This window comes from Kyrpidia sp. (assembly GCF_023512215.1).
Lineage (GTDB): Bacteria > Bacillota > Bacilli > Kyrpidiales > Kyrpidiaceae > Kyrpidia > Kyrpidia spormannii.
The window spans coordinates 171,316-228,986 of sequence record NZ_JAILZZ010000001.1 but is presented as its reverse complement, the minus strand read 5'-3'; the positions used below and the strand labels follow the sequence as shown (position 1 = coordinate 228,986).

Sequence of the window (57,671 nt, the reverse complement as noted above, 5' to 3'; positions counted from 1 at the left end):
CTCGGCGGTGGAGTTCGTCGATGGTTCCCTGGTGGCCCAGATGGCCATTCCTGACATGCGCATTCCGATCCAGTACGCTCTGTCTTTCCCCGAGCGATGGCCGGGGGCGGTGGAATCCCTGCGTTTAACCGAGATCGGGAGTTTGCATTTTCATCCTCCGGATTGGGATAGATTTCCCTGTCTCAGCTACGCCTATGAAGCGGGGAGAAGCGGGGGCACGATGCCGGCGGTACTGAACGCCGCAAACGAGGTGGCGGTGGAATGGTTTTTGCGCGGCCGAATCCCGTTTCTCGCCATTGAGGAAACGGTCCGTCGAGTGATGGACATGCACGATCCCGTCCCCCACCCGGATCTTGAAGCAATTGTGCAGGCGGATGCATGGGCCCGCAAAACCGCCTCCTATGTGGCGGAAAAAGGAAAGGTGGCACGTTGAATGATCGGCGGTGTCCAAACGGCTGTGGCGGCGATCGTGATCTTCCTGTTGCTGGTGGTTTTCCATGAGTTCGGGCACTTCTATGTGGCGAAACGGGTGGGGATTTTTGTTCGGGAGTTCGCCGTCGGCTTCGGACCTAAACTTTTCAGCCGCCGGTGGGGAGAAACGGTTTATTCGGTTCGGGCTCTCCCCCTCGGAGGGTTTGTCAATATGGCTGGGGAGGGGCCGGAGGATTACGGTCTGGAATCGGGGAAGGCGATCGCCGTGCGCCTCGATGGGGCGGGACAGGTCGAGGCCTTTGGCGATCCCCGGGCGGTGGGCCAGGCGGACTTCGTGGGACGCCTGGTCTCCGGGCCGAGTCGTGACGATTACTCTTTGCGCATTGAGGGAGAGGACGGAACCCGGCGATACGCCTTAGGGCCAGGGGCGGTACTTCACGCCGAAGGCGGCGCGATTCCCTTGGCTCCTTACGATCGGCAATTCATGGGAAAACCGGTTTGGGCCCGGGCGGCGACGATTTTTGCGGGTCCACTCATGAATTTTGTTTTGGCGGCGGTGATTTTCGCGGTTTATTTCACGATTGCCGGCGTGCCATCGGGGCCGGATGTGGCAAAGGTTCTGCCGGATTCCCCGGCCATTCGGGCCGGCATCCAGCCGGGAGACCACATCGCCGCCGTAAACGGCGAGCCGGTAAACTCTTGGGATCAGCTTGTTAAGACCGTGCAGTCCCGGCCGGACCAGCGGGTGGTCCTCGATGTCGTCCGGGGGAACCAGCATCTGCAAGTCACGGTGACCCCAGAGATCCGCGGCGGGGTCGGGGTGATCGGAATCAGCCCGGTACTGGTCCATAACCCCTTGGCGTCCATTGGGCTCGGGATTAAACAGACCTGGGATATCTCCGTTCAGATTGTGCAGGCCTTCGGCCGAATGATTACCGGGACTCTTGCGCCCGAAGTGGCCGGGCCGGTGGGGATCGTGGCGATGATCGGGGAACAGACCCGGGAGGGCTTGATGAATCTGCTGACCTTGACGGCCCTGCTGAGCATTAACTTGGGGATCATCAACTTGTTGCCCATTCCTGCCCTGGACGGCAGCCGATTGGTGTTCCTGTTGGTCGAAGCGGTGCGGGGCCGGCCGGTGGACCCACAAAAGGAGAGCATGGTGCATCTGGTCGGGTTTGCCCTGTTGATGGTCATCGTGGTCCTGGTGACATACAAAGATGTGACGCGACTGTTTTAGGGTCGGGGGGAATTGGAGAAGAGGGGAGACAGCATGGTGAGAAGGGAACACACCCGCCCGGTGCGGGTGCGGGACGTCCAGATCGGCGGAAGCGACCGGGTGGTCATCCAGTCGATGACCACCACGGACACCCGGGATGTCCAAGGAACTCTGGATCAGATCCGGAGGCTGGAGGAAGCCGGCTGCCAAATCGTGCGCCTCGCCGTGCCCGACATGCGGGCCGCCGAGGCGCTCGGGGAGATCCGCAAGGGAACGGATATGCCCCTTGTGGCAGATATTCATTTTGACTGGCGCTTGGCGCTTACAGCGATTCGGAATGGCGTGGACAAGGTGCGAATCAATCCCGGGAATATCGGCTCGGCGGACAAAGTCCGGGAAGTGGTCCGGGCGGCCAAGGAGCGGGGGATCCCTATTCGAATCGGTGTCAATTCTGGATCTGTGGAGCGCCATCTTCTTGAAAAATACGGCTATCCCAGTGCCGAGGCCATGGTGGAAAGCGCCCTGGGTCACGTGCGGATTCTGGAGGAGCACGGATTTTACGATATTGTGATTTCGCTCAAATCCACCGATGTGCCCACGGCGATCCGGGCCTATGAGATGATGGCCGAACGGGTGGAATATCCGCTGCATGTCGGGATTACCGAAGCGGGCACCGTTTTCGCCGGAAGCATCAAATCCGCAGTGGGCATCGGGGCGATTCTCGCCAAGGGCATCGGCGATACTCTCCGCGTCTCCCTCACCGGAGATCCGGTGGAAGAGGTGAGGGTGGCCAAAGAAATTCTAAAATCCCTCGGGATTGCGGCGGACAGCCCGGTCATCGTTTCTTGTCCTACCTGCGGGCGTTGCGCCATCGACTTGATCGGGATCGCGAACCGCGTCGAACGGGAAATCGCGGACCTGAAGGTGCCGCTGAAGGTGGCGGTGATGGGATGCGCGGTGAACGGCCCGGGTGAGGCCCGGGAGGCGGACATCGGAATTGCGGGCGGCCGGGGCGAAGGACTCTTGTTCAAAAAAGGGGAGGTCGTCCGGAAGGTTTCAGAAGATCAAATCGTGGACGTCCTGCTGGCAGAGATTCGGGAAATGGCCGCCCGGAAAGAGCAGGATCGGGGGTAAAGGAAAGATGGAGGTCGTTCGATGAGACAAAGTCACTTTTTTGTTCAGACTTTAAGGGAGGTGCCGGCGGAAGCCGAGGTGCCCAGTCACCGGCTGATGCTCCGGGCGGGGATGATTCGCCAGGTGGTGTCTGGCGTCTATTCTTACCTTCCCCTCGGGTACCGCGTCCTGCGCAAAATCGAAGCCATCGTCCGGGAGGAGATGGACCGGGCGGGGGCACAGGAAGTTCTGCTCCCCGCGGTCCAACCCGCCTCTCTGTGGCAAGAGTCCGGTCGCTGGGACGATTACGGGAAGGAGTTACTCCGCTTCGAGGACAGGCACGAACGGATGTTGGTACTCGGACCGACCCACGAAGAGGTCATCACCGATTTGGTGCGCACGGAGGTCAGGTCCTACCGCCAATTGCCGGTGACCTTGTATCAGATTCAAACCAAATTTAGAGACGAAGTTCGTCCCCGGTTCGGGGTGATGCGGGCCCGGGAGTTCATCATGAAAGATGCTTATTCTTTCGATGTTGACGAAAAAGGTTTGGATCGGAGCTATCGGGCCATGTATCAGGCCTATGAGCAGATTTTCCGCCGCTGTGGCCTGGAATTCCGCGTCGTCCAAGCCGATCCCGGGGCGATTGGCGGAGAAGGGGGAAGCCACGAATTCATGGTGCTCTCCGAGGTGGGGGAGGACACGATCCTCGTCTGCCCGGCCTGTGATTATGCGGCCAACGTGGAGCTGGCATCGGGAAAGGTGGCCGGCGAAGACGGGCGAAGGTCAGTGTCCGAAAAAGAGCGGTTTCTCACCCCCGGCGCCAAGACGATCGAAGAACTTCGGGACAGATATGGCCTCGACCCGGAGACCATCATTAAAGTCCTGGTCTATCGGGTGGACGACCGCCCTGTAGCGGTGGCGATTCGGGGCAACGACGAGGTCAACGAGGTGAAATTGAAGCGGCTTCTCGGGGCCCGGCGCGTGGAATTGGCCGACGAGGAGACTGTGAGAGCACTCACCGGAACCGGGTTCGGGAGCGTCGGGCCGATGAATTTGAACATGCCTTTGGTGGTGGATGATGCCGTGGCGTCGATGCCCGAAGGGGTCGCTGGGGGCAATGAGCCGGATGTCCATTATCGCCACGTGGTTCCCGGTCGAGACTTCAACTGGGATAGCCGGGGAGACATCCGGACGGCCCGGGCTGGGGACAGATGTGTACGGTGCGGGGCGCCATTGGAAGAATACCGGGGAATTGAAGTGGGTCACGTGTTTAAACTGGGCACCAAGTACAGCGAAGCCCTGTCCGCCTCGTTTCTCGATGAACGAGGTGTTCAGCGCCCGGTGATCATGGGTTGTTACGGGATCGGCGTGTCCCGGCTGATCGCCGCCGCGGTGGAGCAGCACCACGACGACAAAGGGATCATGTGGCCGATGCCTATCGCACCTTTTCACGTTCACGTGCTTCCGGTGAATCTCAAGGATGCGGCCCAGCGGGACGCGGCCGAGCAGCTTTACACCCGCCTAGAAAATGCCGGTATCGAAGTCCTGTTGGACGACCGGGATGAGCGGCCCGGTGTCAAGTTTAATGATGCTGATCTGATGGGGATACCGATTCAACTCATCGTCGGAAAGCGAATCTCCGAAGGACTGGTGGAGATGAAACGGCGCAAGACTGGCGAAGTCACCTTATTGTCTCCGGACGAGGCCGTGCGGGCGGCGGTAGAGGCCGTTCGCAGCGTATGAGCGAACGCCGCGGGCCGGTGAAAACCTCCGAAGGGGGAGTCCGGGATGTTGAGTTTAATCATTCCGGCCTACAACGAGGAAGAGCGCATCGGCCAAGTTTTGGACGCGGTGATCGCCGCTGGGGTGTTCGATCAGGTCATTGTCGTCGATGACGGGTCGACGGACCGGACCGCTGAAGTGGCCACTGCGCACCGGGTGGAGGTTGTGCGCCTTCCTACGAATCGAGGGAAGGGCGCAGCGGTGGCAGCGGGGCTGTCCAGGGCCCAGGGCGAGGTGATCGGGTTTCTCGATGCCGACCTGGTGGGACTACGCCCGGAACACATCCGAGCTTTGGTCTTGCCTGTGATCAAGGGACAGGCGGACATGACGATCGGACTGTTTGGCGGCGGACGCCTGAGCACCGATCTAGCCCAGAAGTTGACCCCCATTCTGACTGGCCAACGGGTTGTGCACCGCCGCTGGCTTCCCCCGGCAGATTTTTCTACGGCGAGATACGGGATTGAAGTGTTATTACATAAACATGTGAAGGACTCCGGAGGCCGAATTGTGGAGGTATCCTTAGACGAAGTTACGCATCACATGAAAGAGGAGAAGCTGGGTTGGAGAAAAGGGGTCGCAGCGCGACTGCGGATGTACTGGGATATTCTGAAGGTGATGGCGAAATGACGCGTGCGGTATCCTCCTACAGTGCGGATGCGCCAAGGCCCTGGGTGGCACGGATTTTACAATTACGCCCGGAGCTGACGTCCTATATGGGCCAAATCGATGTGGTGCGGATCGCCGTGTCGCCGGCAAGCCTTTCCGGGCGTTTGTACGTCTCCTTGAGCCATCCCTTGCCGCCTGATATGTGGGTAAACTTGGAGGACACGCTAACAAGTTTGGCCGCATCTTGCGGCGGCTGGCGCGTCGAAGTGTGGGCTGAGGTTGCAGACCGGATGGGCGCCGAAGAGGCGGTGGAAGCTTATTATCCTATCTGTGCTCGGGATACGGGGTGCGCCGAAGGGTTGTTTGGCCAAATCCGCGGCTTTTACGCGGGCGAGGGGCTGTTGCGCCTTGTGGCGCCCCACGAGATGGTATCGGCCGCCGCACGGCACCGCGGGTTGGGGCAGGCGGTGGAAGCGTGGTACCGCAGGGTGCTGGGCCTTTCGATCAAGGTGCAGTGGGATGTGGAGGCCGGGGAGTCGTTTCAGGAACTTCGGGAACAATGCCTGGAAGAAGAACGGGCAATGGTCGCCGAGTTGGTGTCGGCCCCGGAAAAAGAAGGGCCCTCTGCCGTTTCCGGAAAAGAAGAAGACCATGTACTTCTTGGGAAGTTTGTTGCTGACGATCCGGTTCCCCTCCGCAGCATTACCGAAGAGGTCCGCAGCGTTGTCGCCGAGGGGACGGTCTTTTTCATTGAAACCCGGGAATTATCCAGCGGGAGGATTTTGTATCATTTTTATCTGACCGACCGCACCGATTCGATCTCGGTGAAAGCTTTCGCCAAACCCGATCAGCGGCAGGCCGGGCTCGACGGGTTGTCAAAAGGGGACTGGGTTCGGGTGCGGGGCGCGGTATCTTACGATACCTTCGCCAAAGAACTCGTCCTGATGGCCCAGGATGTGGTGCGCATTCCTCCCCGTGTTCGGAAGGACGAGAGCGGGGCGAAACGGGTGGAGTTGCACGTACACACGCCCATGAGCGCCCTGGATGGCGTGAGTTCCCCCGGGGATCTGGTGCGCCGGGCGGCGGAGTGGGGGCACTCGGCCTTGGCCGTGACCGATCACGGAGTTGCCCAGGCGTTTCCGGACTTCTTCCGAGAAGCCCAGAAGGCGGGGATCAAACCCATCCTGGGGGTCGAAGCCTATCTGGTGGACGACGGGTCCGCCGTGGTGATGGGGGCGGACCACCGGCCTTTGGAGGAAGCGGAGTTCGTCGTGTTCGATACGGAGACCACCGGACTGAACGCCCGGGAACATACCCTGATTGAAATCGCGGCGGTCAAAGTGCGGGGGGGCAAGTTGGTTGATCATTACGCCTCGCTCATCGACCCGGGAGTGCCGATTTCGCCGAAGATTCAAGAGTTAACCGGGATCACGAACGACATGGTGAAAGGTCAGCCCGGGTTGTCAGAAGTTCTTGAAGGGTTCCGGAAGTTTGCGGCCGGGGCGGTGCTTGTGGCCCACAACGCCGAGTTCGACATGGGGTTTTTGCAATCCGCCGCCCGCAAGCTCGGACAGCCTCCCTGGGACCATCCGGTGCTGGACACTCTGGCACTGGCCCGAGTGCTGTATCCTCGGGAGCGGAATCACCGCCTGAAAACCTTGACCCAGAAATTCAATGTGGAGTTGGTCAACCACCACCGGGCAGCGGCGGACGCCGAGGCGACGGCGAAGGTGTTTCTGCATTTGTTGCGGGAAGCTGAGGCACGAGGTGCTCACCATTTGGACGAATGTAACGCCCTCGGGGAGGGCATCGACGTGTCCCACGCCCGGCCGTACCATGCCACGATTCTCGTGAAAAACCCCACGGGCTTGAAAAATTTGTACCGTCTAGTTTCCTTGGCTCATACCCGGTACTTGCATCGCCAGCCCCGGATTCCCCGGACCGAGTGGCTGAATTACCGGGAAGGGCTGATGATGGGGACGGGGTGTTTACGGGGGGAATTGTTTCAGGCGTTGTTGCGGGGTCGCTCGGATGAGGAGTTGCTCGACATCATTCGGCGGTATGATTTTGTCGAGATTCAGCCCTTGGACCAGTACCGTCCCCTGTTGCGGAATGAAGAAATTCGGGATCTGGAAGCCGTTGCCGAATACCACCGCCGGATCTTGGAATTGGCCGATCGGGCCGGTCGGCCGGTGGTGGCCACGGGAGATGTGCACTATTTGGACCCGGAGGATCGAATTTATCGAGATATCCTTCAGGCGGGGTCGAACATGGAAGTGGATGACCCCGATGCGGGGTATCATTTTCGCACCACCGAAGAGATGTTGGAGGCCTTTAGCCATCTGGGGCAGCGGGCCGTTGAGGTGGTGGTGGAGAACGCAAATCGAATTGCCGAAGAGATCGAGGTGGTCAAGCCGATCCCAGACGAGTTGTACACCCCGGTTATCGATGGCGCAGAGGAACAAATTCGGTCTCTGGCCTATGAGAAAGCCCGGCGCCTTTATGGCGATCCCCTGCCGGAGTTGGTGGAGGCCCGACTGGAGAAAGAACTGAACAGCATCATCAACCACGGTTATGCGGTGATCTACTTGATCGCCCATAAACTGGTAACAAAGTCTTTGGAGGACGGGTATCTGGTGGGATCCCGGGGTTCAGTGGGATCCTCCTTGGTCGCCACCATGACCGATATTACTGAAGTGAATCCCCTGCCGCCCCATTATCTCTGTCCGGCTTGTCATTACAGCGAGTTCGTGACCGCCGGGTCGGTGGGGTCGGGGTTCGATCTCCCGGACCGAGCATGCCCGCGATGTGGGGAAAAGCTGCGCAAAGATGGCCACGATATTCCCTTTGAAACGTTTATGGGGTTCAAAGGGGATAAGGTCCCGGACATTGATCTCAACTTCTCGGGAGAGTATCAGAGCCGGGCGCACAAGTATACAGAACACCTGTTTGGTTCCGATCATGTGTTCCGGGCGGGGACGATCTCCACGGTGGCCGAAAAAACGGCTTACGGGTACGTGCGCAAATTCGCCGAGGAACGGGGATTGCAATTTCGAAATGCCGAACTGACGCGGTTGGTTCAGGGGTGTACGGGCATTAAGCGAACCACGGGCCAGCACCCCGGGGGTCTGATGGTGGTGCCGAGCAACAAAGAGATCTTTGATTTTTGTCCGATTCAATTTCCGGCGGATGACAAGACCGCCGGCACCCGGACGACCCATTTCGATTATCATTCCATCCACGATAACCTGTTGAAACTGGATTTGCTCGGCCATGACGATCCCACGGTGATCCGGATGCTTCAAGACCTCACCGGCGTCGCGCCGAAAGAGATCCCGGTGGACGATCCGGATACCATGTCGATTTTCAGTGGGACGGAAGTACTGGGGGTCACGCCGGAACAGATCCGCAGCACCGTGGGGACTTATGGGATTCCCGAGTTCGGGACAAAATTCGTCCGCCAAATGTTGGAGGACACTAAGCCAAAGACGTTTGCCGAGTTGGTGCGCATCTCGGGATTGTCCCACGGGACGGACGTGTGGCTGAACAACGCCCAAGACCTGATCCGGTCCGGGACGGCTCGGTTGTCGGAAGTGATCTCCACCCGGGATGACATTATGGTTTATCTAATCCAGAAGGGATTGGAACCGGTTCAGGCCTTTCGGATCATGGAGTCGGTCCGCAAAGGAAAGGGGCTCACGCCGGAAGATGAGGCGACGATGAAAGAGCACGGGGTCCCGGATTGGTATATCGCATCTTGTAAAAAGATCAAATATATGTTCCCAAAAGCCCATGCCACCGCTTATGTGCTGATGGCCGTGCGGATCGCGTATTTTAAAGTTCACGATCCCCTGGCCTTTTATGCCACGTATTTCACCGTCCGGGCGGATGATTTCGATTTACAACTGGTCCTACAGGGGCCCGATGTGGTGCTCCGGCGGATCGAGGCGGTGGAAGCAAAAGGCAGCCAAGCCACGGCCAAGGAGAAGAGTTTGCTCACGGTGCTTGAAGTGGCTCTGGAAATGATGCGGCGGGGATTTCGGTTCGGTCCACTGGATCTGTACCGATCGGATGCCACTCGGTTTCTCCCGGATGGGGAAGGCACGCTGATCCCTCCTTTCTCGGCTGTGGCCGGAATCGGGGAGTCGGCGGCCCGGAATGTGGCAGCGGCCCGGGAGGAAGGGGAGTTTCTGTCTGTGCAGGATTTGCAAGAACGGGCTCGTCTGTCCAGACCGGTGGTGGAATTGTTGGAACAGATGGGGTGTCTGAAAGATCTCCCGCAAACCAATCAATTGTCTTTGTTTTAGAGCACAAGGCCGGACGCCCTTGTCGTCCGTTTTTGGCAGTGCTATAATGGTTTTGCTATGATGTGGATACCATCGGTCGCGCAAGAGTGGGGCAACCCACTCTTTCGATTTGTTGGGGGCGGTCAGCGATAGACCCACCCGACGGAGGCAGAGAAGGGGGATTCGATGGCGAAGAAACGCATCGCGGCGGTCGTGGAGGAGATCGCGCGCCCCATCGTCGAGGGGGAAGGGTTGGAACTGGTGGATGTGGAGTATGTGAAGGAAGGAGCGAACTGGTTTTTACGGGTGTTTGTGGATCGCCCGGAGGGAGGGGTCGATATCGACGACTGCAGCCGGGTGAGCGAGCGGCTGTCTGATCGACTGGATGAAATCGATCCCATCCCGGGGAGCTATTTTCTCGAAGTCTCTTCGCCGGGCATCGAGCGTCCCTTGAAAAATATGCCTGCTTTCCGGCGGGCCCTCGGGCAGACGGTGGCGGTGACCACCTATGAGCCCATCCAAGGGCGCAAATCTTTTCAAGGGCTGCTCACCGAGGTGGACGATGAGGGGATCACGGTCGCGGACGGGGATGTGGTTTGGACCATTCCGTATCGGGCGGTGGCATCCGCGCGAACCGTTTTTGTCCCGTAGGCGGATGCCGGGGAGGAAGGAGGAGACACCGGCCATCATGAACCAGGATTTTATTGAGGCGCTGGATCAGTTGGAGCGGGAAAAGGGGATCAGTAAGGACGTTTTGATCGAAGCGATCGAAGCGGCCCTGATCTCTGGCTACAAGCGCAATTTTAACTCCGCCGCGAACGTGCGAGTGGATGTTAATCGGGAAACCGGGGATGTCAAGGTGTTCGCCCGCAAGACGGTGGTGGAGGAAACGGCGGATCCGCGCCTGGAAATTTCACTGGAGGCGGCGGAGCAGATCAGTCCCCATTACACGGTGGGGGACATCGTGGAAATCGAAGTCACCCCGAAGGATTTTGGCCGCATCGCCGCCCAGACGGCGAAACAGGTGGTCACCCAGCGGATTCGCGAGGCCGAGAGGGGACTCATTTACCACGAATATCTCGATCGCGAAGAAGACATTGTCACCGGCCTCGTGCAGCGCCAGGATGCCCGGTATACCTACGTGGACCTGGGAAAAGTCGAGGCTTTGCTGCCTTTTCATGAACAGATTCCCGGGGAAAAACTCAAGCAGGGCGATCGGGTTAAAGCCTTTATCACGAAGGTGGAAAAGACCACCAAAGGCCCCCAGGTTTTGCTTTCGAGAACCCACCCGGGTTTGTTAAAACGCTTATTTGAACTGGAAGTTCCCGAAATTTACGAGGGTGTTGTGGAGATCAAATCGGTGGCCCGGGAGGCGGGTCATCGATCCAAGATTGCCGTTTTTTCCCGGAAGCCCGAGGTGGATCCCGTGGGGGCCTGTGTGGGACCCCGGGGCATGCGAGTCCAACACGTGGTGGCGGAATTGCACGGCGAAAAGGTCGACATCGTCAAGTGGAGCGAAGACCCGGAGGAATTCGTCAAGAATGCCCTGAGCCCGGCGAAGGTCGTCAGCGTGGAGATCGCCGAGGACGAACGGGTGGCCCGGGTCATCGTGCCCGATTACCAATTGTCCCTGGCGATTGGTAAAGAAGGGCAAAACGCGAGACTTGCGGCGAAGTTGACCGGCTGGAAAATCGACATTAAAAGTGAGTCCCAGGTAGAAGCGAATCAGGCCGCGGCTTCCGAGGAAGCGAGGGAGCCAGAAGAATCCGAGGAGTGGTCCTCCCCCGATGGCGAGCCTGGCCAGGGCGCGGATGCCTGGGCAGCGGAACGGACCGAATGAGGAGGATCCACGGTGTCGCCCAAACATGTGCCGCTACGTAAATGTATCGGTTGCCAGACGATGAAGGCCAAGCGCGAACTGATCCGCATCGTGGCCACTCCGGACGGCGCGATCCGGATCGATCCGACGGGAAAGGCGGCCGGGCGGGGGGCTTACTTGTGTCCCACCGTCGCGTGTTTCGAACTTGCCCTGAAGCGCAAAGCGTTGGAACGGGCTTTGAAACGTCCGGTTCCCGCTGAGATCTGGGATTCGGTGAAACGGCAACTGGAGGGAACGGTCCATGGGTGAACCGCGCACCTTAGGTTTGGTCGGCTTGGCCCTGCGCGCCGGATGTCTGGCGTTGGGAGAACGGGCGGTGCTGGAGCGCATCCGCAGAGGCGGAGCTCATCTGGTGCTGCTGGCGACGGATGCAGGTCCTAACACGAGAAAGCGAACGGTGGATAAATGTCGCTCTCACGGCGTACCGTGGGCGGCTTGGGTCGATCGCTACACCTTGGGCAAGGCCGTTGGACGAGAGACCGTGGTCGTGGCGGCGGTGACGGAGCAAGGATTCGCCGAAAACCTGCTGACCCAGTTGCGGCAACATCACGGAGGTGACAGATTTGAGTCAGAAACTCCGAGTGTACGAATACGCCAAACAACTGAATATGTCGAGCAAGGAAATTATAACCATCTTAAAACGCCTAGGGGTGTCGGTCAACAACCACATGAGCGTGATGGACCAGGAGATGATTAATCAGGTGGAGCAATTTTTTGCCGACGTGAAAGCTCGGGCGTCGAGGAAAAACGAAGAACAGGCCCGGAGGGCGGCTAAGGGGGCGGCATCTGGATCGGCCGAAACGGCCCGGACTGCATCCCCGGCATCCGGCTCTACCCCGTCCCGAAACCAAGGGGCTGGGGGGCGAGGACGCGCCGATCAACCCCGGAGGGAGCATGGGAATGGTCCACGAGATGGCAACAGATCCAACCATGCTGAGCGCCGGACGGCACAGGGTAGAAATGGCGGGAACCACGAGCGGCGGTCGGAGGGCGCCCAGCGCCCCGGGGACGAAGGGCAAAGGGCCAACGGCGGTCAGCGCTCTGGTGGAAACGGTCAGAAGACTGGCGGGCAGCGGTCGGGAAACGGCAGCCAGCGAACCGGGGGATCTCGGTCTCCCGCGGCCTCAGCGGGCTCCGGGCGCCGAAATGGTTCCGGCGAGCGGTCCCGGCCGGCTGGCAAGGGTGCGGCTCCGGGAGGGCGCCGGGACGCGACGGCAGCCATGGTCATCGACCAGTATGAAGACCTCGATGCACCCGTGATCCGGGGAGAGAGAATCGTTCGCAAGTCCAAACCCTCTCCAAAAGGCGATAAAGACAATCGAAAGGTTGCGCCGCCTTCCCGGTCCCAGCAGCGACGGGAGCGGCGCGCCCAGCGGGAATCGGCGGACGCGCCAAAACAGGTTGTTGTCGAAGGGCCGATGAGTGTTGGAGATTTTGCGAAAACGATCAAAAAAGAGCCGGCGGATGTGATTAAGAAGCTGCTGTTCCTCGGCGTCATGGCGACCATTAACCAGGAAATCGACGTGGATGCCATGACCCTGGTCGCTCAGGAATACGGCATCGAACTGCAGGTGAAAGAGCCCCGGGACGAAGAAATGGAAGAGCTTCTCTGGGAGACGGACAAACCCGAAGATCTCGTTCCCCGCCCCCCGGTGGTGACGATCATGGGTCATGTCGATCACGGAAAGACCACGTTGCTCGATGCGATCCGGCAGACAAACGTGACCGCCCAGGAAGCGGGCGGGATCACCCAACATATTGGCGCCTATCAAGTGGAAGTCGGCGGCAAGCGAATTACCTTTCTCGATACACCGGGTCACGAGGCTTTCACCAGCATGCGGGCCCGGGGAGCCCAGGTGACAGATGTGTGCGTACTGGTGGTGGCGGCGGACGATGGAGTGATGCCCCAGACCGTGGAAGCCATCAACCACGCCAAGGCGGCCGGCGTCCCCATCCTCGTGGCGGTGAACAAGATTGACAAACCGGATGCCAACCCCGATCGCGTCAAACAAGAGTTGACGGAGCACGGGCTAGTGCCGGAGGAATGGGGCGGCGACACGATTTTTGTTCCGGTGTCCGCCCTGCGGAAGCAAGGAATTGAAGACCTGCTGGAGATGATCCTGCTGGTGGCCGAGATGGCAGAACTCAAAGCGAACCCATCTGCTCGGCCCCGGGGGACTGTGATTGAAGCTGAACTCGACAAGGGGCGGGGGCCAGTCGCCACGGTGTTGATCCAAAACGGCACCCTCCGGGTGGGGGATATCGTGGTGGCGGGTACGACCTTCGGCCGGGTTCGGGCTATGATCAATGACCGCGGGCGCCGGGTCAAGGAAGCCGGGCCTTCGACCCCGGTGGAAATCCTGGGCCTCGGGGGTGTCCCGATGGCCGGGGACGCCTTTGTGGTCTACGATGACGAACGCAAAGCCCGGCTCCTGGCGGAGAAGCGACAGACGAAACAGCGGGCCGAGGAGCTCAAATCTCAAACCAAAGTGACCCTCGATGATCTGTATAAGCAGATTCAAGAAGGACAAGTCAAAGAACTGAATGTCGTGTTAAAAGCGGATGTTCAAGGATCGGTGGAAGCCTTGGTGTCCGCCCTGGAGCGAATCGATATTGAAGGAGTCCGGGTGAGGGTCATTCACCACGGGGTGGGGGCCATTACTGAAACGGACATTCTTCTCGCCTCGGCTTCGAATGCTATCGTGATCGGGTTCAACGTCCGCCCGGAACCCGGAGCGCGCCAAATGGCCGAAGCTGAAAAAGTGGATATCCGACTGTATCGAGTGATCTACAACGTCATCGAGGAGATCGAAGCGGCGCTGAGGGGTATGCTGGATCCGGAATATCGGGAAGTGATCCTCGGGCGGGCCGAGGTTCGGCAAACCTTTAAAGTGTCCAAGGTGGGGACGATCGCCGGATGTTACGTCGTGGAGGGCAAGGTCCAGCGCGGGGCCAGCGCCCGGGTAGTCCGGGATGGCATCGTGATCCACGAAGGAACCATTGATTCCTTAAAGCGGTTCAAAGACGATGTTCGGGAAGTGGCTGAAGGATATGAATGCGGCATGACCCTGGAGCGGTTTAACGACATTAAAGAAGGCGATATCATCGAAGTGTTCACGATGGAAGCGGTGAAAGTCTGACTCCGGGAGGGAGTGCGGTGGCACGGGTTCGCCCCAATCGCGTAGCAGAGCAGATCAAAAAAGAGATTACCGACATTCTGTATCACGAGTTGAAAGACCCCCGCATCGGGTTTGTCACCATCACCGGTGTGGAAATCTCTCGGGATCTTCAACACGCAAAGGTTTTTGCCAGCGTAATGGGGAGCGATGAAGAAAAAGCGCTTTCCCTGGAAGCACTGCAAAAAGCGACGGGGTTCATTCGCAGCGAAATCGGAAGGAGGATCCGGCTGCACCACACACCGGAAATTGTATTTAAGCTGGACACTTCCGAGGACTACAGCCAACGGATCTCCCACGTCATTCGGCAGCTGCAGGACGAAAGGGGAGATCGGACTTGAACCAGCTGGAAGAGGCTTATCGCCGGGCGGAGGAATTTCTTCGAAGCCATCACCGGTTTCTCCTCCTTACTCACGTTCATCCGGACGGCGACGCGCTGGGCTCTGTTTTGGGCATGGCGTCCGTGCTGAAACACCTCGGCAAGGAGGTGGTGGTGGCTCACGAAGAACCGATGCCCGAACGATTCTCATATCTTCCGGGGATCGGAGAGGTGAAACCCGTGGATGAGGTCACTGATGTGTTCCCCGCCGCGGTATCCGTGGACTGTGCTGATCTTCGGCGACTTGGGAAGGCGGCGGAGAAGCTCACCTCGGACACCCGGTTGCTCAATGTGGATCACCATGCGACCAACGATCGGTTTGGAACTGAAAACCTGGTCGATCCCGACGCATCCGCCAGTTGCCAGCTCGTCAGTGAGTTGGCCAAACGCCTGGGCGTTCCTCTTGCGGGCGAGACGGCCATTTGCTTATACACCGGCCTTTTTACCGATACGGGTGGGTTTCGCTACAGCAACACAAGTAGCGCGGTGCTGCGCTTGGCGGCTGAGATGATCGACAGCGGCCTGGACCCTTATCCCATCGCTCTTCAGGCGGTGGAAACGGTGACCGAGAAACAGCTGCGCCTCCTGGTGGCGGCTTTGGATGGGTTGCGTACCGCCGCGAAGGGGAAAATCGCTTATCTCGCGGTGACCCGACAGATGATGGAGGAGACGGGAACCGGAGTGGAGGACACCCAAGAGCTGGTCAATTACGCCAGAAACCTCGCCGGAGTGGAGGTGGGCGTGATGTTTCGGGAAGAAGGGGATAACGAGATCAAGGTGAGCCTGCGGGCGAAACACGAAGTGAACGTTTCACAGATCGCCGCCCAGTTTGGCGGCGGCGGGCATGCCCGGGCAGCCGGGTTTACGGTGCAAGGCCCCCTGGACAAGGTGATCCGGCAGGTGGTGGATGCGGTGGCGGCCCAGGTGGGGCAGGGGTAAAGGTGAACGGGGTTCTCGTTCTCGATAAGCCCGCGGGGCTTACCTCCCATGACGTGGTCGGACGGGTGCGGCGATGGCTGGGTATACGGCGGATTGGGCACACGGGCACCCTTGATCCCGACGCCACCGGCGTGCTGGTTCTCTGCGTGGGGAAAGCGACCCGAATAGCCGAGTACCTCAGTGGCGAAGACAAAGAATATATCGGGGTTTTGGCTTTAGGGGCGGCCACCGACACCGACGACGCTTCGGGTGAGGTGATCGAGCGCATGCCGAATCCCCCTGCCGATCCCGAAGCCCTACGACGGGCGGCAGCTGCTTTGACCGGGGAGATTCTCCAGCGTCCGCCCGCTTTTTCCGCCGTCCGAGTCGGAGGGAAGCGCGCTTACGACCTGGCCCGGGCAGGGCGTCCGGCGGATTTGCCAGCCCGAAAGGTGCAGGTCTACCGGTTCGATGTCGGCATGCCCACCCCGCGGGGGGAGCTACTCGAAGCACCGTTTCACGTTGCCTGCTCCAAAGGGACCTATGTGCGCAGCCTGTGTCGCGACCTCGGGGCGAAGGTGGGGATTCCCGCCCACATGGCCTCGTTGCGGCGGGTCCGCCAAGGGCCCTTTACGGTAGAACAAGCTTTGCCCTGGTCGGAGGTACAGCGGGGTGGAGAGGAGGGGCGGCTTGCAGAAGCCGTCCGGCCGATGCTCTGGGCGCTACGCACATGGCCTCGATTCACACTCCTGGCGGGCGAAGTGGATCGCCTACGCCAGGGCCGGGAGCTCATGGCCGACCCTGCCCGGCTTTCCCCGGGGACGTCTCCCCCCGGACTTTTGGTTGCTGCATATCAGGATCAATTGGTGGCGGTGTGTCGCCGCAACGGTGAACGGATTTTCCCGCTTAAAGTGCTTCTTACGTAGGAGGTTCCTCATGGAAACGATCCGCCTGACCTTACATGAGCACTGGTCGCCCCCGAGTCCTTCCGTGATGGCCCTGGGTACCTTTGACGGCCTCCATATTGGACATCAAGAGATTCTGTCCCAAGGAAAAGCCGAAGCCAAACGACGAGGAGTGCCTTTTGCCGTATTTTTGTGCGATCCCCATCCTCGCCAGGTACTGGGCATCGGTGCGGAATACGATGTACTCCTCACTCCATTGCCCGAAAAATTGCGCCTGCTGGAGCATTATGGTGCGGACTTGGTGTATATTCTCATGTTCACCCGGGAGGTTGCCGCGGTGGCCCCGGAACAGTTTGTCCTCGACCTCTTACTCCCCTTGGCCCCCGAGGCGCTGGTGGCCGGTTTTGATTATACGTTTGGAGCGGGGGGCAAAGGGGATGCAGCTTTACTCAAGGCGATGGGAGAGACGAGGGCTCTGCCCGTTTGGATTCTGCCGCCGGTTAACCGGTATGGAGAAAAGGTCAGCAGCTCCCTCATTCGGGAGAGGTTGCGCTACGGGGAGGTCAAACTGGTTCGAGAGCTGCTCGGACGGCCCTACGCCCTCACCGGGCGTGTGGTCAAGGGGGAAGGACGGGGGATCGGGATCGGTTTTCCCACGGCCAATCTTCAACTGAATGATCCTTTTCTGATCCCAGGAACCGGCGTTTATCTCGTACGGGCGTTCTGGGGAATGGAAAAAGGTCCCGGGGTGATGAATATCGGGGTGCGCCCCACTTTTTACGATCGGGGAACCTTGTCTCTGGAAGTTCATCTTCTTGATCACAGGGTCGACCTGTACGGGGAAGAGATGAGGGTGGAGTTTCTTGATTATTTGCGGCCGGAGCAACGGTTCGATTCGGTGGATCGGTTGGTCGCCCAGATTGAGCAGGATGTATGCACCGCCCGGAATCTGTGGCGAACCGCCCAAGGAGACGAGTGATTGCTTTCCTGGGAATTGATATGGTATACTTCACCATGGCGTTTTTCTGCCGCTTTCGAACCGATGGCGCGGTTTTCCGTTCTGCCGGCGGATGACTGGGCTCTCGGCGATTATGGTGTGAGGAGGTGAAGGCAGGTGGCGCTCTCCCAGGAGCGGAAAAAGGAATTGATCGACACGTTTAAGGTGCATGAGTCGGACACCGGGTCCCCCGAGGTTCAGGTGGCGTTATTGACCGAGAAGATCAACACCCTCAACGAACATTTGAAGATCCACAAAAAAGATTTTCATTCCCGTCGAGGCCTGCTGAAGATGGTAGGACAGCGACGAAGTCTGCTCAATTACCTGCGCAAGAAGGATGTGGCCAGGTACCGCGTTTTGATCGAGAAGCTCGGTCTGCGAAAGTAGAAGCAAGGAAGCGGGAGTCCCCCCGCTTCCCTTTTCGTATTGAATTGTCTTGGCCAAAGCGCGGGCAGCGGGACGGCGGACAAGCTCGCAAAAGCGGGATGGGAAGGAGGCTGGCGTGAATCCATGCCCCATATTTTTGAGACTGTGCTAGGTGGACGGCGTCTCGTGCTCGAGACGGGAAAACTGGCCAAACAGGCCACCGCCGCCGTGACGGTGCGCTACGGTGACACCGTGGTGTTAGCGACCGTAACAATGTCAAAAGAACCCAAGGATCTCGATTTCTTTCCCCTCACGGTCAACTACGAAGAACGGCTTTATGCCGTGGGCAAGATTCCCGGGGGTTTCATCAAACGGGAAGGGCGTCCCAGCGAAAAGGCGATTTTGGCGAGCCGGTTAATCGACCGGCCGATCCGGCCTCTGTTCCCGGAAGGATTTCGAAATGAAGTTCAGGTGGTGGCGCTGGTCCTGTCGGTGGATCAGGACTGCCCCCCGGAGATTGCCGGTATGATCGGAACCTCCGCGGCTCTCACGATTTCCTCCATCCCTTTTGATGGGCCCATCGCGGGACTGGTGGTCGGCAGGGTGGATGGGCAATTCGTGGTGAATCCCACTGTGGCCCAAGCGGAAAAAAGCGATATGCACCTGGTGGTGGCCGGTTCCCGGAGCGCCGTGGTGATGGTGGAGGCCGGTGCGAATGAAGTGCCGGAATCGGAGATGCTCGACGCGATCATGTTCGGGCATGAACAACTGCAGCCCTTGATCGATCTGCAGGAACGCATGCGCCAAGAGATTGGCCAAGAAAAGATCGTTCCCGAGTTGCACCGTCCTCAGGAGGAGATCGTTCAGGCGGTGAGGGAATTTGCCACGGAAAAGCTTAAGACCGCCATTCGCACCCCGGAAAAATTAGCCCGGGAAGACGCCATCCGGGCGGTGGAAGAAGAGACTCAGGAACATTTTGCCGAACAGTTTCCGGAAGGGGCGGCAGACATCGCCGAGGTCCTGCACGATATCCTCAAAGAGGAGGTCCGCTCTGCGATTCTCAATGAAGGCATGCGGCCGGACGGCCGAGCTTTGGACGAGATTCGCCCGATCTCCTGTGAAGTCGGCCTCTTGCCCCGCACCCACGGGTCCGGTTTGTTCACCCGGGGCCAGACCCAGGCGCTGTCGGTCTGTACCCTCGGGGCGCTCGGCGATGTCCAGATTCTCGATGGCCTCGATCTGGAGGAGTCGAAGCGCTTCATGCACCATTATAATTTTCCGCCTTTCAGCGTGGGAGAAGCGCGACCCATTCGGGCGCCCAGCCGGCGGGACATCGGCCACGGGGCCCTGGGGGAACGGGCGCTGGAACCCGTGATCCCCAGCGAAGAGGAGTTTCCTTACACGATTCGCCTCGTGTCGGAGGTCCTGGAATCAAACGGATCCACCTCCCAGGCCAGCATTTGTGGCAGCACGCTCGCGTTGATGGACGCCGGGGTGCCCATTAAGGCGCCGGTGGCCGGGGTCGCCATGGGTCTCGTGAAGGAAGGGGATCGGGTGGCCATCCTCACGGACATCCAAGGAATGGAAGACCACCTTGGGGACATGGACTTTAAGGTGGCGGGCACCGCAGCTGGAGTGACGGCGCTTCAGATGGATATCAAGATCAAGGGCTTGACCCGGGATATTCTGGCATCCGCTTTGGAACAGGCCCATCGCGGTCGGATGTTTATCCTCGGCAAGATGCTTGAAGTGATCCAACAGCCGCGGCAACAGCTGTCCCCCTATGCGCCCCGGATCATCACCATGCGCATTCACCCAGATAAAATCCGGGAGGTCATTGGCCCCGGAGGCCGGGTGATCAATAAGATCATCGACGACACCGGGGTGAAGATCGACATTGAACAGGACGGGCGGATTTTTATCGCCGCCGTGGATCAAGAGGCCGGGGAGCGGGCCCGCAAGATGATCGAGGGAATCGTGGCCGAGGTGGAGGTTGGACACACCTACCACGGGCGCGTGACCCGGGTGGAGAAGTATGGAGCTTTTGTGGAAATCCTTCCGGGAAAAGAAGGACTGGTCCACATCTCCCAATTGGCGGACGAGCGGGTGGGCCGGACCGAAGATGTCGTCCAAGTGGGGGACGAGATCGATGTGAAGGTGACGGAAATCGACTCCCAGGGGCGGATCAACCTCTCTCGGCGGGAAGTGCTGCAGGCTCGGCGGGGAGCTGCGGGTGAGGTGCACCCCCAGGAAGCCGGTCGGCAGGTGGGAAAGGTCGTCGGAGGGGGCACATCAAGGGGAGGACGCGGTCAGCGCCGGCGTTCCTGACGCCAGGTGGTGAGGCCATGAAGCGGGAGGCGGGCGATCCGTGGATATGGCGCCCTCCCGGAGCCGGCACCCATCGTGATCAAGATTTTGAGAGGGGTAAGAAAGTAGGCGTGCAACCACGCCTTTTTTTCATGTCTGATTCCTTACGCATCAAGTTTGAATGGTCGGTTGCACCAATTGGCTCATGGCGGGGGAGGAGGGTTTCTTTTATGGAGTGAATATGATATCTTTAAGTTATTCAAATAAGTCAACCTACAATGTCGATGAGGAGGTTATCAAACTATTATGAGAGCTGCCCGCTTAGTTGAGCACAAGAAGCCCCTTCCGGTCATGGAGGTCCCCGATCCGAAGCCAGGCCCGGGAGACGCTGTTCTTCGAGTCGAAGCGTGTGGGATTTGCCGCAGCGACTGGCACGCATGGCAAGGTGACTGGTCTTGGATCGGGCTTTCCCCGGAATTGCCCATCACGCCGGGGCACGAGTTTGGAGGCGTGGTGGAGGAAGTCGGGAAAGATGTGAAAAACTATAAGCGCGGCGACCGGGTTACGGTGCCGTTCCATGCCGGGTGCGGGCATTGCCAATATTGCTTGAGTGGAGTGCCGAACCTCTGCGAGAACTTGCAAATCTATGGTTTGGTTAGCGGATTTGACGGTGGATATGCCCAGTATGTCCTGGTAAAAAATGCAGATTTCAACTTGATTCCTCTCCCGGAGAACGTCGACGGAGTTACTGCGGCGGCGATTGGGTGCCGATATATGACCGGTTATCATGGTGTGGTCCGGGGGAATGTGAAACCCGGAGATTGGGTTGCGATCCAAGGTGCAGGAGGTGTGGGCTTATCCGCAGTCCAGGTGGCCGCGGCACTTGGAGGTCAAGTCATCGCCGTGGACATTGATGACGCGAAGCTGGAGAAGGCGCGGGAAGAAGGCGCTGTAGCGACCATCAATGCGAAACGCGAGAATGTGCCGGAAGCAATCAAAGAGATTACGAAGGGCGGAGCTCATGTCGGAATCGATGCGCTGGGCGTCCGTGACACTGTCCTCAATTCCGTTTTGTCCCTTCGCAAAGGAGGACGTCACGTTCAAGTCGGCTTGACCACCTCGGAAGAGGGGGGCATGGTTTCGATTCCCGTCGATATGATTACAGCGATGGAACTGGAGTTTGTGGGCAGTCTTGGCAATCCCCATCCTGCTTATCGGGGTCTGCTCAGTCTCGTATCCTCTGGTCGTCTGAATCCGAAAACCTTGGTCAACAAAGAAGTAGGACTCGAGGATGTGTCACAAACCTTTGAAGATATGAGTAATTTCCGAACAAAAGGCTTTCATGTGATTACGAAGTTTTAAGCTGGAGATAAGCTCAGTACCTTCAGACCGCCTGGGGAGAATAAGTCCCTGGGCGGTTTTTTGTCGTTACGTGTTACCGCTACGCGATCATGTCCGAGCACAATCCCCTTGCCTTCATTAAATATGATTATTGCTTTTTCAACAGACCGGCCCGGTGGTCTTCGTGTATACGATCGGGATCATTGGCCCCACGTTAAAAGCAGATGTCTGTCGTAAAAAGGAGGGGCAAGTCTTGAAAATCGGCAAGGGTTTTATCCAAAAACGTTTTCTCCCGATCATCAGAATGTTGGTTGCTTTTCTTGTCATGACGGGAGCTTCTTGGTGGGCTGTTGATCCTCCGATACTTGCCAACGTAACTTCAAGTCATTTTGCCAGTTCACCTGGGTGGACCCGGGAAGACGTGGAACGTGAAGCGGCAAAGCTCTCGAAACCGCCTCAAAATGCCCGTATCGATCGGGTGTGGAAAGCGATTCCCGATCTCAACGGCATCGAGGTGGATGTCGAAGAGACGTGGAAGCGGGTGCAGTCCGGGGTTAGGGGGGCCGGAGGAGGAATCCCGTGGGTCATTCGTCAAGTTCCCGCCGAAGTCAGCCTCAAAGATCTTCCTCCGGCGCCGATTTATCGCGGCAATGGCTCGAAGAAGCAAATGGCCCTCATGGTCAATGTTTCCTGGGGCGAAGAACACGTCCCCGACCTGCTCCGGGTGCTCGATCGGCACCAGGTGAAAGCCACCTTCTTTTTGGATGGCAAATGGGTTGCCGAACACGGGGATTTGGCGTCCGCCATTGCCAAGGCCGGACATGAAATCGGAACCCACGGCTGGGGCCACCCGGATCTAAGGGGAAAATCTGTGGGACAAATCAAGCAGAATTTGGAGCGGAGCCGGAGGGTGATCGAGGAGGCGTCGGGCGTCCGGCCGGCCCTTTTTGCGCCACCAGCCGGTTGGTACGACGATCGGGTCGTGAAGCAGGCCTGGGGCATGGGAATGTATACGATTATGTGGACTTTGGACACGGTGGACTGGAAAAGGCCCCCGGTTCATCTGATGGTTCGGCGGATCGTGGGGCATGCCGAACCCGGGGCCCTGGTGTTGATGCATCCCACGCCGGGAACCCCGGCGGCCCTTGAGGGCATCATCCAAGGCCTTCGGGGCAAAGGATACGATCTGGTCACGGTGTCGAACCTCCTCTCACCAGAACGGCCGCTTTAGCGTACTGGAGGAGTAACACGGTGCCAAGGGCCTGGTGTCCTCACGGGCGCCTTGCAGTCACCCTGCCCACCCGCCACGTTGTGGTAGGTTCCGGATTCTGTTATAGTAGACGTGAATTGCGACGGCGCTCTAGGAAGCGCCGGTTCTGCGTTAAGGGTAGCGTGGACGAGGAGGATGAACTTGATCGACCGGCAGCAGCTCTCCAACGGATTGACGGTGGTCGTGGAAGAGATTCCCGGCATCCGTTCTATTTCTGTGGGGATATGGGTCGGGACGGGGTCCCGACATGAAACCCCCGAGATCAACGGGATCTCACACCTTATCGAACATATGTTGTTTAAGGGGACGGAGACAAGATCCGCCAAGGAATTGGCGGAAGTGTTTGATCACGTGGGAGGACAGGTGAACGCTTTTACGGCAAAAGAATACACCTGTTTTTACGCCAAGGTCCTGGACCTTCATTTTAGGCGGGCGATGGAGACTTTGGCAGACATGTTTTTCCACTCCCGATTTGCCCCCGAGGAATTGGCGAAAGAGCGCAAGGTGATTGTCGAAGAAATCCGGATGTACGAGGATACGCCGGACGAACTGGTTCACGATCTCCTGGCCTCGGTGGTATGGGGCGATCACCCGCTGGGGTTCAACATACTGGGAACCGAACAGACATTGCAAACCTTCGAGCGACAAAACCTGGTGGATTATCTGTCCCAGCGATACGTCGAGAGCAACACGGTCATTACAGTGGCCGGTCACGTGCGGACCGACGAGGTGATGGCTATTGTTGAGGAGTTGTTCGGGGGCCCGTGGAATCGCCGGGCCGAACGAGTAATCACCGAGCCGCCGATTTTTATGCCCGAGCGGCGCACCCGGGTGAAACAGACCGAGCAGGAGCACTTCTGTTTGGCCGTACCCGGCCTGCCGGTGGACCACGAGGATTTGCACGCTATGATCTTATTGAACAACGCCCTGGGCGGGACGATGAGCTCCCGGTTGTTTCAGTCGATTCGAGAGGAAAAAGGCATGGCTTATTCGATTTATTCCTACCACACGGCGTACCGGGATACGGGACTCTTGGGAATCTATGCCGGAATGGCGCCCGAATATACCGGGGAGGTCGTTCGGGAAGTAAGCCGGATTTTTGAAGATGTCGCCGAGTCCGGGATCACGGAAGGAGAACTGGAGCGCGGTAAGGAACAAGTGAAAGGAAGCCTCATGCTCAGCCTGGAGAGTACCACCAGTCGAATGACCCGATTGGGCAAGAATGAGCTGCTTCTCGGACGGCACTACACCTTGGACGAGACCCTGGAGCGAATCGATGCTGTGACGTTGGAGGATGTCCGACGGGTGGCGCAATGCTTGCGAAATGCTCCGGCCGTGGCGGCGCTGGGACCGGTGCCCGGAGAGGAATTGGAAAGGTTGTTCGATTGAGGTGTCTAGGGAAAGAAGCGAGGTGCGGGCGGTGCAACTCAAGGTGAAGCAGCTGGAGAAGTCGGGGGTGCCTCCGATGCCCGTGGCGTACCAGACCGAAGGCTCTGCGGGCCTTGATCTGGCTGCGGCCATCTCCGAACCCCTGGAAATCAACCCCGGGGAGGTGATTCTCATTCCCACCGGCATCGCTGTGGAGCTGCCGGGGCCGGAGTTTGTCGGCCTGGTGTTTGCCCGCAGCGGTCTCTCGACCCGGGAGCAGTTGGGGCTGGCCAATGGGGTCGGCGTTATTGACAGTGACTATCGCGGCGAGATCCACGCGCCTTTGTATAACTTTGGGAAACAACCGCGTCGAATCGAGCCCGGCCAGCGCGTGGCCCAATTGGTGGTCATGCCAATCTGTCGGGTGGAAGTGGCCTACGTGTCTGAACTCGGGGAGTCCCGGCGGGGAGAAGGCGGGTTCGGGTCGACGGGACGCCTGATTGAGCCGGAGGGGAATGTTCGGTGACGACGCTCCTCATCGACATGGATTCGGTGATTGTCGATTTGATGTCCGCTTGGTGTCGCCGGTATAACGCCGACTGGGCCGATAATCTGACCCCGGCTGACATCTTGACCTGGGAATGGGAAAAATACGTAAAACCCGAGTGCGGGCGCAAAATTTATCAATATCTCAACGAACCCGGCATGTTTTTGCATCTCGATCCCCTGCCCCACGCTGTTGACGTATTGGAGCGCCTGTCAAAACGGTATGAGGTCCTCATCGTGACCAGCTCCCGGCGCAGTGCCATGGCAGAAAAAGACGCGTGGGTGACCCAGTATCTTCCATTTATTGGGCGGAAAAATCTGATTTTCGCCCACCGGAAAGACCGAGTATGTGGAGACCTTCTGTTCGACGATGCCCCACACAACCTCGAGGCATTCCTGCGATCGGGCAGGAGGGCGGTGGCAATGGATTATGCGTATAATCGCCACGTCCCCTGTCTCCGGGTCAAGGGCTGGTTGGAATTCGAGGAGTTGGTGTACCGGTTGTTTCCCGAATCGGGAGGTGAAGGAGGAGGCGAGAGTGTCGGAGCGACAGAAGGTGGACCTTGCCGTGGTGGGTGCCGGTCCGGCCGGGATCAGCGCGGGGATTTGGGCGAAGAGAGTGGGGCTTTCGGCCGTGGTGATCGAGGCCGGTGAACCCGGGGGACAGTTGCGAGGAGTACGCGGCCCCATTCCAGATTACCCGGGATGGCGGGAGGTCCAGGGCCCGGAACTGGCCCGCGCCCTGGTGGATCACCTCTTGCGCTCGGGGACACCTCTGGTCGATTCGGCAGGACCCGTTCGAGTGGACACCGCCGGGCGTCGGGTTCACACGGCGGCCGGCGAGTGGGAAGCTGAGGCCATCGTATTGGCCACTGGCGCCCGGCCTCGGCGTCTGGGTATTCCCGGGGAAGCGGCAATGGAAAGGCGGGGGGAAGTGTGGTCCGCTTCCCGGGATGCCGGTAGGTTTCGCCATCTCCCGGTGGTGGTCATCGGAGGAGGTGACCGGGCGTTGGAAGGGGCGTGGCTCTTGGCCGAGGCGGGAGCACAGGTGACCATCGTGCATCGGAGGACGTCCTTTCGGGCCCGGCGGGAATGGCGGGAGCGCGTGTTTCGGCATCCCGGCATCACCGTTATGGCCCCGGCCTGGGCGGTGGCCATCCAAGGGAGTGACCAGACCCAAAGCGTCAGGATTCGGCTCGGAGGCGCAGGAGAGATCGAGGTCCCTGCTGCGGGAGTTTTTGTTCGGATCGGCACCGAGCCGAATCTCGAGGGGATCCACGATCTTCCTCGCCTGGATTCTTACGGCGTAGTGGCGGTGGATCGGTGGGGGAGGACTTCCCTTCCCGGCATCTATGCGGCGGGGGATGTGTGTACCCCGGCTCCTTATACGGGTGTTGCTTCGGCGGTGGCCGACGGCATGCGGGCGGTGAAGGCGGCGGTTCAGGACATGGAGGGAGCCAATCCATTCAAAGGTTGACGGAGCGCGTTTTTAGGTGCCGGGGCGCTCCGTTCTGTTTTTGCGCGACCCTGCATATGGGCTAGGCAGGAGGGGATGAGGGTGCGCTGGAGTGAGGTTGTGGGGCGAAAAATTATTGACACGGCAGATGGGCGGTGTCTCGGCGACCTTGCGGATGTCGATCTCATATTGGATGATGACGGGCGGGTCCTCGCTTTGCGAGTCCGGGTCCAGGGCCGGTGGGGACGGAAGCGCAGTTATGTGGACATCCCGTGGCAGGCTGTACAACACATCGGGGCGGACGTGTGCCTTCTGGATCGTCGGAGGATTCGGTCGGGGGAACATCGGGACCCCAACCAACCCCTCAACGATCCGAGAATGGACGAAAACCAAGGCGGTTTCACGGGTGCCCAGCCGGATGCATAGGATACTCCCGGGGACGACGGCCGGGAGGCGGATCGCGAATCTTCAAATCTTGCAATTCTGCGCCGATCGCGTAAAATGTGGTGAAAGGAGTCTGCCCGGATGTTGACGGGAAAGAAAGTTGCCTTTGTCGGCGGCGACGCCCGTATCCTTGAGGTGATCCGGCACCTCATCGAACTGGATGCCGGGGCTGTACTGATGGGGTTCGACCGATTGGAAGCAGAGATTCCCGGTGCGGAGAAGGTGGGGCTCACCGTCGAAACATTGGCGGATGTGGACGCATTGGTGTTGCCCCTGGCCGGTCTCGACGAGGAGGGGTATGCGGACTCTGCGTACAGCGCGGGGCGGATTCGCCTCCAGGATGAACACTTTTCGGTGCTGCCGAGTTATTGCCAAGTGTTTTCCGGCATCGCGGGTCCTTACCTCGAACAGATCTGCCGACGACACGGACTTCGCTTGGTGAAGTTGATGGATCTGGACGAGGTGGCGATTCTGAACTCCATTCCCACGGCGGAAGGCGCCATACAGATGGCCATGGAGAACACCGACATCACCATTCACGGGTCCCGATCCATGGTTTTGGGATTCGGCCGGTGCGGAATGACCCTGGCCAGGACCTTGGCGGCCATGGGCGCAAAAGTGAAGGCGGGGGCGCGCAAACCGGCTGACCTCGCCCGCATCCGGGAGATGGGGTTGATGGCCTTTCCGATGAAAGATCTGGCGGACCAGGTCGGAGACGCCGAGATCATTTTCAACACGATCCCGGCTCCGGTCCTGACAGCTGACATTCTTGCCCGGGTGCCCCGGAATTGCCTGATCATTGACATTGCCTCGAAACCCGGGGGCACTGACTTTCGTTATGCCCAGCGTCGAGGCATTCGAGCCCTGCTCGCGCCGAGCCTTCCCGGCATCGTCGCCCCAAAGACGGCCGGCCAGATCTTAGCGGGAACGCTGTCCCGGTACATCTGGGAATCCGGCTGATGGGGGTATCGAGCTTGGAACTCGAAGGGAAAACGGTCGGCTTTGCCATCACCGGCTCCCACTGCACGTATGATGCCGTCTTTCCGGAGCTTGTTCATTTTGTGGAGAAAGGGTGCCGAGTGGTCCCGATTGTTTCTGGCACCGTGTCTTCTACAGACACTCGATTCTGGGAGGCGTCGTCCTGGCTGGCTAAGATCGAGGAGACAACGGGAACGAAAGTGATTGATCGCATTGTGGACGCGGAGCCCCTCGGACCTTCCAAAGCCCTGGACGTTCTGGTGATCGCCCCGTGTACGGGAAACACGTTAAGCCGCCTGGCCAATGCCATCACCGATTCCCCGGTACTCATGGCGGCGAAGGCCACATTGCGCAATGATCGGCCCGTGGTGGTGGCGGTCTCGACGAACGATGGATTGGGGTTGAACATGGTCAACCTCGCCCGGTTGATGGCGACGAAAAACATCTTTTTTGTTCCCTTTGGGCAGGACGATCCCGATCGGAAGATGAATTCGCTGGTGGCGAGAATGGACTTGCTGGTTCCCACCGTGGAGGCGGCCTTGGAAAAGCGGCAATTACAGCCTGTACTCATAGAACGATTTCGTTATCATTAAAGGAGTTGTCGAAAGATGACCGAGGAACTCACCGTGGCCGTCGTCGGCGCGACCGGCGCCGTAGGGCGGAAGATGATCGAAACGCTGGAAGCCCGACATTTCCCCGTTAAAACCCTTGTGCCCATGGCCTCATCGCGATCGGCGGGAAAGTCGGTGACGTTTCGAGGAGAGAACGTGACCGTCGTGGAAGCCCAACCCGAGGCCTTCAAAGGGGTGGATATCGCTTTGTTCAGCGCTGGGGCCAAAACGAGTCGCGCCTTGTCTCCCGAGGCGGCCCGGCGGGGAGCCGTCGTCATCGACAACTCCAGTGCTTTTCGCATGGATCCCGAAGTTCCCCTTGTGGTACCCGAAGTGAACGGCCGGGCGGCCCTTGGGCACCATGGGATCATCGCCAATCCAAACTGCTCCACAATCCAGATGGTGGTGGCCCTTAAACCCATTTACGACCGCTTTGGAATCGAACGAATCATCGTTTCCACGTACCAAGCGGTGTCCGGGGCCGGAGCCCGGGCAGTGGAGGAATTGATGACGTTAACCCGGTTGCAGCTATCCGGCGAGAAGCGCCCGGCGGAGATTCTCCCGGTGTCGAGCCTGCCCGTGCACCACTCCATCGCTTTCAACGTCCTTCCCCAGATCGACGTGTTCGAGGACAATGGCTTTACCAAAGAAGAGATGAAGATGGTCAATGAAACCCGTAAAATCTTGGATGACCCCGAGATCCTCGTCACCCCGACTTGTGTGCGGGTTCCGGTTGTAACCGGTCACTCTGAAGCCGTCTACGTGGAGACCAAGAAGCTCTTCGAGCTCGAAGATGTCTACGGGGTTTTGGAGCATGCACCGGGGGTCGTGGTGCTCGATGACCCCGCTTCTCAAAAATACCCGATGCCCGCCGACACCGAGGGGCGGCCCGAAGTGTTTGTGGGACGCATTCGCAAAGATCTCGGGCATCCCCGGGGCCTGAATCTTTGGGTGGTATCCGATAACCTGCTCAAGGGAGCTGCGTACAACGCCGTGCAGATCGCCGAACTTCTCGTGGAACAGGGAGGTCTGCGTTGATGCGGATCCTGGTCCAGAAGTTCGGCGGCACCTCCCTGGCCGGCGATGAGCCGAGACAATGGGCGGTGCACCACGTCGAGAAGGCCCTCGCCCAAGAGTTCAGGGTGGTGGTGGTGGTATCGGCCATGGGGCGACAAGGGGCTCCTTACGCAACGGATACGTTGCTCGGACTCATTCCCCCCGGGGCGAGTACGCCCCGGGAAATGGACCTCCTGCTTTCTTGCGGGGAGATTATTTCCGCGGTGAGTTTTGCGGCTCTCCTCAGGACTCATAAGATTCGGGCCACTGCCCTGACCGGGGGCCAGGCTGGAATTGTCACCGAAAGTGAATTTGGTGCAGCTCCGATCCTAGAAGTAAAGCCGGGCCGAATTCTTCGGGAATTAGAACAGGGAAACGTCGTGGTGGTGGCCGGCTTTCAGGGGCGAACCGCTGATGGGGAAATCACCACTCTGGGCCGGGGGGGCAGCGATACCACCGCCGCGGCCCTCGGGGTGGCTTTGGATGCTGAACGCGTGGATATTTTTACGGATGTGGAGGGAATCATGACGGCAGACCCGCGCATCGTTCGGGATGCCCGGCGACTCCCCCAGGCCACGTACACCGAGATTTGTAACCTCGCCTATCAAGGGGCAAAAGTGATTCATCCCCGGGCCGTGGAGATTGCGATGAGGAAGAATATCCCAGTGCGCGTCCGGGCGACCATGAGCGATGACGAGGGGACCCTGGTTACCAATGTTGAAGACGACGGAAGGCTGGAGGGGCGAGACCCCGGCGACCGATTGGTGACCGGCATCACACAAACTTCCCGGATCGTGCAGATTAAGATTGCCCAGCCCTCCGGGGCGCCTCCGGTTCATCGCGCCGTGTTTCAGGCGATGGCTGACGCCGGCATCAGTGTGGATTTCATTAACGTCGGACCGGGGGGGGTGGCGTTCACCGTTTCCGAGGCGGAGGCGGGGCGAGCGGAACAGATTCTTCGGCACCTGGGCGTCGAGCCGGAGATCGTTCCGGGCTGTGCCAAGGTTTCCGTGGTGGGGGCGGGCATCGCCGGGGTTCCGGGCGTGATGGCCCGTGTCGTCGGAGCTCTGGCCGAAGAGGGCGTTGAGATCTTACAGTCGGCGGATAGCCACACCACGATCTGGTGTCTGGTGCGGGAGGAAGACATGAATCGGGCGGTCTGCGCGCTGCACCGCCGGTTTGGCCTGGACGGCATCCTGCGGTGAAGCAACACGATGAACGGATGGGGGAAGAAAAAGTGGATTTTGGTCGCTTATTGACGGCGATGGCGACGCCGTTTACTGATGATGGGCAGTTGGATCTCCCGGCGGTGGACCGGTTGGTGGACCGCTTAATTGAGACCGGGACGACGGGAATTGTTGTGGCGGGGACGACGGGGGAATCTCCGACCTTGTCCCACGAGGAAAAGTTACAGCTCTTTGAACGGGTCCTCGGCCGGGCAAAGGGCAGGGCGGCGGTGATCGCCGGGACCGGCAGCAATGACACCCGGGCGACGGTGGCGTTGACCCGGGAGGCGGAGGCCCTCGGAGTCGATGGCATCATGTTGGTGTGCCCGTATTATAACAAGCCTTCCCAGGAGGGGCTGTATCAGCATTTTCGGGCGGCGGCCGAAGCCACCCACCTTCCGGTGATGGTGTACAACGTCCCGGGCCGCACCGGGGTCAACTTGTCCGCGGCAACGACCCTGCGCCTTGCGGAAGTGGACAACATTGTATGCGTGAAAGAAGCCGGCGGTGACCTGGGGCAGATCGCGGAGATTGTGGAACGGGCACCGGAAGGGTTTCGGCTCTACAGTGGGGATGACAAGCTGTTTCTTCCCACCCTGGCCGTGGGGGGATACGGTGTCGTCAGCGTGGCGTCCCACTTGGTCGGGCGGGAGATGACCCAGATGATTCAAGCGTTTCTCTCAGGACAGGTCGCCGAAGCGGCATCTTGGCACCGGCGGCTGTTGCCGCTGTTTGAAGGGCTTTTTTGGACGTCGAGCCCCGTGTTGTTAAAAACGGGGTTGGCGATGGTCGGATACCCGGTGGGGCCGGTGCGTTTGCCGCTGGTGGAGGCACCCCAGAAGATGGTAGAAGATTTCCGCCGGATTCTCGAGGAACTGAGGTTAGTCTAAGATCCTGCGGGATTTTCGTAATGCGCTGCATTCCATGAAAGTATCCAAATAGCCGGGGGGAACCCCGGTTCGTCGTTCAGGGAGAGAGAAGGGTTGTAGCCGGCCCCTCGGTCATGTATAATGGTCGTGACGGTCTTGGTGCGGCTTTTTTGCGTTTCGTGCTACGCGAAGGAGCGGGAATTATTCGGAGGTGCAGGATTGAGCAAGTCCAATCACAAACTGTCGATCATTCCCCTGGGAGGTCTTGGTGAGATCGGGAAAAACATGACGGCCTACCAGTATGGGAATGATATTGTGGTGGTGGACGCGGGTTTGAAGTTCCCCGAGGAGGACATGCTGGGGATCGACGTGGTCATCCCGGATGTCACGTATCTGGTGGAGAACAAGAACCGGGTGCGGGGAATCGTTTTGACCCACGGTCACGAAGACCACATCGGGGGGTTGCCGTACGTTTTAAAGCATATTAACGTACCCGTGTACGGGACCCGTCTGACTTTGGGCTTGGTGGAGGCGAAACTTCGGGAGCACAACCTTTTGGATGTCACGAAGCTCGTGACGGTCACCAACCGGAGTCAGATCAAACTCGGACAGTTCTTAGTCTCTTTTTTTCACACGAACCACAGCATCCCGGATACTGTGGGGATCGCGCTGGAGTGTCCGGAAGGAATCTGTGTACACACCGGGGATTTTAAGTTCGATTTTACGCCGGTGGACGGGCGAATGGCGGATTATCACAAGTTGGCAGAACTCGGCGAGCGAGGAGTGCTCTGCCTGCTGTCCGACAGTACTAACGCCGAGCGGCCGGGTTACACGATGTCCGAACGGGTGGTCGGCCAGACCATTGATGACGTATTCCGGCAAGCGGAGAAAAGAATCATTTTAGCGACTTTTGCGTCGAATATTCACCGCATCCAGCAGGTGATCGACGCCGCCGAACGGTATGACCGCAAAGTCAGCGTGGTCGGGCGGAGTATGGTCAACAATATCAATATCGCTGTAGAACTCGGGTATCTGCGGGTGAACAAGGGAACCATGGTCGACCCGGACGACATCGCAAAACTTCCCGCTCACAAGGTCGTCATTCTGTCGACGGGCAGCCAAGGTGAACCCATGTCCGCGCTCACGCGCATGGCCAGGGCCACGCATCGAAAAGTGGAGATCGTCCCCGGGGATACGGTGATTGTGGCGGCTTCCCCGATTCCGGGGAACGAGAAAGACATCGCCCGCACCATCGACCAGCTGTTTCGTATTGGCGCCAACGTCATTTATCAACAGGTCTCGGGGGTGCACGTATCTGGCCACGGCAGCCAGGAGGAATTGAAACTGATGTTGAACCTGGTGCGGCCTAAGTATTTTATTCCTGTACACGGCGAGTTTCGCATGTTGAAGATTCATTCGGAGCTCGCCCAGGCCACCGGGGTGCCCGAGGACCGGATTTTCATTCTGGATAACGGAGATGTGATGGAATTCCAGGGGGGCGAGGCGCGCCAGGCCGGAAAGGTCACCGCCGGGGCCGTCCTGATCGACGGGCTCGGCGTCGGGGACGTGGGCAATATTGTGCTCCGGGATCGGAAACTGCTCAGTCAGGACGGCATCCTGGTGGTGGTGGTGACGATGTCCAAGCAGGATGGAACCATCCTGTCGGGCCCGGACATTATTTCGAGAGGGTTTGTGTATGTGCGGGAGTCCGAAGCACTCCTGGAAGAGGCCAACCGGATCGTGACGGTGACTTTGAAGAAATTGGTCGCCGAGAATGTCAGCGAGTGGTCGTCGATCAAAACGGGTGTCCGGGATGCTTTGGGCCGCTTTTTATACGAGCAGACCCGACGCCGACCGATGATCCTCCCCATCATCATGGAAGTGTGAAAGGCATACGGATGCTAAGTGAAGCAAAAGACCCCGGGTTTTCCCGGGGCTTTTTTTTATAAGTCCACGCCAACTGGATTTGTCGGTTTTCCTCCACTCCTCTATAGGAACGGGAAAAATAAGATTTGACAAGATATATGATTTCGTATATCATTCGATACGAAGCAGGTTATCAAAAAGGGGAGTGGAACGATGGGGATCCGAACAGGGCAACAGTACTTGGACGATTTGGATCGGAACCCGCGGGAGATCTGGATCGACGGGGAAAAGATCACTGAAGGGATCACCAAGCACCCGGCGTTTCGGAACATCGCCAGAAGTGTCGCGCATTTGTATGATATGCAGAATGATCCGGCCTTGATCGATGAGATGACGTACATCTCCCCGAAAAGCGGAGAGCGGGTGGGCATGTCGTTTCTCCAACCGAAGACGGTGGAGGATCTGATCAAACGGCGCACGATGATGAAACATTGGGCGGACTATTCCGGAGGCATGATGGGGCGGTCCCCGGATTACCTCAACAGCGACCTCATGGCTTTGGCCGCCGCGTCAGACTTTTTCGCCGAAAACGATCCGCGGTTTGGGGAAAATATCCGGGCTTATTACGAGTATGTCCGGGAGAATGATCTGTGCACGACTCATACGTTGATTCACCCCCAGGTGAACCGGGCAGCGGGGGCCGCCGGCCAGCCGGATCCCTACGTGGCCGCCCGGGTAGTGGACAAAACGAAAGACGGGATCATTGTCCGGGGGGCGCGGATGCTGGCTACCCTGCCCTTGGCGGATGAACTTTTGGTCTTCCCATCCACAGTGGTGCGATCCACCGAGGAAGACCGGCCCTACGCTTACGCTTTTGCGGTACCTCTCAGCACGCCGGGGCTGCGGTTCCTGTGCCGGGAAACCTTCGATTACGGAAAACCGGCTTTTGACCATCCCCTTGGAGCCCGTTTCGAAGAAATGGATGCCGTCGTGGTTTTCGACGATGTGTTGGTGCCCTGGGACCGCGTGTTCCTGTTGGACAGCCCGGAGCTTGCAAACCGGATGTACATGGAGACCAACGCCGTGGTCCACATGACGTACCAGGTGATGGTGAAAGACATTGCCAAAGCCGAATTTATCCTCGGCGTCGCCAGTCTGATGACCGACATGATCGGAATCGGACAATTCCAACACGTTCAAGAGAAACTTGCGAAGATCATCATGACCGTGGAGGCCATGAAAGCCTTCCAGAGGGCGAGCGAAGTGGACGCCTCGGTCGATCGCTGGGGGATTATGACTCCTGACTTCAAGCCGCTGAACGCAGCCCGCAATCTCTTCCCCCGGATCTACCCGAAACTGGTCGAGATTCTGCAGTTGCTGGGAGCCGGGGGTCTGATGGCCATTCCCACCGAAGCGGACATGAACAGTCCCATTCGCCCGGATATCGATCACTATTACCAGGGCCGCAACGCCAATGCCGACGAGCGGATTCGTTTGTTCCGGCTCGCTTGGGACATCGCCGTCAGCACCTTTGGAGGCCGGCAGGTGTTGTATGAGCGGTTTTTCTTCGGCGACCCGGTTCGCATGGCCGGCGCATTGTACCAGTGGTATGACCACGAAGACATCAAAAAGCGGGTGAGGCAGTTTTTGTATCGCAATGACGACTGACGGGAGGAGTGAACACCGTGAGGGATTTTGAAATCCTGCGAACCGCCCATGTGGAGTACCGCGTGACCGATCTCGACCGCGCCCGGGCCTTTTATGTCGAAACCCTCGGGTTTGTGGAGACGGCTTCGGATGAACGGCGGATGTATTTGCGGGGATATGAGGACCGATTTCATCATTCCCTCGTGTTGACGAAATCCCCATCCCCCGGAGTGTCACACGTGGCTTTTCGGGTTCGCTCGGACGACGAGGTGAGGGCGGCGGCGACCTTTATGGAAGGCCAAGGGCTGACTGTGCGCTGGATGGAGGATGGGGAGGAACAAGGCCAGGGGTTGGCCTTTCGGGTCCAGGATCCCTTTGGATTTCCCGTTGAGTTTTTCGCCGGAATGGAAGAGGTGGAGTGGTACCTCCAGCGCTTCGATTTGCACCGGGGCGCCAATATCCTGCGCATCGATCATGTCAACTTTTTCACTCCAGAAGTTCAGCGGGCCTACGATTGGTACACCGGGGAACTTGGGTTTCAGTGTTCTGAATATACGGTGACCGATGATGACCCGCCCAGGCTGTGGGGAAGCTGGTTGAGGCGCAAGGCGACCTCTCACGATCTGGCGATCTCCATGGGCACGGGACCTCAGATCCATCACGCCTCTTTTGTCGTGGACGGTCGGGAGCACATCCTCCGCATTGCCGATGTTCTCGCTGCAAAAGGGTATTACACAAACATCGAGCGAGGACCGGGTCGGCATGGAACCACCAATGCGTTTTTCCTATATCTCCGGGACCCGGATGGGAATCGCATCGAGCTGTTTACCGGGGATTATTTGATCGCCGATCCGGATTGGCGTCCAGTGCAGTGGAAGATCAGCGATCCCATGCGGCAGACATTCTGGGGAGCGGCGGCCCCGAGGCGATGGTTCAATGAGGCCATGGCGGTGGAATCGGTGCTTACCGGAGAGTTGTTGCCCGTGACGGCTCCGGAGACGATGGTTCTTCCGCCGCAGATCGCGCATGATTGAATCGACGTGATTTTTCATTGACGATCCTATATTTTATCCTATATAATTTGAGATATGAAACAGGGACTTGAAACGGGCGTCAACAAGCAAGAAGTGGCCTATCAGACAATTCGGCAGCGGATTTTGGAAGGGCGGTACGGCCCGGGGCATCGCTTCATCATCGACGAGTTGTCCAGGGAACTCGGAGTGAGCCAGACCCCCGTCCGGGAGGCAATCCGGCGGTTGGAGGCGGAGGGCTTGGTGCAGTACCAACGGTACAGCGGGGTGCGGGTGGCGCCGATCAATCCCGAAGCCTACGTGGAGACGTTGTCCGTGCTCGCCGTACTGGAAGGATACGCCGCGTCGGCGGCAAGCCCCCATCTGACCAAAGAAGATCTAGGGCAACTTCAGGAGATGCTCTTGGAGATGGAAAGGGCCTTGGCGGGAATGGATTTTATGGAATTTGGCCGGCTGAACCGGGAATTTCACTGGGTGACCGTTCAGAGGTGCGGGAATGCCTGTCTGCTGGACAACATTCGCAATTTGAGAGCCAAGGTGGACGCCGTGCGCCGCAATATTTTCATGGTGATTCCCGGGCGAGGTGAGGAGTCTTTGGCGGAGCACCGCCGAATCTATGAGCTTCTCGCGGCGCAGGCGGCCCCCGAAGAGATCGAAACCTTTGTGCGCCGGCACAAACTGCGGACTGTGGAAGCCTTTCAGATCTGGCAAAGGGAAGGAGGTTGACCCATGTCCACGGACATCGACAGACTCAAGGGGTCGATCGTCCCTTTGGTTACGCCCTTTGATGAGGAAGGTCGCTTTGACGAGAAAACCTTTCAGAGGCTCATCGACTTTCAGATCGAATCCGGAAGTCACGGAATCTCTTGTACCGGAACCACCGGTGAACCCAGTTCTTTATCCCTGGAGGAGCGGGAATACGTGATCGAGACGGCTATTCGTCACGTGGGGGGCCGGGTGCCGGTGGTTCCCGGGACGGGAACGAACAATTACGAAGAAACCCTGAGACTCACCCGGCACGCCCAGCGACTGGGCGCCGATGCCGCTTTGGTCATCGTTCCGTACTATAACCGCCCGAGCCAAGAGGGACTGTATCGGTATTTTCGGGCGTTGGCGGACGAGGTCGATATTCCCGTCATCATCTACAACATTCCGGGCCGGACGGCGGCCAACATGGAGCCCAGTACCGTGGCCCGGCTCCGGCGAGAGAGCAAGAACATTATCGGGATCAAGGAATCGAACAAGAATTTTGAGCAAGTGAGTTGGGTGCTTCATTTGAGTGGCCGAGACTTTCTCGTCTACTCGGGGATCGAAACCCTGTGTTACCCCATGTTGTGTCTGGGGGGAGCGGGTCACGTCAGTGCCACGGCGAATCTTCTCCCTGGTGAGGTTGCGCGGCTATACGATCTCACCGCCGCCGGGCGCTGGGAAGAAGCCCGGGATTTGCACTACCAGCTTCTCGAATTGAACGACGTCCTGTTCGTGGAAACCAATCCTGGGCCTCTCAAATATGCCATGGGGTTAGCGGGGATGATTCACCCGAGGCTACGGCCGCCTCTGTGTGAACCGTCGCCGGAGAACCAAGAAAAGATTCGCACCGTACTGGCCAAGTACGGCCTGTTGGCGAAGGAACGGAGTGAATCATGAAGCGAGCGAGATTCATAGCGGACGGCCGGATCCACGATGGAGAGTGGAAGGACGGCGCTTTATGGGATGAGGCGGGGCGGGATCACGACCCCGAAAAGGTGGTCTGGCTGCCCCCGGTCCAGCCGAGCAAGATTATTGGTCTCGCACTGAATTACGCGGACCATGCTGAGGAGCTTGGACTGGAGAAACCCCCGGAACCGGTGTTGTTCTTTAAACCTCCCACAAGTCTGACCGGGCACCGAACGCCGGTGGTGTATCCGAGTGGAGTGCGGTTTATGCACTACGAGGTAGAGTTGGGAGTGGTCATCGGACGTCCCGGCCGGAGAATCCCGGAATCTAGAGCCCTGGATTGGGTCGGTGGTTACACCGTGGTGAATGATGTCACGGTGCGGGATTTTATCCGGGATATGTACCGCCCGCCCATTCGGGCAAAAGGATGGGACACTTTTGGCCCGGTGGGACCGTTTCTCGTGGATCGAGAGGAGATTCCGGATCCGAACGATCTGGACCTGGCTGCCTACGTCAACGGGGAGCTGCGCCAGAGCGGCCACACATCCAAACTGATTTATTCTGTGCAGGAACTCATTGCTTACCTGAGTTCGTTCATGACGCTTCAGCCCGGGGACCTGATCCTCACCGGCACTCCTAAGGGGATCAGTCGGGTGGAGCCCGGAGACCGCATGAGATTGGAGATCCCGGGAGTTGGGACATTGGAGAATTGGGTTGTGGCGGAGGAGACTTTACAGAGGGGGGAGCAGCGGTGACCCAGGAGACGATTTTGCCGATTAAGCACTACATTGGAGGCGCGTTTACCGACGGCGTGTCAGGCCGCGTGTTCCCAACAGTCAATCCGGCCACCGGCGAGGTGATCACCGAAGTGGCCGAAGGGCTGGCCGAGGATGTGGACCGGGCGGTGGCTGCCGCCCGCCGGGCCTTCGATGAAGGCCCCTGGCCGCGGCTCAAGGCGGCGGAACGGGCTCGGTTTCTCCGGGCGATCGCCGAGGGGTTGCGCCGGCGCAGCGCCGAAATGGCATATCTGGAGTCTCTTGACACTGGAATCCCGATCCACCAGACGAAGGGGCAGATCGAGCGGGCGGCCCAGAACTTTGACTTTTTTGCGGAAATGGCTGTTCGCATCACCGGAGAGTCATACCCCTTGGACAATCGATTCCTGAACTATACCGTTCGCCGCCCGGTGGGGGTGGCCGGGCTCATTACACCTTGGAACACGCCTTTGATGCTGGAGACCTGGAAGATCGCTCCGTGTCTGGCGTCGGGCAACACCTGCGTTCTCAAACCGGCGGAATGGTCGCCTTTGACGGCTTTTGCCCTGAGCCAGATCATCCACGAGACGGAGCTGCCCGCCGGCGTGTTCAACATGGTCAACGGGTTTGGAGAAACCGCGGGGGATGCCTTGGTGAAGCATCCTGGAGTTCAGCTTATCTCTTTTACCGGGGAAACGGTCACCGGCCAGTTGATCATGAAAAATGGCGCCGACACGCTGAAACGTTTTTCCATGGAACTCGGCGGCAAGTCCCCGGTGGTGGTCTTTGCGGACGCCGATTTTGACCGGGCGGTGGACGCGGCGATCTTCGGCCTGTTCTCCCTGAATGGAGAGCGGTGCACCGCTGGCTCCCGGGTGTTCGTCCAGCGGGATCTGTACGATCGCTTCGTGGACGCCCTGGCTTCCCGGGTGCGAAATCTTCGGGTGGGAGACCCCATGGACGACCGCACCGAAGTGGGGCCGCTGATTCACGCCGATCATTTGGAGCGGGTGATGGGGTATATCGCCCTGGGGCAGGAGGAAGGGGCGAAAATGTTGGTGGGAGGGGCCAGGCATCCGGGATTCCCCCGGGGGAATTATTTGCAGCCCACCTTGTTCGTGGATGTGAGAAACGACATGAGGATCGCCCAAGAAGAGATTTTTGGCCCCGTTATGACAGTGATCCCCTTCGATTCGGAAGACGAAGCCCTCCGGATGGCGAACGATGTGAAATACGGCCTTGCAGCTTACGTATGGACAAAGGATCTGGACCGGGCGAACCGGATGGCTCTGGGCCTGGAGGCGGGAATGGTGTGGGTCAATTCCCAGAATGTCCGGGATCTGCGCACTCCCTTTGGCGGGAGCAAATTTAGCGGGATCGGCCGGGAAGGTGGCCACTACAGCTTCGAGTTTTACACCGAGTTAAAAACGATTCATGTGGCGCTGTCTGACCATCCGATCCCGAAATTTGGGCAATAGGTCGGGGCGAAGCGGGGAGCTTCCCCCGCTTCGCCCACATCCTGCGATGGGTAGGGGGAGATCAATGTGATCAAAAAATTCCGTATGATTATTCCAACCCTTGCTTTGGCTTTGGGGTTGACGGGTTGTGGAGGCAGCCCGGCGAGCTCCGGAGGCGGGCAGGGTGCTTCTCCAGGGGGAGGGGCGCCTTCGGATACGGTTAAGATCGGCGCCGAGCTCTCGGTCACAGGGCCGGCCTCTTCCTTGGGACGCCCAGAACGGGACACCCTCCAGATGGTGGTGGATGAAATCAATGCCTCTGGGGGCGTCGGAGGCAAGAAACTGCAACTGATCACTTACGATGACGAGAGTAACCCGACAAAGGCCGTTCTGAATCTGAAGAAACTTCTGGACCAAGACCACGTGTCGGCCGTGATCGGTGGCACCACGAGCGCCATCAGCCTGGGTTTGATTCCCACCATCGAGCAGGCTCAAGTCCCCTTTTTCTCCCTTGCCGCTGATCAGCGAATTGCGACGCCGGTCAAGCCCTGGGTGTTCAAGCTGCCCCAAGGGGACAATCTCGTGGTGGAACGGATCCTCGCTTATCTGAAGTCTCAAAACATCACCAAAGTAGGATGGCTGAGCTCCTCGGACGATTTTGGACAAGGGGGGAAGAACACTTTTGAAGCCCTGGCCCCGAAATTCGGGATCCAAGGGGTTGCCTTTGAAAGTTACGTTCCCACAGATAAAGACATGATCCCGCAGTTAACCCGGATCAAAAACGCGAACCCGCAAGCGGTGATTATCTACGGCATTCCGCCTGGGGCGTCCATCGCCACGAAAAATTTTGCCCAGCTTGGCTTTAAGGTACCGCTCATCCATAGTCATGGAATTGCCAACCAGGACTTCTTGACACAAACCGGGTCGGCTTCCAATGGCGTCGTGTTCCCGGCCTCCAAACTGTTGGTGGCGAATCAGTTGCCCGACACGGACAAGCAGAAAGCCGTTTTATTGAAGTATAAGGACGATTTTGAGAAGAAGTTCGGGTACCCGGCCAATGCGTTCGGGGGCCATGCCTGGGATGCCATCCACATTGTGGCCAAAGCCGTGGGTGCTGTAGGCGGAGATCATCAGAAAATTAGAGACTATGTCGAAAACAACACCAAGGATTTTGTCGGATGTACTGGTGTGTTCACTTTTAACCCCGCTGATCACAACGGGCTCACTAAAGAAGCGTTGGCTTTGATTAAAGTGGTGGACGGCAAGTGGACGCTGCTGCAGGAATAGAGGAGAGCGCGGGGAGGGGTGGCCGGTGAGCGGAGCGTCATTGTTGCAACTGTTTTTTTCGGGTTTGACCATCGGCTCGATTTACGCGTTGATCGCCGTCGGGTTTGTGGTGACCTTCAGCGTGACGGGCATCCTGAACCTCGCCCAAGGGGAATTCGCGGCCGTCGGGGCGCTCACGGCGGCCTCTCTCCACATGCACGGGGCGGCCTTGTGGGTGTCGGTGTTGGCCGGGACCGCTGCGGCGGTGCTCCTGGGCATCGTCATGGAACGAGCCGTGATCCGGCCGGCCCGGCGCATTGACCTGTTGTCGGTGGTGATCATCACCATCGGGGTGGATATTGTGTTTCGGGGCGCCGCCCTGATGATCTGGGGGGCCGATCCCCTGACCCTGGCTCCTTTTACCGATCGGCCGCCTTTGCACCTGGGAGGGGCTACCCTCGATTGGCAGACCGTGTGGACTGTGGCGATCAGCGGTGTCTTCTTCGTCGCCCTGATCTGGTTCTTTCGAACGTACCAGGGAAAAGCGGTGCGGGCTGCAGTGATGAACCACACTGCCGCCAGGATCGTCGGCATTCGCCCGTCGCGCTTGTCCTTTTACGCTTTTGCCGTCTCCGCCGGGCTCGGGGGGCTGGCGGGCACCATCGTGGCCCCCATCACCGGCGCCACCTACGACATGGGACTCATGCTCGGGCTCAAGGCGTTTGTCGCGGCGGTTATCGGTGGACTTAACAATGCGCCGGCCGCTGTATTGGGAGGACTTTTAGTAGGACTACTGGAAGCCTTCACCGCCGGGCTTATTTCTTCCGATTACCGGGATGCGATCACATTTATCGTCCTGCTTCTCATGCTCTTTGTGCGGCCGTCGGGATTGTTCGGCCGAACCGCGGGAAAGCGCGTATAAGGAGGGCGTGCCATGATTCGCCGTGGGCCGCTTGCGCAACTGTATCCACCGTCCTGGCCGGCCATTGTCACGGTGGGGATCGTTTTGGCTGTCATTCCTTTTGTTTCCGGGCCATACGTCCTCAGCGTCCTCATTGCTGTCGGACTCTCCTCCATCGTCGCGGTGGGCCTGTCCTTGTTTATTGGCTATGCCGGGCAGATCTCCTTGGGGCACGCCGGATTCTACGGAATCGGGGCGTATACCTCGGCCATTCTCGCCCTTCGGGGAGTTGACGGCTGGGCGACCATTCTCATTGGCATGGCGATCACCGGAGGAGTGGCCTGGCTGGTGAGTCGCCCCACCCTGCGGTTGGAAGGACACTACTTGGCCATGGCCACCCTCGGCTTGGGAATGATCCTGAATATCATTATGATCCAGTGGACTTCTGTGACCGGAGGGCCGTCTGGACTGACCGGAATTCCCCCGCTGACTGTGGGATCCCTCGTTTTTGACGCGGACTGGAAGCTTTATTACTTAATCTGGGTAATGGCACTTCTCGTGATTTGGGGATTTCGAAATTTGGTGCACTCCCGGGTCGGGCGGGCTCTGAAAGCGCTGGCGGAAAGTGAAGCGGCGGCTTCGAGCCTCGGGGTGCCGACGGCCCGTTTCAAAGAGATGGCCTTTATCCTCAGCGCCATGGTCGCTTCCCTGGCTGGCAGTCTGTATGCTTTTTATCTGTCCTTTGTCAGTCCTTCTACCTTTGATGCCATGGCCTCCATTGAGTTTTTGATCATGGCTATCGCCGGAGGCGTGCGCAGCGTCTGGGGGGCTCCCGTGGGGGCGGCGGTGGTGACGATTCTGAGTCAGGCGATGAAAAGTGTCGTCCCGGCGCTGTTTCCGTCGGCGGGCGGGGAGTACTCAATCCTTGTCTTTGGTGTGTTGCTTGTGGTTATTCTGTTGTTTCTTCCCCAAGGGATCGTGCCCGGTCTAGCACGGGGCGTGCTCACGATCCGGCACCGCTGGACTCGGCCCGGGGATTCGGGATCGGCGGCTCCAGGAGGGGAGGGGTAAAGATGGCCGAACCGTTGTTGGAGATTCGAAACCTGTCCAAGCGATTTGAGGGCGTCGTTGCCCTGGAAGATATCGGATTTATCGTCCAAAAAGGCCATATCTCCGCCGTGATCGGGCCAAACGGTGCCGGAAAAACGACGTTATTCAATCTTCTGACCGGCATGGTGAAGCCCGATCAAGGCGAAGTTCTTTTAGAAGGGCGGCGGATCGACCGGCTTCCAGCCCACGCCATTGCCCGGGCGGGGATTACCCGGACTTTTCAAAATATCGAGATCTTCCAAAACATGACGGTGGTGGAAAATGTGATGGCGGGGCGGCATTTGAGGACCACATCGGGCTGGCTGACCTCATTTTTCTCCTTGCCGGGCAGACTTCGCGATAACCGCCAAGCTTTCCATCGGGCCATGGAGTTACTGGAAACCTTTGAGCTTACAGACCGGGCCTTCCAACCTGCGGGGATTTTGCCTTATGGCCTGCAGCGCATGGTGGAAATCGCCCGGGCTTTGGCGGCGGAGCCGAAGCTTTTGCTTCTCGACGAGCCGATGGCGGGGCTCAATGCGGGCGAATCCCGAAAGTTGGCGGCCTTCATGCAAGAAATACGGCACACCGGCGTGACGATTCTCTTTATTGAGCACGACATGGAAATGGTCATGGAAACGGCTGACGATATCGTGGTGCTGGATCAGGGGAAGATGCTCGCCCAGGGACCGCCGGCCGCTGTGCAGCGAGATCCCCGGGTGATCGCCGCGTATTTGGGAGAAGAGGTGATCTAGGTGCTCCGGGTGGAGAATCTGCACACGTTTCGAGGCCGTATCCACGCACTCAAAGGAGTCGGGATTCATTTGAATGCCGGGGAGATTTTTGCTGTGGTCGGGCCAAATGGCGCTGGGAAAAGCACCCTATTGGGCACGATCGCCGGGCTTTACCGGCCATCCCAGGGCAGAGTTTGGTTTGAAGGCGCTGAAGTCACTGGAACAGCGCCGGAAGAGTTGGTACGTCGGGGTCTGGCCTTGGTTCCTGAACGCCGGCAGGTTTTCCAAGGGCTCAGTGTCCGGGATAATCTACTTCTTGGCGCTTATCACCGATACCGCCAGCAGCGACAGACTCTGGAAAGGGACATCGAGGACATCCTGACTCTCTTTCCCCGTTTGCGCCAGCGGATCGGCCAGGCGGCGGGGAGTTTAAGCGGCGGGGAACAGCAGATGCTCGCCGTGGGTCGGGCGCTGATGGCGAGACCCAAGCTGCTCATTCTCGACGAGCCCTCCCTGGGCCTTGCCCCCAAGATGATCGCGGAGTTGTTCGAAGCCTTTGTGGATATGCGGAAATCCCGGGGATTGACGATCCTGTTGGTGGAGCAAAACATTCGGGCCGCCCTGGGGATCGCCGATCGGGGACTGGTTCTTGAGCGCGGCCGGGTGAAAATCGAGGGCTCGGTCTCCGAATTGAAAACTCACCCCCAGGTGGAGGCCGCGTATTTGGGGAGATATGCAGAAGCTTCCGCGTCTCCCGGCGGGCCGGCGGGATGAGGCCGGGTCGCCTGGTTGCCACGGCCTTTTTTACGGGTCACCCCCCCGGCGGCAGCTGCAAGATCCGTTTTATTTTTTAGCAATTTCAGCTGTGCCCGCCCCTTGTACGTTTGCGGGGTGGGCGTTATAATGAAATTGTGTTACTAAAAAATTGTATGTTTATTGCATTTTTGCTTGGCCATTGGCGTTTTTGATACACGAAGGAGGGTCGAGGATGAGCGAGCCGGCTCTGCAAAGTAAGGATGGAGTCCGGGACGTCGGCGTTCAAGAGGCAGAGGCGCCCAGAAAGGAAGCGAATATTCCGCCCAAGGAGCAATGTGTGGAGATGTACCGGTGGATGGTCAAGATCAGGGCCTTTGACCGGCGTTGTGTCCGCCTTCAGCGCCAGGGTCGCATCGGGACTTACGCTCCATTGGAGGGTCAGGAAGCGGCCCAAGTGGGGAGTGCCTTCGCCCTGGCCCCCGGAGATATGATGTTTCCCACGTACCGGGATCACGGGGCTATGGCTGTCCACGGTGTGCCCTTGGAGCGGATTTTGTTGTACTGGAACGGCCGGGTGGAGGGGACGGACTATCCCCAGGATGTTCAAGTGTTTCCCCCGGCGGTGCCCATCGGAACCCAGATCCCCCACGCCGTCGGTTATGCCATGGCGAGGCAGTACCGCGGGGACACGGGAATCGCACTGGGGTATTTTGGGGACGGAGCCACCTCCGAAGGAGACTTCCATGAAGGATTGAATTTTGCCGCCGTATTTCGGGCACCCGTTGTCCTGTTCTGCCAGAACAATCAGTATGCCATCAGTGTTCCATTTTCCCGTCAGACGGCGACTCAGACGGTGGCGGAAAAAGCGGCGGCCTATGGCATCGAAGGAATTCGCGTGGATGGGAATGATCTCCTAGCGGTGTACGCGGCGACCCGGCACGCGGTGGAAAAGGCGAGAAGGGGAGAGGGGCCGACGCTGATCGAAGCTTACACCTACCGGTTCCACTCCCACACCACGGCTGACGACCACACCCGCTACCGCGCCGCCGAGGAGGTGGAAATGTGGAAGAGCCGAGATCCCATTCGGCGGTTTCGGGCGTTTTTAGAAGCCCGGCGGTGGTGGGACGATCAGTCGGAAAGGGCTCTCGCCGATGAGGTGGAAGAGCGGATCGAGCAGGCCGTTCAGACCATGGAGCAGTGGGAAGCGGTAAACCCGGCGGACATGTTCAACCATTGTTTTGCAGATCTTCCGGAGGCGTTGCGAGAGCAGGAGGAAGAGCTCTCCGAAGTGCTGCGGGGGGGTGACCGGTCGTGAGAGAAAACCGGAACATGACGATAATCCAAGCCATCCAAGATGGGCTTTACACCGCTCTGGCCGAAGATGATCGGGTTCTGGTTTTCGGAGAGGATGTGGGCCAAAACGGAGGGGTGTTTCGGGCTACCGATGGCTTGCAGGATGCCTTCGGCCCCCGGCGGGTGTTTGATACCCCTCTCTCTGAATCGGGTATTGTGGGCACAGCGGTGGGTATGGCGGCTGCCGGCTTAAAACCGGTGGTGGAGATTCAGTTCATGGGGTTTATTTACCCTGCTTTTGAACAAATTGTCAGTCATGCTGCCCGGGTGCGCACCCGCACCCGGGGGCGACATCCGGCTTCCCTGGTCATTCGCGCCCCTTACGGCGGGGGGATCCGGGCGCCGGAACTTCACTCGGACAGTAGTGAAGCGTTTTTTGTGCATCAGCCGGGGCTGAAAGTTGTGGCGCCTTCCGGGCCTTATGATGCAAAAGGGCTGTTGCTTGCGGCCATCGACGATCCGGATCCGGTGGTCTTTCTGGAGCCGATTCGATTGTACCGGGCGTTTAAGGAAGAGGTGCCTCTGGGTCACTATACGGTGCCGATCGGGAAGGCAAAAGTGGTGCGGGAAGGCGGAGATCTCGCCATGTTTGTCTGGGGTGGAATGGTTCCCTGGGCGATGGAGGCGGCGGAAAAGGCGGCCAGGCAGGACGGGATCGAGACCCGGGTGGTGGATCTGCGCACACTCTTTCCCTTGGATGTGGCAACGATCGTGGAGTCAGTGGAGCATACCGGCCGGGCGATAATCGTTCACGAAGCTCCCCGCACGGCTGGGGTTGGGGCGGAAGTTGCCACTCTTATCCAGGAAAGGGCCTTTTATTCTCTGGAAGCGCCCGTGGTCCGGGTGGCTGGATTTGACGTGCCGTTTCCCCTCTTTTCCTTGGAAGATTTTTATCTTCCGGGGGTTGCTCGGATTCTGTCGGGCATACGCCGGGCCGTGGCCGCTTAATAAATATGGGGTAGGACGGCCTTGGAGCGCCCTCGGGCCAGCCGTCGCTTCTATCCGCGCACCTCGCCGCCGTCTTTTTGCCGAATCGCCGGATCTCGACGAAGGCTCAGACTCGTTAGCGACGTGATATAATAGATTTCGACTGCACTTGTGCCGGGGCGAGGTGAAAAATGAGTGGGGGAGAAGGAACTTCTTTTCAGAAATATTCAAACATTGATGGAAACCTTGGGGAGGTTGTTGGGAGAGGACTGCGAAGTCGTTTTACACGATTTTGACCATCCGGAACGTTCCATCGTCGCTATCATCAACAACCGGGTGACGAATCGACAGGTAGGAGACCCAATTTCGGAGTATGCCTGGAAAGTTCTGCGCCGCGGGCTCGAGGAGAACGAACACGCCATTGTGTACCGCACCTACACCAAAGAAGGAAAACGAATTCGATCCACCAATGTGTTTCTTCGGGACGCCGGGGACCGGGTGGTGGGCTGTGTGAGTTTCAATCAAGATTTGAGCCGCCTGGAGTGGATCCGGGGTTGGGTGGACAGTTTTCTGCGGGACGACGGGGATTCAGTGGATGAGGTGGCTGATGAGTTTGCCCACGATGTGATGGCAATCCTGAATAAAATGGTAGAGCAGACCATTGCGGGACCGGGGAAAGAGATCCATCGCCTCACGAAAGACGAAAAATTGATGATCATCGAAGAGTTGGATGAGAAAGGTGCGTTTCTGATTAAAGGGGCGGTGGATCTCATCGCCTCCCAACTTGGCGTGTCGAGATACACGATCTACAATTATTTGGATGAAATTCGTGCCAAAAACCGGATGATGTGACGACTGATCCGAATTCAACCGCCCAAAAGGCGGTTTTTTATTTACACGGGGAAATGAATGGAGTAGAATGCCTATAGATGTAAATAACATCTATAGGAAAATAACCAATCGTGTTTCCGCGCTTGAAGATTATCCAGAGAAAACTTGTGGAGGCGATTCCCATTGATGACAGATAAGGTGGCGGTCATCACCGGCGCGGCCAATGGCATCGGACGGGCGACTGCGCGCCTCTTTGCTGCCCACGGCGCAAAAGTGGTGTTGGCGGACGTGGGGGACGCGGAGGGCTCGGCTTTAGAATCGGAACTCAAGGAAGGCGGGACGGAGGCCCTCTTCCTCCACGTGGACGTTCGCAAAGAAGACCAGGTACAAGAGATGGTGGACAAAACCCTGAAGCGATTCGGACGAATCGACGTCCTTATCAATAACGCCGGGATTACCCGGGATGGATTTTTGGTCAAACTTCCCCTTGTCGCGTGGCACGAAGTTTTGGCGGTCAATTTAACAGGTGTCATGCAGTGCACAAAATCGGCTGCCCCGGTGATGATCCAGCAGGGAGGAGGCGTTATCCTCAATGCTTCTTCGGTGGTGGGCTTGTATGGCAACATCGGTCAGACGAATTACGCCGCCACCAAAGCGGGTGTGATCGGATTGACGAAAACCTGGGCACGGGAACTTGGGGCCAAAGGCATTCGGGTCAACGCCGTCGCCCCGGGGTTCATTGAAACCGGCATGACCGCCAAGGTGCCAGACAGAATCTTGCAGACGGTGAAAGAGCGCACACCTCTCAAACGCATGGGGCGCCCCGAGGAGGTGGCGCACGTTTATCTCTTTTTGGCGTCAGATGCCGCCAGCTTTATTAATGGCGCGATCATCCCGGTGGACGGAGGCTTGGTCCTCTAACATTCGGGATTGACATGGGCGTCCATATAGATGTAAAATACACCTAGAGGTGAAATGAGATGATGGAGACGCCAATGGAAAGGGGGCTTCTTGGCAAAGCGCCAAAAAATTTTCTCCTTCCGTACATCCTGTTGATCCTGCGGGAAGTTCCGGTTCATGGGTACGAATTGGTTCAAAAGTTGGCTGTTTTCGGTTTTCAAGATGTAGACCGGGGGAACGTCTACCGGATCCTTCGGCAACTGGAAAAAGACCATTACGTACAGTCCGAGTGGAACACGAAGACAGCGGGACCTGCAAAGCGCCTCTATTCCCTCACTGACGCCGGAGAGGCGTACCTGCGGTTGTACGCTGCGGAATTGGAGCGTTACCAGAGTATGTTGGACCAGTTTTTTCGGACCTACAGCAGTATCTTGAATCTGTACAACCCGTTTTTGGGGGTTTCCGGCGGACCTTTGACAGACCCAGCCAATTCAACGAAAACAGGGAGGAGTCACCATGACCCAGGCCACCCCGAATCCAAAGAAACCCGAGAAAACGACCTACCGGAGTGACACTATTCTCGACCCCGCTTGGAAATATTACGAAGACAGGGCCAGCGATTGGCAACGGTTTATCGAAAAGCGGGAAAACGACTATTTGAATGCCGTCGCTGAATCTCGAAAACTGCTCGCCACGGCTCGGAAAAATGTAGAGGGGTTGACCAAAGATTTGATCCGGGAGTCGGAACAGGTGTGGAAAAGTTTCTTGCCGAAGGACTCAAACCCGGAGGACGCCCAGGAATCTCAGAAGCAGTCCTGGGAGACTTTGGCCCAGAAGGCCCAGGACCTGTGGTGGACGCCGTGGAAGTCGTACATGGACTGGAGCGAAGCCTACGAAGCGCGGTGGGAGGAGCAAAACCAGACTTGGATCCGGCAGGTTCAGGAACAGCGTAAAGTGTTGTGGAATTTCGTCGATCAAAATAAAGATGCGCTGAAAAAAGTCCAGTACCAATGGTTCCATGCCCTGGAGGACGGAGTGCGTCCTTGGTTGAGCGCCTGGAGCAAAGAGAACGCTTAAAGGAATCAGCCCGGAACCTTTCCCGATGAAACGAAGAACCGCCCGTTTTTGCGGATTGGCGCAAACGGGCGGTTTTTTTGTGAACATCGGATCGGCCGGGAATATTGAAGCGGCGGTAGCGCTATATATCGAAGGTGTGACAACAAGAGATCATCCGAGTCGAGGATTTCTTATCATATTCTTAACATAGTTTTCACATGTTCTTCGACATCAGTCGACGATTTTCTCACGTGAGTTTTGGTACACTTGGTCGTAGAAAGACCGGCAAGTGATACTGCGCCAGGGAGGTGGGAGCCCGGTCGGGGATGGGGGGCAATAACTGTCAGTCACCGGTACCCTTGCGGTTAGCAGTGAGAGTTTGAAGAAGGAGCGGATGGCATGGCCGTTCAGTATTCAGATCCTTTCGTAGCATGGAAGAAAATCTACGATGAATGGGAACCGCATGCTGCCGAGGCATGGAACGATTTTCTGACGAGCGAAACCTATTCCATCATATCCGCCCAAATGATGCAGGCTTTTCTTCAAATGAACCAATTAATTTCCCAAACGATGAAATCCGTCGCCGAGAAATCCCACCTCCCCTCTATCGACGACATGGCGAGGCTCGGGGAAATGGTCGCAGCGGTGGATGAAAAGATCGATGCCATAGACGAACGACTCATTCGGGTGGAAGAAACCTTGAAAAAGATTCAAGGGGCTCTGGAGAGTCGAACCCGACCTGGCCAAGGAGGCCGGGGCCGACGGACCGCCAGTCGGGACGAGAGCCCTGAGAATCGGGAGCTCTCGGGGGATGCGCCCTCTTCCGGGGGCGAGGAGTAGCTGCGAACATGGCGCATGGGGCTTTTGAATTCGCTTGTTCCAAGATTCACGTGTAATCCATGAGTTTTATGTGTGGCAATGACCGACCACGATGGGGAGAACGGGGGAGATCAGAATGGCACTTGCTGAGGAAATGGTCATTCAAGGACGTGTATTGGCCGGTAAAGTTGCGTTGGTCACCGGGGGCTCTCGGGGGATTGGCGCGGCCATCGCCCGGGAATTGGCCAGTCTCGGGGCGACCACAGTTCTCAACTATTGCCGAAGCGCAGAACAGGCTGAGGCTTTGGTGCGCCAACTCAGCGCGCACAATGATCGGGTTGCCGCCTTGAAGGCCGATGTTTCCCAACCGGAGGAGATTGATCGGTTGTGGAACGAAATTTCCGACAGATTTGGACCAATCGATATCCTCGTCAACAACGCCGGGATCACCCGAGACTCTCGGTTCCTCAACATGTCTGCAGCCCAGTGGGAAGATGTGATGCACACCAATCTGGACAGCATGTTCCACCTCACACAACGGGTTCTCCCCTCGATGATCGAGAACGGGTTTGGTCGCATTATCAACGTTTCTTCCATCATTGCCCAAACCGGCGGGTTCGGTCAAGTGAATTACTCCGCGGCAAAAGCTGGGATCATCGGATTCACCAAGTCCCTCGCCCTGGAGACAGCCAAATATAACATCACCGTCAACGCCGTGTGCCCGGGATTTATCTGGACGGATATGGTGGCGGCAGTCCCTGAAAAAGTTCAAGACAAAATCAAAGCGAAGATTCCTATGGGCCGGTTCGGCCTCCCTGAAGAAGTGGCAAAAGTTGTCCGGTTCCTGGTGGTGGACGGAGATTACATCACTGGACAATGCCTCAATGTGAACGGTGGCATGTACATGTAACATTCGGAGAAACTCGCCAAGCACGAAAGGGGAGCGATGATGACGGCAGAGAGTTGGCAGACCATGTGGAATGCGATGTTTTTTCAACAGGATGCCCTGGCCAGGATGGGCCACCGGTGGCTGGAACAAGCGCCGACAAGTTGGCGCCGGTACCGCAAAGCTGTGGAAATCCTCAGCCAGGCCGAGCCGCCGACCGGACAAACACCCAAGACCACAATCTGGCGCAAGAATAAGATGCGACTGTACCATTTCTCGTTACCCGGTGTGGAGCGTGTACACCAATTTCCGGTACTCATGGTGTACGCGATGATCAACAAACCCTACATCCTCGACATGGAGCCCGGACATTCCTTTGTCGAATTCCTTGTACAGCAGGGGTTCTCGGTTTATATGATCGATTGGGGTGTCGCTGGACCTGAAGATCGACACAACGGGTTTGGGGAGTACATGTTCGACTATCTCGACAAGGCCGTGGATCGGGTTTTGAGGCACGCAGGCGCGGACCGAATTCACATGTTCGCCTACTGCATGGGCGGAACGATGGGAGCGATGTATACCGCGCTTTTTCCCGACAAAGTCAAGGATTTGACCCTTCTCGCCGCGCCGATCGACTTTCGACATGCCCCGCTGTACAATCAATGGCTGCGCAAAGAGTATTTTGATGTAGATAAGCTTGTGGAAACATTCGGCAACGTTCCTCCCGAAGTGATTGATTTTGGCAACAAAATGTTGAAGCCCATGAGTAATTTCGTCGCTCCCTGGGTTTCGTTGTTGGATCGGGTGGATGACGAAACTTTTGTCCACAGTTGGAGGATGTTGAACAAATGGGTCAACGACGGAACTCCGTTCCCGGGTCAGGCGTACCGCGAGTGGATCCACGAGTTTTATCAGGACAACAAACTGGTCGAAGGGACACTGATCCTGCGGGACCGTCCCGTGGATTTAAGTCAGATCCGTTGTCCCGTTCTTCTGCTGACGGCCGAGCGGGACCACATCGTTCCCCCTCCACAAAGCGAGGCGCTGTTTGAACACATCCTAAGTTCCGATCGGACGGAATACCAATTCCCCGTCGGTCACGTCAGCCTCGTGTACGGCGGGACGGCCAGTAAGCGGGTATATCCGAGAACGGCTGACTGGTTGAAGGCACATGACGCAATGTGAACATGGTGTGAGGGACAGGGTCGCCGGACGCTCACGTGCACCGGCGGCCCGTCTGTCATCCCATTGACCGCTCGAACTCAAGGAATCCGGGACGATGCCGCTCCCCGCGTTTTACCATTGTCAATCGATTCAGAATCAGGTATCCTCAAGAAGGGGGTCGTTGACGCATCAGGTATGCGCATATGAATAGGGTATGTGTGAGTGCATAAAGTCTTCGCCCGCGGAACTGCAGAAACGGGCGGTGGGATGTGGTATGATTTTTGCTTATAAAAGACGGCATCCTGAGTTCATTGCTGAAAGGAGCCGTTTACATGGATGAGAAAAAGGTTCTTGACTTCACGGGTCAGGTTCTTGAACTGATCGCGAAAGATCAAATTTCCCCGGAAGAGGCACAATGGGTCACCCGAGAGACGATCGAAGGGTTCCAAGAATATGTAAATCCAGGATTTCTAGAATACCGGAAGTCTGTGACCTCGGGATCCTTGGACGCGGCCGTGGAATGGGCGGACGCGGGGCCGAACAGTTTTCGCGATGTCAACGGGAAGGAATATATCGATTGTCTCGGGGGATTTGGGATTTATAATGTCGGACACCGCCACCCCAAGGTCATGAAAGCGGTGCTTGATCAGTTGAACCGGCAAGCCCTGCACAGTCAGGATCTCCTCGACCCCCTTCGGGCTTTCCTGGCAAAGATCCTCGCAGACATCACTCCCGGCGATCTCAAATATTCATTTTTTACCAACAGCGGCACAGAGTCGGTGGAGGCGGCCATCAAGCTAGCCCGGGCGTACAACCCGTCGAAGCCCACCGTGATTGCGGCAACCCGGGCGTTCCACGGGAAGAGTTACGGCTCCTTGTCGGGCACGGCCAAAGGAGTTTTTCGCCGGCCCTTCGGCCCTCTTGTTCCGGGTTTTCGGCATGTTGTTTTCAATGACCTCGATATGTTGGAGAAAACCATGGAGGCCTGCCGGCTGACCGGGGACGACGTGGGAGCCGTTCTCCTCGAGCCGATCCAGGGGGAGGGTGGCGTCAATATTCCTGACGACGATTATTTGCCGGGTGTCCAGAAGCTTTGCCGGGAATACGGAGCCTTGCTCATTCTCGATGAAGTGCAAACGGGCATGGGCCGTACGGGCAAAATGTTCGCCTGTGAGCATTACGGCGTAACCCCGGACATTCTTTGCTTAGCTAAAGCCTTCGGCGGCGGAATCATGCCGGCCGGAGCGGTGATCGCCACCGAGGAGGTTTTCTCCACCCTGTTTGACAACCCGTTCTTGCACACCACGACTTTCGGCGGCAACCCCCTGGCTTGCGCCGCGGCCATCGCGACCATTCACGTCCTCCTCGAGGAGAACCTCCCCGCCCGGGCCGCGGAAATGGGCGAATACATGCTGGAGGGTTTGAAGCGGGCCGTGAAAGGACACGAGGACAAAGTCGTGGATGTGCGGGGCAAGGGGTTGCTCATGGCGTTAGAGTTTGTGGACGATCACGTGGGATTCGAGGTCGCTAAAGCACTGTTTGACCGAGGGGTTTTGGTGACCGGGACGTTGATCAACGCCCAGGTCATCCGGGTAGAACCGCCGCTCACCATCAAGAAAGAGCAGGCCGATCGGGTGTTCGAGGCGCTGGCAGACGCCCTGGCCCAAGTGCGAGTCGGGGCTGCGCAATAATGCCGACCAGCTCGCCGAGGGAGGCGCAGACCTTGTTCATGAGCCGTGTCCCGTCTGAAAAAGAGATCCCGCGGTTCTGCGGGTGGAACACCTTTATGAAGCTGCCGGCCGGATCCCCTGGAAGGCTCGGAGACTGTATTGGAGTGTTTGGGGTGCCCTTTGACGGGGGTACTTCTTACCGCGCCGGGGCCCGGTTCGGACCCCAGGCCGTCCGGGAGGCTTCCGCCACCCTTTATCCCTACCATCGCCACCACCACATACATTTGTTGGAATCGGCGGCCGTGGTAGATGGCGGCGATCTGTCCGTGATTCCCACTGATATTGAACAAACCCTGAGGTCGATCCACGGCCAAGTGGTGGAACGGGTGGGCCCAAGCGGCCGATCCCTGTTTCTGGGGGGCGACCACTCCGTCACTCTCGGATTGCTCCGAGGGATCTGTGAACTGCGGGGGCCACTCGCTCTTGTCCATTTTGATGCCCATTCGGATTTATGGGATTCTTTTTGGGGCGGGCGGTACAACCATGCGACGACCTTTCGACGGGCTGTAGAGGAGGGTTTGATTGACCCGAATCGCTCCATCCAGGTGGGTATACGAGGCTCTTTGGAAACTCGGCAGGAGGCGGAGTTTGCGAAGGAGTTCGGCATCGCGGAGATCAATGCGCAGCAGTGGCTGAAGACAGGCCCGGAAAAAACGGCCGAGGCGGTTCGCCGGCGGGTTGGCACAGGCCCTGTATATCTCAGCTTCGACATCGATGTCGTGGATCCGGCTTACGCCCCCGGCACAGGAACTCCAGAAGTCGGTGGCCCCTCCTCGGCCGTGGCGATAGAGACGCTCAGGGGATTGGCCGGGCTCAATGTGGCGGCGATGGACGTGGTGGAAGTGTCGCCGCCTTACGACCACGCGGACATCACCGCCTTGTTGGCGGCCACCGTGGCATGGGAAGGGCTTTTCTTGCTGGTTCAAGCACGTTCCCCGGCATGACCGGTCCCGGACGGGGGGTGGGTGCCTCGGCAGACGGAACCGCGGGGCGGGGGCCCAGGATGGAAGGAAGTGAGCACTGTGGAATTCGCCCAATGCCTTCGAGAAGTTCGATGGGTGAGGGGAGATGAAAACGTTCGGCAGATTGAACGGGAGGCCGGATCCCGGGGAGATCGGTATGTATTTTTCAAGGACGGTTCTTTGTACAAAGCCCTGGAGATTCGCATCGGCGCGGAAGCCGGGGCCGACGAACCCGATGGGGCCCTGCGCACCTGTTCCCGAAGTTTTCCCGTGCTCTGTGTCCCTGAACCTGAAGTGCCCTACCGAACTCTGGACCTTTTGTCGGAGCAGGTGACCCTGATCGATACGGATCAGGGCTTGCAGTACGTCGAACGCCAGGACTATCTCGTGTACCTCCTGACCTGCCGAGACTGGAATGTCGATTGGATCCGGCTGCTTCTTCACTCGATCCCCATGGGACTGATCGTATGCGATCGGTCGCGCCGGGTGGTCAACTATAACGCCAAAGCGCTTCGCATGCTGAAAAAATCCGAGGCGGACAGTCTCAACATGGCGTCGATATTCGGCGAGCAGGTCCTGTCCCAGGTGGTAGACCGGGGGGAGTTCGTCTTCAACCAGGTCTATATGCGGGAAGGACTGTTGGCCGATTTCGCCCCGCTCCAGGATCACGACGGTTCCATCAGCGGGCTGGTGGTGGTGCTTCAGGATCTTCCGCACATTGAGGAGATGGCCATGGAGTTGGATAAAGTGAAAAATCTCAACCGCGACCTCCATGCGGTCCTTGCCTCTTTGTGCGATGAATTGTTTGTCATTGATCCCGACGGGGTCGTGATCCGGGCCAGCCAAAGTAAAATCATCACCGCCAACCACGCTGCTGGCTCCGATCCTGTGGGACGCAATTTTTTCTCCGATGAAGCGTTTTCGGATCTACCCACCGATGTGGTGCGCCTGGTGATCGGGCAAAAGCGGCGCATCTCCATGGAATGGGAGTCGGGCCACGGGGTTCATATCCTGTTCGAGGCGAATCCCGTGCTTGATGAGTCCGGGCGTTTGATCCGGGTGGTGGTCACGCTCCGGGATATCACGGAGACTTCAAAGCTCAAAAAAGAATTAAAGGAAGTGCAATCCCAGTCGGTTCGATATAAACGGGAGCTGGAGGCCCTGAGGAGCCGTCTGGCTCCGGAGCGGGATCCCTTGGTTTGGGCGAGTCCGGCCATGGATCAAGTCATGCGCCAGGTGGAACGGGTCTCGCAGTACCCATCGACGATCCTCCTTCTCGGGGAATCGGGGGTCGGCAAGGAGGTGATCGCCCGGGCGATTCACGAGAGAAGTCCCCGCCGGGAACGTCCCTTTGTCAAGATCAATTGCGCGGCAATTCCGGAGTCGCTGCTGGAGAGCGAGTTATTCGGGTACACTCGCGGCGCTTTTACCGGTGCCAACGCCCAAGGCAAAATGGGCTTATTCGAGCAAGGGGACGGGGGAATCGTCTTCCTCGACGAAATCTCCGAGATCCCCCTCTCTCTTCAAGCCAAGCTGTTACGGGTCATTCAAGAAAAAGAAGTGTACCCCGTGGGCGGCGTTCATCCGCGCCAACTCGACGTCCAGATCATTGCCGCCACGAACCGGAACCTGAGGGAAATGGTGGAGTCCGGACAATTCCGGGAAGACCTGTATTACCGGCTGAACGTGATTCCCATTGAAATTCCGCCCCTTCGCCACAGGCCGGAGGATATTTCTCTCCTGGCTTTGCACTTTCTTCAAGAGCTGACCCGAAAATACGAACGGGAGTTGCGTTGGGGCAAAGGTGCACTGGAGAGCCTCCGGAGATACAACTGGCCCGGAAATGTCCGGGAGCTCCGCAACGTGGTGGAACGCTTGGTGGTCACCTGTGACAGCGATGTCATTGAGGCGGTTCACGTGGAGAGTATGCTCCCCGCCCGGAGGGGTCCGGTCAAAGTTTCGGCGATTGACGACATCATGCCCTTGCGGGAAGCCACAGAAATGGTGGAAGATCAGTTAATTCTGTTGGCGATGAGGCGGTACCACAGCACGACAAAGGCGGCCCGGGTGCTGGGAGTCAGCCAGTCCACAGTGAGCCGGAAATTCCAAAAGGCTATCCAGCGATTTCCCGATCTTTGGTGAAAAGGAACGTCCCCCGTGCCCATCGCGGGGACCATACGCGTGGCGTCATTTTTCAGAAAAAGGAGATGAAATTCATGGAGATTTATCGCATGTGGATCGGCGGAGAATGGGTCCAGGGCGAGGCGGGAGAGGAGAAGGTGATCCTCGATCCGGCGACGGGACAAGAAGTGGCCAAAGTTCCCGAGGCAACGCCTGGAGACGTGAACAGAG

At 58.3% G+C, this 57,671-nt stretch carries 54 protein-coding genes (2 of these 54 only partly in view); all 54 read left to right on the top strand.

All coding sequences use genetic code 11. The features are described from left to right. Positions 1-433, top strand: partial view of a 1-deoxy-D-xylulose-5-phosphate reductoisomerase gene (locus K6T64_RS01125; protein WP_288008245.1) — the end only. Its footprint begins 734 nt before the window's first position; the window shows 433 of its 1,167 coding nt (coding positions 735-1,167); its start codon lies off the left edge, out of view; its stop codon occupies positions 431-433. Then, the gene (rseP, locus tag K6T64_RS01120) at positions 434-1,672 is read left to right on the top strand and encodes an RIP metalloprotease RseP (RefSeq protein ID WP_288008244.1); all 1,239 of its coding nucleotides are present in this window, start codon (positions 434-436) and stop codon (positions 1,670-1,672) included. Between the two features lie 33 nt (positions 1,673-1,705). After that, the gene (gene ispG / locus K6T64_RS01115) at positions 1,706-2,785 is read left to right on the top strand and encodes a flavodoxin-dependent (E)-4-hydroxy-3-methylbut-2-enyl-diphosphate synthase (RefSeq protein WP_288008243.1); all 1,080 of its coding nucleotides are present in this window, start codon (positions 1,706-1,708) and stop codon (positions 2,783-2,785) included. Between the two features lie 21 nt (positions 2,786-2,806). Continuing rightward, entirely contained in the window at positions 2,807-4,510 is a 1,704-nt protein-coding gene (locus tag K6T64_RS01110) for a proline--tRNA ligase (protein WP_288008242.1), read from the top strand. 45 nt (positions 4,511-4,555) lie between these two features. Next, positions 4,556-5,176 carry a glycosyltransferase family 2 protein gene (locus K6T64_RS01105; protein WP_288008241.1) on the top strand — a complete coding sequence of 207 codons (621 nt, stop codon included), beginning with the start codon at positions 4,556-4,558 and terminating at the stop codon, positions 5,174-5,176. After that, a complete protein-coding gene (locus tag K6T64_RS01100) occupies positions 5,173-9,462 on the top strand; it encodes a PolC-type DNA polymerase III (RefSeq protein ID WP_288008240.1) in 4,290 nt (1,429 codons plus the stop codon). The genes K6T64_RS01105 and K6T64_RS01100 overlap by 4 nt, the downstream gene beginning before the upstream one ends. A gap of 165 nt (positions 9,463-9,627) precedes the next feature. After that, a complete protein-coding gene (gene rimP, locus K6T64_RS01095) occupies positions 9,628-10,092 on the top strand; it encodes a ribosome maturation factor RimP (RefSeq protein WP_170099398.1) in 465 nt (154 codons plus the stop codon). Between the two features lie 37 nt (positions 10,093-10,129). Continuing rightward, a complete protein-coding gene (nusA, locus tag K6T64_RS01090) occupies positions 10,130-11,281 on the top strand; it encodes a transcription termination factor NusA (RefSeq protein WP_100667788.1) in 1,152 nt (383 codons plus the stop codon). Positions 11,282-11,293: 12 nt separating this feature from the next. Continuing rightward, the gene (gene rnpM, locus K6T64_RS01085) at positions 11,294-11,569 is read left to right on the top strand and encodes an RNase P modulator RnpM (protein ID WP_100667787.1); all 276 of its coding nucleotides are present in this window, start codon (positions 11,294-11,296) and stop codon (positions 11,567-11,569) included. Next, positions 11,562-12,017, top strand: coding sequence for a L7Ae/L30e/S12e/Gadd45 family ribosomal protein (locus K6T64_RS01080; RefSeq protein WP_232070079.1), 456 nt, complete (start codon positions 11,562-11,564; stop codon positions 12,015-12,017). The genes rnpM and K6T64_RS01080 overlap by 8 nt, the downstream gene beginning before the upstream one ends. Then, positions 11,929-14,460: a translation initiation factor IF-2 gene (gene infB / locus K6T64_RS01075; protein ID WP_232070180.1), complete on the top strand. Its 2,532-nt coding sequence runs from the start codon at positions 11,929-11,931 to the stop codon at positions 14,458-14,460. The genes K6T64_RS01080 and infB overlap by 89 nt, the downstream gene beginning before the upstream one ends. Positions 14,461-14,477: 17 nt before the next feature. Further along, positions 14,478-14,837: a 30S ribosome-binding factor RbfA gene (gene rbfA / locus K6T64_RS01070; protein ID WP_100667785.1), complete on the top strand. Its 360-nt coding sequence runs from the start codon at positions 14,478-14,480 to the stop codon at positions 14,835-14,837. Then, positions 14,834-15,814: a DHH family phosphoesterase gene (locus K6T64_RS01065; RefSeq protein ID WP_288008239.1), complete on the top strand. Its 981-nt coding sequence runs from the start codon at positions 14,834-14,836 to the stop codon at positions 15,812-15,814. Before rbfA ends, K6T64_RS01065 begins: the two co-directional genes overlap by 4 nt. A 2-nt stretch (positions 15,815-15,816) precedes the next feature. After that, positions 15,817-16,719, top strand: coding sequence for a tRNA pseudouridine(55) synthase TruB (gene truB, locus K6T64_RS01060; RefSeq protein WP_288008238.1), 903 nt, complete (start codon positions 15,817-15,819; stop codon positions 16,717-16,719). 10 nt (positions 16,720-16,729) lie between these two features. Continuing rightward, positions 16,730-17,677: a riboflavin biosynthesis protein RibF gene (ribF, locus tag K6T64_RS01055; RefSeq protein WP_288008237.1), complete on the top strand. Its 948-nt coding sequence runs from the start codon at positions 16,730-16,732 to the stop codon at positions 17,675-17,677. Positions 17,678-17,812: 135 nt separating this feature from the next. After that, positions 17,813-18,082 carry a 30S ribosomal protein S15 gene (gene rpsO, locus K6T64_RS01050; protein WP_013075546.1) on the top strand — a complete coding sequence of 90 codons (270 nt, stop codon included), beginning with the start codon at positions 17,813-17,815 and terminating at the stop codon, positions 18,080-18,082. Positions 18,083-18,205: 123 nt separating this feature from the next. Beyond that, positions 18,206-20,389 carry a polyribonucleotide nucleotidyltransferase gene (gene pnp / locus K6T64_RS01045; protein ID WP_170085644.1) on the top strand — a complete coding sequence of 728 codons (2,184 nt, stop codon included), beginning with the start codon at positions 18,206-18,208 and terminating at the stop codon, positions 20,387-20,389. Positions 20,390-20,674: 285 nt separating this feature from the next. Next, positions 20,675-21,730: a zinc-dependent alcohol dehydrogenase family protein gene (locus K6T64_RS01040; protein ID WP_170099394.1), complete on the top strand. Its 1,056-nt coding sequence runs from the start codon at positions 20,675-20,677 to the stop codon at positions 21,728-21,730. Positions 21,731-21,962: 232 nt separating this feature from the next. Next, positions 21,963-22,940, top strand: coding sequence for a polysaccharide deacetylase family protein (locus K6T64_RS01035; RefSeq protein WP_288008236.1), 978 nt, complete (start codon positions 21,963-21,965; stop codon positions 22,938-22,940). Positions 22,941-23,120: 180 nt separating this feature from the next. Further along, complete coding sequence (locus K6T64_RS01030; protein WP_232070076.1) at positions 23,121-24,368, top strand: M16 family metallopeptidase; 1,248 nt, start codon at positions 23,121-23,123, stop codon at positions 24,366-24,368. 1 nt (position 24,369) lies between these two features. After that, complete coding sequence (dut, locus tag K6T64_RS01025; RefSeq protein ID WP_232070075.1) at positions 24,370-24,873, top strand: dUTP diphosphatase; 504 nt, start codon at positions 24,370-24,372, stop codon at positions 24,871-24,873. After that, entirely contained in the window at positions 24,870-25,547 is a 678-nt protein-coding gene (locus K6T64_RS01020; protein ID WP_288008235.1) for a 5' nucleotidase, NT5C type, read from the top strand. The genes dut and K6T64_RS01020 overlap by 4 nt, the downstream gene beginning before the upstream one ends. Beyond that, on the top strand, positions 25,432-26,370 hold the full coding sequence (locus K6T64_RS01015) for an NAD(P)/FAD-dependent oxidoreductase (RefSeq protein ID WP_170085640.1): 939 nt from the start codon (positions 25,432-25,434) through the stop codon (positions 26,368-26,370). The genes K6T64_RS01020 and K6T64_RS01015 overlap by 116 nt, the downstream gene beginning before the upstream one ends. Before the next feature lie 81 nt (positions 26,371-26,451). Beyond that, on the top strand, positions 26,452-26,775 hold the full coding sequence (locus K6T64_RS01010; RefSeq protein WP_170085639.1) for a YlmC/YmxH family sporulation protein: 324 nt from the start codon (positions 26,452-26,454) through the stop codon (positions 26,773-26,775). A 99-nt stretch (positions 26,776-26,874) separates the two neighbouring features. Further along, positions 26,875-27,753 (top strand): dipicolinate synthase subunit DpsA, encoded by an 879-nt coding sequence (gene dpsA, locus K6T64_RS01005; RefSeq protein ID WP_288008234.1) that lies wholly within the window; start codon positions 26,875-26,877, stop codon positions 27,751-27,753. Further along, positions 27,753-28,364, top strand: coding sequence for a dipicolinate synthase subunit B (locus K6T64_RS01000; RefSeq protein ID WP_100667774.1), 612 nt, complete (start codon positions 27,753-27,755; stop codon positions 28,362-28,364). Before dpsA ends, K6T64_RS01000 begins: the two co-directional genes overlap by 1 nt. Positions 28,365-28,379: 15 nt before the next feature. Then, entirely contained in the window at positions 28,380-29,420 is a 1,041-nt protein-coding gene (locus K6T64_RS00995) for an aspartate-semialdehyde dehydrogenase (protein ID WP_288008233.1), read from the top strand. Then, positions 29,420-30,643, top strand: a complete 1,224-nt coding sequence (gene dapG, locus K6T64_RS00990; protein WP_100667772.1) for an aspartate kinase — start codon at positions 29,420-29,422, stop codon at positions 30,641-30,643. The genes K6T64_RS00995 and dapG overlap by 1 nt, the downstream gene beginning before the upstream one ends. 17 nt (positions 30,644-30,660) lie before the next feature. Then, the gene (dapA, locus tag K6T64_RS00985) at positions 30,661-31,554 is read left to right on the top strand and encodes a 4-hydroxy-tetrahydrodipicolinate synthase (protein ID WP_198592197.1); all 894 of its coding nucleotides are present in this window, start codon (positions 30,661-30,663) and stop codon (positions 31,552-31,554) included. A 198-nt stretch (positions 31,555-31,752) separates the two neighbouring features. Beyond that, complete coding sequence (locus K6T64_RS00980; RefSeq protein WP_288008232.1) at positions 31,753-33,420, top strand: ribonuclease J; 1,668 nt, start codon at positions 31,753-31,755, stop codon at positions 33,418-33,420. 192 nt (positions 33,421-33,612) lie between these two features. Then, positions 33,613-35,067 (top strand): 4-hydroxyphenylacetate 3-monooxygenase, oxygenase component, encoded by a 1,455-nt coding sequence (gene hpaB, locus K6T64_RS00975; RefSeq protein WP_100667771.1) that lies wholly within the window; start codon positions 33,613-33,615, stop codon positions 35,065-35,067. A gap of 17 nt (positions 35,068-35,084) precedes the next feature. Next, positions 35,085-36,080, top strand: coding sequence for a 3,4-dihydroxyphenylacetate 2,3-dioxygenase (gene hpaD / locus K6T64_RS00970; RefSeq protein WP_100667770.1), 996 nt, complete (start codon positions 35,085-35,087; stop codon positions 36,078-36,080). Between the two features lie 54 nt (positions 36,081-36,134). Next, a complete protein-coding gene (locus K6T64_RS00965) occupies positions 36,135-36,803 on the top strand; it encodes a GntR family transcriptional regulator (protein ID WP_100667769.1) in 669 nt (222 codons plus the stop codon). A gap of 3 nt (positions 36,804-36,806) precedes the next feature. Continuing rightward, complete coding sequence (gene hpaI, locus K6T64_RS00960) at positions 36,807-37,724, top strand: 2,4-dihydroxyhept-2-ene-1,7-dioic acid aldolase (RefSeq protein ID WP_288008231.1); 918 nt, start codon at positions 36,807-36,809, stop codon at positions 37,722-37,724. Continuing rightward, positions 37,721-38,488: a fumarylacetoacetate hydrolase family protein gene (locus tag K6T64_RS00955; protein ID WP_288008230.1), complete on the top strand. Its 768-nt coding sequence runs from the start codon at positions 37,721-37,723 to the stop codon at positions 38,486-38,488. The genes hpaI and K6T64_RS00955 overlap by 4 nt, the downstream gene beginning before the upstream one ends. Beyond that, complete coding sequence (gene hpaE, locus K6T64_RS00950) at positions 38,485-39,966, top strand: 5-carboxymethyl-2-hydroxymuconate semialdehyde dehydrogenase (RefSeq protein ID WP_170099388.1); 1,482 nt, start codon at positions 38,485-38,487, stop codon at positions 39,964-39,966. Before K6T64_RS00955 ends, hpaE begins: the two co-directional genes overlap by 4 nt. A 66-nt stretch (positions 39,967-40,032) precedes the next feature. Further along, the gene (locus tag K6T64_RS00945; protein WP_288008229.1) at positions 40,033-41,232 is read left to right on the top strand and encodes an ABC transporter substrate-binding protein; all 1,200 of its coding nucleotides are present in this window, start codon (positions 40,033-40,035) and stop codon (positions 41,230-41,232) included. Between the two features lie 25 nt (positions 41,233-41,257). Further along, positions 41,258-42,133, top strand: coding sequence for a branched-chain amino acid ABC transporter permease (locus K6T64_RS00940; protein ID WP_288008228.1), 876 nt, complete (start codon positions 41,258-41,260; stop codon positions 42,131-42,133). 12 nt (positions 42,134-42,145) lie between these two features. Then, positions 42,146-43,183 carry a branched-chain amino acid ABC transporter permease gene (locus K6T64_RS00935; protein WP_170085627.1) on the top strand — a complete coding sequence of 346 codons (1,038 nt, stop codon included), beginning with the start codon at positions 42,146-42,148 and terminating at the stop codon, positions 43,181-43,183. Positions 43,184-43,185: 2 nt separating this feature from the next. Then, positions 43,186-43,956 carry an ABC transporter ATP-binding protein gene (locus K6T64_RS00930; protein WP_100667762.1) on the top strand — a complete coding sequence of 257 codons (771 nt, stop codon included), beginning with the start codon at positions 43,186-43,188 and terminating at the stop codon, positions 43,954-43,956. Further along, the gene (locus K6T64_RS00925) at positions 43,957-44,709 is read left to right on the top strand and encodes an ABC transporter ATP-binding protein (protein WP_288008227.1); all 753 of its coding nucleotides are present in this window, start codon (positions 43,957-43,959) and stop codon (positions 44,707-44,709) included. It begins immediately after the preceding gene. A gap of 214 nt (positions 44,710-44,923) precedes the next feature. Further along, positions 44,924-46,006 carry a pyruvate dehydrogenase (acetyl-transferring) E1 component subunit alpha gene (gene pdhA / locus K6T64_RS00920; RefSeq protein WP_288008226.1) on the top strand — a complete coding sequence of 361 codons (1,083 nt, stop codon included), beginning with the start codon at positions 44,924-44,926 and terminating at the stop codon, positions 46,004-46,006. Positions 46,007-46,020: 14 nt separating this feature from the next. After that, entirely contained in the window at positions 46,021-46,992 is a 972-nt protein-coding gene (locus K6T64_RS00915; protein ID WP_170100069.1) for an alpha-ketoacid dehydrogenase subunit beta, read from the top strand. Between the two features lie 174 nt (positions 46,993-47,166). Further along, positions 47,167-47,823 (top strand): helix-turn-helix transcriptional regulator, encoded by a 657-nt coding sequence (locus K6T64_RS00910; RefSeq protein WP_100667759.1) that lies wholly within the window; start codon positions 47,167-47,169, stop codon positions 47,821-47,823. A 165-nt stretch (positions 47,824-47,988) separates the two neighbouring features. After that, positions 47,989-48,723, top strand: coding sequence for a 3-oxoacyl-[acyl-carrier-protein] reductase (gene fabG, locus K6T64_RS00905; protein ID WP_100667758.1), 735 nt, complete (start codon positions 47,989-47,991; stop codon positions 48,721-48,723). A gap of 59 nt (positions 48,724-48,782) precedes the next feature. Next, complete coding sequence (phaQ, locus tag K6T64_RS00900; RefSeq protein WP_288008225.1) at positions 48,783-49,274, top strand: poly-beta-hydroxybutyrate-responsive repressor; 492 nt, start codon at positions 48,783-48,785, stop codon at positions 49,272-49,274. After that, entirely contained in the window at positions 49,219-49,779 is a 561-nt protein-coding gene (locus tag K6T64_RS00895) for a hypothetical protein (RefSeq protein WP_288008224.1), read from the top strand. Before phaQ ends, K6T64_RS00895 begins: the two co-directional genes overlap by 56 nt. Positions 49,780-50,157: 378 nt before the next feature. Beyond that, the gene (locus K6T64_RS00890) at positions 50,158-50,598 is read left to right on the top strand and encodes a DUF4349 domain-containing protein (RefSeq protein WP_288008223.1); all 441 of its coding nucleotides are present in this window, start codon (positions 50,158-50,160) and stop codon (positions 50,596-50,598) included. A gap of 115 nt (positions 50,599-50,713) precedes the next feature. Further along, positions 50,714-51,487 (top strand): 3-oxoacyl-[acyl-carrier-protein] reductase, encoded by a 774-nt coding sequence (gene fabG / locus K6T64_RS00885; RefSeq protein WP_288008222.1) that lies wholly within the window; start codon positions 50,714-50,716, stop codon positions 51,485-51,487. 75 nt (positions 51,488-51,562) lie between these two features. Further along, the gene (gene phaC / locus K6T64_RS00880) at positions 51,563-52,648 is read left to right on the top strand and encodes a class III poly(R)-hydroxyalkanoic acid synthase subunit PhaC (RefSeq protein WP_483306120.1); all 1,086 of its coding nucleotides are present in this window, start codon (positions 51,563-51,565) and stop codon (positions 52,646-52,648) included. Positions 52,649-52,959: 311 nt separating this feature from the next. Next, positions 52,960-54,318, top strand: coding sequence for a putrescine aminotransferase (locus tag K6T64_RS00875; protein ID WP_288008220.1), 1,359 nt, complete (start codon positions 52,960-52,962; stop codon positions 54,316-54,318). A 38-nt stretch (positions 54,319-54,356) separates the two neighbouring features. After that, complete coding sequence (gene speB, locus K6T64_RS00870) at positions 54,357-55,301, top strand: agmatinase (protein WP_170100066.1); 945 nt, start codon at positions 54,357-54,359, stop codon at positions 55,299-55,301. 69 nt (positions 55,302-55,370) lie between these two features. Continuing rightward, positions 55,371-57,461 carry a sigma 54-interacting transcriptional regulator gene (locus tag K6T64_RS00865; RefSeq protein ID WP_133121264.1) on the top strand — a complete coding sequence of 697 codons (2,091 nt, stop codon included), beginning with the start codon at positions 55,371-55,373 and terminating at the stop codon, positions 57,459-57,461. Positions 57,462-57,535: 74 nt separating this feature from the next. Beyond that, a protein-coding gene (locus K6T64_RS00860; protein WP_288008219.1) for a gamma-aminobutyraldehyde dehydrogenase crosses the window boundary here: on the top strand, positions 57,536-57,671 show its 5' portion. Its footprint extends 1,370 nt past the window's final position; 136 of the gene's 1,506 nt are visible here — the first part of the coding sequence; the start codon lies at positions 57,536-57,538; its stop codon lies beyond the right edge, outside the window.

Excerpts from the sequence above, each read along its gene's own strand:
- fabG (WP_288008222.1), top strand. The coding sequence starts at position 50,714 with ATGGCACTTGCTGAGGAAATGGTCATTCAAGGACGTGTATTGGCCGGT.
- rseP (WP_288008244.1), top strand. The coding sequence starts at position 434 with ATGATCGGCGGTGTCCAAACGGCTGTGGCGGCGATCGTGATCTTCCTG.
- K6T64_RS01000 (WP_100667774.1), top strand. The coding sequence starts at position 27,753 with ATGGGGGTATCGAGCTTGGAACTCGAAGGGAAAACGGTCGGCTTTGCC.
- dapG (WP_100667772.1), top strand. The coding sequence starts at position 29,420 with ATGCGGATCCTGGTCCAGAAGTTCGGCGGCACCTCCCTGGCCGGCGAT.
- K6T64_RS00915 (WP_170100069.1), top strand. The coding sequence starts at position 46,021 with ATGACGATAATCCAAGCCATCCAAGATGGGCTTTACACCGCTCTGGCC.
- infB (WP_232070180.1), top strand. The coding sequence starts at position 11,929 with ATGTCGAGCAAGGAAATTATAACCATCTTAAAACGCCTAGGGGTGTCG.
- dapA (WP_198592197.1), top strand. The coding sequence starts at position 30,661 with ATGGGGGAAGAAAAAGTGGATTTTGGTCGCTTATTGACGGCGATGGCG.
- pdhA (WP_288008226.1), top strand. The coding sequence starts at position 44,924 with ATGAGCGAGCCGGCTCTGCAAAGTAAGGATGGAGTCCGGGACGTCGGC.
- pnp (WP_170085644.1), top strand. The coding sequence starts at position 18,206 with ATGCCCCATATTTTTGAGACTGTGCTAGGTGGACGGCGTCTCGTGCTC.
- dpsA (WP_288008234.1), top strand. The coding sequence starts at position 26,875 with ATGTTGACGGGAAAGAAAGTTGCCTTTGTCGGCGGCGACGCCCGTATC.
- K6T64_RS01110 (WP_288008242.1), top strand. The coding sequence starts at position 2,807 with ATGAGACAAAGTCACTTTTTTGTTCAGACTTTAAGGGAGGTGCCGGCG.
- ispG (WP_288008243.1), top strand. The coding sequence starts at position 1,706 with ATGGTGAGAAGGGAACACACCCGCCCGGTGCGGGTGCGGGACGTCCAG.
- nusA (WP_100667788.1), top strand. The coding sequence starts at position 10,130 with ATGAACCAGGATTTTATTGAGGCGCTGGATCAGTTGGAGCGGGAAAAG.
- hpaB (WP_100667771.1), top strand. The coding sequence starts at position 33,613 with ATGGGGATCCGAACAGGGCAACAGTACTTGGACGATTTGGATCGGAAC.
- K6T64_RS00965 (WP_100667769.1), top strand. The coding sequence starts at position 36,135 with ATGAAACAGGGACTTGAAACGGGCGTCAACAAGCAAGAAGTGGCCTAT.
- phaQ (WP_288008225.1), top strand. The coding sequence starts at position 48,783 with ATGATGGAGACGCCAATGGAAAGGGGGCTTCTTGGCAAAGCGCCAAAA.
- K6T64_RS00875 (WP_288008220.1), top strand. The coding sequence starts at position 52,960 with ATGGATGAGAAAAAGGTTCTTGACTTCACGGGTCAGGTTCTTGAACTG.
- K6T64_RS00935 (WP_170085627.1), top strand. The coding sequence starts at position 42,146 with ATGATTCGCCGTGGGCCGCTTGCGCAACTGTATCCACCGTCCTGGCCG.
- phaC (WP_483306120.1), top strand. The coding sequence starts at position 51,563 with ATGTTTTTTCAACAGGATGCCCTGGCCAGGATGGGCCACCGGTGGCTG.
- K6T64_RS00895 (WP_288008224.1), top strand. The coding sequence starts at position 49,219 with ATGACCCAGGCCACCCCGAATCCAAAGAAACCCGAGAAAACGACCTAC.
- ribF (WP_288008237.1), top strand. The coding sequence starts at position 16,730 with ATGGAAACGATCCGCCTGACCTTACATGAGCACTGGTCGCCCCCGAGT.
- K6T64_RS01100 (WP_288008240.1), top strand. The coding sequence starts at position 5,173 with ATGACGCGTGCGGTATCCTCCTACAGTGCGGATGCGCCAAGGCCCTGG.
- K6T64_RS00890 (WP_288008223.1), top strand. The coding sequence starts at position 50,158 with ATGGCCGTTCAGTATTCAGATCCTTTCGTAGCATGGAAGAAAATCTAC.
- K6T64_RS01105 (WP_288008241.1), top strand. The coding sequence starts at position 4,556 with ATGTTGAGTTTAATCATTCCGGCCTACAACGAGGAAGAGCGCATCGGC.
- hpaI (WP_288008231.1), top strand. The coding sequence starts at position 36,807 with ATGTCCACGGACATCGACAGACTCAAGGGGTCGATCGTCCCTTTGGTT.
- K6T64_RS01040 (WP_170099394.1), top strand. The coding sequence starts at position 20,675 with ATGAGAGCTGCCCGCTTAGTTGAGCACAAGAAGCCCCTTCCGGTCATG.
- speB (WP_170100066.1), top strand. The coding sequence starts at position 54,357 with ATGAGCCGTGTCCCGTCTGAAAAAGAGATCCCGCGGTTCTGCGGGTGG.
- K6T64_RS01080 (WP_232070079.1), top strand. The coding sequence starts at position 11,562 with ATGGGTGAACCGCGCACCTTAGGTTTGGTCGGCTTGGCCCTGCGCGCC.
- rimP (WP_170099398.1), top strand. The coding sequence starts at position 9,628 with ATGGCGAAGAAACGCATCGCGGCGGTCGTGGAGGAGATCGCGCGCCCC.
- K6T64_RS00995 (WP_288008233.1), top strand. The coding sequence starts at position 28,380 with ATGACCGAGGAACTCACCGTGGCCGTCGTCGGCGCGACCGGCGCCGTA.
- K6T64_RS00955 (WP_288008230.1), top strand. The coding sequence starts at position 37,721 with ATGAAGCGAGCGAGATTCATAGCGGACGGCCGGATCCACGATGGAGAG.
- fabG (WP_100667758.1), top strand. The coding sequence starts at position 47,989 with ATGACAGATAAGGTGGCGGTCATCACCGGCGCGGCCAATGGCATCGGA.
- K6T64_RS00930 (WP_100667762.1), top strand. The coding sequence starts at position 43,186 with ATGGCCGAACCGTTGTTGGAGATTCGAAACCTGTCCAAGCGATTTGAG.